Raw genomic sequence first — 57671 nt, 5'->3', positions numbered from 1 at the left:
TCCGGAAAACCTTTACGTATATTCCGTTCTGCTAAGATTTTGTTTGGATACAAAAAACCGTCCGTCGTTACAAGCTCTACCTTGGGTTTGGAGGGGAGCATAGAAAGCACTTTCTGTAATACACGTGCAGTTGTACTTTTCCCGGCGGCGACGGACCCCGCTATTCCCACGATAAAAGGAAGAGTATCAGCGCCTCTGTTCAGAAAATTATTAACGGCAGCATGCTGATCTTTTGTGCGTTTAATCAAAATACCCAACAAATGGGCTAACGGAAAATATATTTCTTCAATTTCTGTAACAGTGAGCGGCTCATTTAACGCGCGTAAATTTTCTATGTCATCCGATGTAAGATGATGGGAAAAATGACCGTTTAGACTTCTCCATTCTGCTCTGTCGAATAGCTGAAATGGCGTATCAACCTCGCTGTAGTTAGTTGAAGACATGTATTTTTAATTTTTGAATGTCGGCAAATATACTATGTTCAACTAAAAAAAAGCAGATTAATTTATATTAGTTGCTTTCTATGACAATAAGATTGCTTAATCTTTTATGAAAATAACCCCTCGATAATTAAACTTCCGGTTGCGGGATTCGTAGCTAACGGTACGTTATATAAATCGGATATCCGCATCAGCATCTGGATGTCGGGCTCGTGTACATGTTTGCCTAGCGGATCACGGAAAAATATGATACCATCCACTTTACCCTCGGCGGTTAGCGCGGCTATCTGAGCGTCACCTCCTTTCGGCCCGCTTAGTTTGAGTTCTACCTCCAAACCGGTTTGTGCGATATACGATCCGGTCGTGCCGGTAGCAATGATATGTGCATTCCTTAAAAACTCAATATGATCTTTTACGAACCCTACCATATCTGCTTTTTTTCCGTCATGTGCAATTAATGCAATTGTTTTCATTTATGTATTTTTTAATATAGTTTATCCTTTTATCCAAAGAAAATATAAGCCACTATGATAGCAGCAATAATACCAACAAGTTCCGCTATAAGTGCACAAGGTAGTGCATGTCGCGTTTTTTTGATTGCTACCGAACCGAAGTAAACAGCCAGTACATAGAAAGTAGTCTCGGTAGAGCCTTGTATTACACAGGCTACACGCGCTGCAAAATCGTCAGCACCTTTCGTTGCCATCAGCTCTACCATCAGTCCCCGTGCACCCGAACCACTCAGAGGCTTCATAAATGCGACCGGCAATGCTTCGACAAACGACGTATCTATTCCGGCAAATGCGATGAGAGCGGAGATACCGTCTACCAAATAATCCATCGTTCCGGAAGCCCGAAACACCGCTATGCCGACTAAAATGGCTACTAGATACGGGATGATTTTTACGGCCACTTCAAATCCCTCTTTTGCCCCCTCGATAAAGGCATCATACACATTGATACGTTTAAATACGGCGAGCGCGATAAAGGAAACGAAGATGCTAAATAGAACCAGGTTACCAAACACGCGGGATATAACATCAATTTCCTCCGGTGCTAATGTGCTGAAATAATATAACGCGCCGCCTACCAAAACGAGCAACCCACCCAAATAAACAACAATCGTTTTATTAAAAAGATTAATCTTTTGGTAAATAGCAACCATAATAAGTGCCGCTAAGGTAGAAAAGAATGTCGCAATGAGGATGGGCAAAAAGATATCGGAGGGCTGTGCTGCACCTGCTTCTTGTCTGTATGCCATAATAGAAATAGGTAGCAACGTTAGACTGGATGCATTTAGCACAATAAACATAATCTGTGCGTTGCTGGCTGTATCTTTATGGGGGTTAAGTTCTTGGAGTTCCTTCATGGCTTTTAAACCTAAAGGAGTAGCGGCGTTGTCCAGACCTAATGCATTTGCCGAAAAATTCATCAGTACGGAACCCAATGCCGGATGGTTTTTAGGGATCTCGGGAAAAAGCCGATTAAAAAAAGGCCCTACTGCTTTAGCAAAGATATTAATCATACCTCCTTTTTCTCCTATTTTCATAATTCCCAGTGCAAACGTCATCATACCAATCAAACCGAGGGATATCGTGGCTCCATTAGCTGCGCTTTCAAAAAGGGAATTAACAATATTTTGGAATACTTCCGTATCGCCGCCAATAAGTTTAATAATAGCGACTAGAAATGTTATCAAGAAAAAAGAGACCCAAATGTAATTTAGTGCCATACTTGTTTTTTTGCAGTGTAAACCTAAATAAAATGCTTCGCATTCACGAATTCCTTAAAATAAAAATTATTTCGCTCTCCTCTGCCATCAGAGACTATTTTATAGAGGAAATATAAGGGTTAATTTTTTAAAAAATTCCATACTGATCGATCTGAATTATTTTTTTTGTCCTGTATGATCTCCGCAACAATTTGATTCATCAGCTCTTCATGTTCACTGATTAATTTATCTCCTAAGGAGATAAGTTTTTGAATATTAGACGGTGAAGCGGAATCCATTGATGGGTTGATAGAGGAGAGGTTGCTAGGTTCGATACGGATGTAATTGCCCGATTTGTTAACTGACCGAAATAATTGTTTTAGGTAATAGTCTGTACTTTCTGCGGAACTGCTGCTCATAATATCGACTAACGCTGGCCCGATAGAGATAGCCCATTTCTTCTTGAAATCTTCGTAATTATACGAGATTTTTGATAACCCGGTTCCTAAAGAGAGAATCCAAATATCATTTATCTTATAGGTGTTATAGCTTTTGATCACTTCTAGAAGAGCGGATAGAGATGGGTTGTGCGCAAAGACGCCTCCATCAACTAGGGGGTAGCGTGTTTTAGCGAGAGAAAATATTTCCGCCACTGAGAAATACGTGGGTGCGGCGGATGTGGCGCGACATACATCCCGTATATAAAAATCGCGTGAGTCACCATGCGATATTGCTTTCTGTTGCCGGAAAAGGTGATTTTTTCGCAATTCAATATTGTATGCCGTAATAATGCAGGGTTTAAGAAGCTGGCTGAGTTTTTTATTTCCGAAATAACTCTTCAATACATTTTCCAATATTGTCTCATCGTATAGCTCGCTTAATAAACCGAATTTGCTTAGAAAACGACGCCAGTTTGAAGCAGAAAATATTTCTGTCCCATGGTCTAAATAGATGTCAAGTGCATCTTTGGCGGTATATTTTTGCTTTTTCGGATCGTTATCATCGGGACAAAGCAAAATCGATAAAAGGATTCCTCCTGTACTTGTGCCTGCAAAAAAATCAAAATAGTCGGTTAAATGAGCTTGGGGATTATTAGTTGCCTGTTGTATCTTTTCTTCCAGTGCCACCAAAAACATCCCCGGAATGATACCTCGGATACCGCCACCGTCTATTGAAAGTATTCTCTTCATACGTCCGTTCGGTTTGTCGTCTAAATCTAGACAAAAAAGGTCAAAACAGCGAATTTTTTATATATTGGTCAATAAATATAAGCAAAGAAATATTAAAGGAAAACAATTCAAAAATGAATGCTGAGCAAAATTATTTGGAAATAAACCGACAATCTTGGAACAACAGAATCGAAACCCATTTACAATCTGAATTTTATGACCTTGATAGTTTTTTAGGAGGAAAAACTTCGCTAAATGATGTTGAGCTAAAACTGTTGGGAGACATCAACGGGAAACATATTTTGCATTTACAATGTCATTTCGGACAAGACACAATTTCTTTGACCCGACTCGGTGCTGAAGTTACAGGAGTAGATTTAGCGGATAAAGCAATTCAAAGCGCAAAGAAAATTGAAAAGGATACCAATTCAAATGCAGATTTCATCTGTTGTGACATTTATGATTTACCCAATCATCTAGATAAACAATTTGATATTGTATTTACCAGTTATGGTGTTATTGGTTGGTTACCGGATTTAGACAAATGGGCAAAAATTATTTCCAAATTTTTACGACCTGGTGGAAAGTTTGTCTTTGTTGAGTTTCATCCAATAGTATGGATGTTCGACGAGAATTTTGAAAAAATTGCATACAACTATAGTAATTCAGGAGCGATTATTGAATCTGAAAATGGAACATACGCAAATAAAACAGCTTCGATCAGTCAGGAAAATGTGACGTGGAATCATAGTTTGAGTGAAGTGATCAACAGTTTAATTAAAAATGAAGTGGAAATAAATTCATTTGATGAATATGATTTTTCGCCTTACAACTGTTTTAACAAAACGATTGAATTTGCTCCAAATAAATACCGAATTTCGCATCTAGATAATAAAATTCCGATGCTGTACTCGATTACTGCAACTAAAAAATAGTAAATGACGACAAAAATTCGTTTGGAAAAGCTTACAGCTGCAGACTTTCCGGTATATTTTAATTTGGTCGGTGATGAAGACGTGATGGCAATGATTACAGAGCGAGTTATTCCGCTAGAAGAAGCGAAATCGGATTACGAGAAGCGGATGTTGGAAAATCAGTTTCATAGTGATTTCGGACATTTTAAAATCATGGAAGAAAAATCCGATAATTTTATAGGGGTTGGAAAATTGGAAATAGAAGCACCCGATAGCGATAGGGCCGAGTTGGGCTATATGCTTCTGCCTAAATATTGGGGAAAAGGGATTGCGGGTGAAGTGGCCCGCCAGCTGATCGAAGTGGCGAGAAAACACGGTTTCATTACAAAACTGTTTGCTATTATAGATCCGAAAAACATTCCGTCTCGGAAAATCCTAATTAATAACGGTTTTGTTTCCAAAGAATTTGCGGATTTTGATGGTTTACCGGGAGAGGTACTGGAGTTGGTTATTCGAAACTAATCGGGTTTAGATTTTTTTATTCCAATAATAGCTGTCGGGGTAAATTCTCCTTAAAGTAACTTGCTGTTGAATACCTTTGAGCAATTGGAAATGTATATTTACCTGTATCAATGCTTCTATAATTTTGTTTTCAAATTGTAACCGTTGATGCAATTTCTCCGCTAGATCTAAACGATCGAGCGATTGGATACAGGAAACAGCAACCCCTTCTGGTTTCCATGACTCGGGTAGCGCTAGCAAAAAACTTTAGAAATAAAAAAGCTCCAATCTTTTGATTGAAGCTCGCGGAGAGAGCGGGATTCGAACCCGCGGTACCGTTTCCAGTACGACAGTTTAGCAAACTGTTCCTTTCGGCCACTCAGGCACCTCTCCTTTATTTAAGTAGTGCAAACATAAAGCAAATATTCCAATCCGCAAAGCTTTAAAACCGTTTTTTTGTCAAAAAAGAATAAACATCTGACACTCAATTTAATTTTTTATTCCACTGGTTGCTGCGGCGGTTTTTTTATTAACATCATAGTCAATTCGGACGTGATAAATGCTTTTCAGCATAGATTTAAAAATATCAGACACCTCTGTGATATCACGCATGGTAATATTCGAATTGATAAATTGACGCTGGGTGATCTTATACTCCACTATCTTGTCTACCAAGTTGTTGATAGATTCTTCTGTGGGTTCTTTTAATGCTCTGGAAGCCGCTTCTACCGAATCGGCAATCATCAGCACAGCAGTTTCCTTCGAGAAAGGCACCGGACCTGGGTACTTGAAGATGCTTTCGTCTACGAGCTTATCTGGATTGTTCTTGATAGCTAAGTTATAGAAATAATCAACCCGCGTCGTACCGTGATGTGTACGTATAAAATCAATAATAACTTCAGGAAGTTGGTTTTTCTTCGCCATCTCAATGCCTTTATGCACGTGTGATATAATGATTTGTGCAGACTGCTCGGGAGTAAGCTCTGCATGGGGATTGGTGTCTGTTTTTTGATTTTCGATAAAAAATAGAGGGTTCGACATTTTGCCAATATCATGATATAGAGCGCCCGCGCGTATTAGCAATGGATTTCCTCCGATCTTGTAGATAGCGGCTTCCGCCAGATTGGCTACCTGTAGTGAGTGCTGAAAGGTTCCGGGGGCTTTTAGCGAAAGTTCCCTCAGCAAACGGGAATTGCTATTCGTCAATTCCATTAAAGTAAGATCGGAAACGATACCAAATAAGCGTTCGAATGCATATATTAAGGGGTAAGCTAGTAGTGTTAAACCGACGCTGACGACAAACGGTATAATATCTGTCCAATAAATGGAACTTATCGACCCATTACGCGTCAATACTAAACCTACATAGGCTATGATATAAGTGCCTAAGATAATAAGGGACGAAACTAAAAATTGCTCTCGCTTGACTAATGTTCTGATGCTATAAATAGCAACCATACCTGTCACGAATTGTAAAAAGACAAATTCAAAACTATTTGGCACAAACAATGCAGCCAATAAGACCATTAATAGATGTATGTTTAAGGCCACTCGGGTATCAAACAATACCCTAAAGATAATAGGAACACTACAGTAAGGTATATAATAGAGGTTCGGAATTTTCATGCTAATGGCCCAAGATAGCACACCAAGCATACATACAATGACAATTAGAATAATAAATAATAATCTATTGCTCTCAAAGATAGTCGATCGAAAAAAATACAGGAACACCATCAGAAGGGATACACACATCGAAATGACCACAAATTGGCCAAGCACAACATATCCTTGGTTACCACTAATCCGAGCTTCATCTTCAAAAACCTTGCGTAAAGAAGCTAATTTCTGGTAAGTTTCATTACTGATAATTTTATCTTTTTCTGCAATAAGCTCTCCCTTTTGCACCATTCCCCGAGTAGTGGAGATATTAGCAAACGCATTTTGTTCCGCCTTGTTCGTTAGGTTTTCGTTGAAAATATAGTTAATGGTTACGTAGTTCTTTAACGTTTCCACCAACCATGTTTTTTGTTCTATTTTGTTATTTCTGGAAATGTTGTTTTCTATATACTGATTGGCGGATTCAATTGTAAAAATATCAGCCGTATTTTTCTGTTGAGCAACATTATCTTGAATCAGCGTGAAATTATACTGACTCTGTGCTTTGTCCACCTGTTCAGCATCCATTCCCTTGTTTTGGTAACGGTTGTTCAACGAGATAATCCCTCGATTGTAAATGTAGTTAAGAAGCGCATTCCCTACGGATTTGTATGTTTCCATATCCTCACTAGATACAGAATCCATATTTGCTATTTGCCATTTCTCCGCAATATCGGTATTGAACTGGTCGATTTGTTCTTTGCTTGCACTCGCGTTTAAATTATAGATGGGTTGAACCGTCTTAAGTATCTGTTCTCTATCTTTGTTAAGCTCTTCCTGTGTTTTTAAAATGGCAAAATTGTAGGGAGATACCAAATTTTCATGATTCCATATTTTACCTTTTTCAAATTCGTACTGAAAGCGTGGTTGTTTGGGTAGAAAAATACAAATCAATACAATCGCCAAAATGATCATAGCCGATTTGACTATAAGAGAATTGTTTTGATTCTTGTCGCGAAGGTAATTGATCTTGAGTTTTGCCACTTGCTTATTGTTTTTTATCCTGTCAATATAATTTTATAACAAATGTACTATTTATTGAGGAATCGTGTAGAGGATCAAAATACGAATTTCCTCACATAATAGCTTCAAACTTCCGTATCTTTGCAAAAAACATATAAAGAACATGCGTACAACAAAACATCTGATAGCCCCGTCTGTTCTGGCTGCTGATTTTGCGAACCTTTACGATGATATCCAGATCGTAAACAAGAGTGAAGCCGACTGGTTTCACATTGATATTATGGACGGTGTATTTGTTCCGAATATCTCTTTTGGTTTTCCAGTTATGCATGCTATCGCTAAACATGCTACCAAACCACTAGATGTGCACTTGATGATTGTAGATCCAGATCGTTATTTAAAAATGTGCAAAGACTCGGGAGCAACTATTATTACAGTACATTATGAGGCGTGTACGCATCTTCATCGTACGTTGGCTGCTATTAAAGAACTTGGGTGCAAGGCAGGCGTGGCATTGAATCCACATACACCAGTGAGTTTGCTGAAAGATGTTGTCAGAGATATTGATTTGGTATGCATCATGTCGGTTAATCCGGGTTTTGGAGGTCAAAAATTTATTGAGCAAACTTATGCAAAGATAAAAGAGCTCAGAGATTTATCTGAAGGAGTAAACGACTCTCTATTAATAGAAATTGATGGGGGAGTAGGTACAAATAATGCCGCAAAGCTATTGGAAGCAGGGGCTGATGTGTTGGTTGCAGGAAGCAGCGTTTTTGGCGCTGAAGACCCCACAGAAGCCGTTCGCCAGTTAAAAAACGTCTTGCCAATAACAACGAAGATTTAAGTTGTTTGGATTTATTCCAAATTAGGGTTTGAATTGGTTTAAAGGTGTTTAAAACCTATTCTTTTTGTATTTTTGCCCTAAATCAAAAAATTGGGCAACCGATTTAGTTTTAAACAAGTACATCAAATAATTATTAAATAAATGGCTTTTGATATAGAAATGATTAAAAAGGTTTATAGCCAATATGACGAACGCATTGCTGCTGCGCGTCAAGTGGTTAATAAACCTTTAACTCTTGCTGAGAAAATTTTGTACGCTCACCTATGGGCAGGAAATGCAACCGAAGCTTATGAGCGGGGAGCTTCTTATGTAGACTTTGCTCCGGATCGTGTCGCCATGCAAGATGCTACGGCACAAATGGCTTTATTGCAGTTTATGCAAGCTGGACGCCCTAAAGTGGCTGTGCCTTCAACTGTTCACTGTGACCACTTGATTCAAGCAAGGGACGGAGCAGAACAGGATTTGACGCGTGCGAAAAACGAAAGTTCAGAAGTATTTAATTTCTTATCTTCTGTATCAAATAAATATGGTATAGGTTTTTGGAAGCCGGGAGCAGGTATTATTCACCAAGTGGTGTTAGAAAATTATGCTTTTCCTGGTGGAATGATGATTGGTACTGACTCCCATACCGTGAATGCTGGTGGTTTAGGTATGGTAGCTATCGGTGTTGGTGGAGCTGATGCATGTGATGTCATGGCAGGTTTGCCGTGGGAGCTTAAATTTCCCAAACTAATAGGTGTTAAATTAACCGGTAAGTTATCTGGATGGGTTGCACCAAAAGATGTTATTCTAAAAGTAGCCGGTATTTTGACGGTAAAGGGTGGTACAGGAGCTATTGTGGAATATTTTGGCGAAGGGGCAGAATCGCTATCATGTACAGGTAAAGGTACTATCTGTAACATGGGAGCGGAAATTGGAGCAACAACTTCAACTTTCGGTTATGACGCTTCTATGGAGCGTTATCTAAGATCTACTGGAAGGGCAGACGTAGCAGATGCGGCAAATGCCATTAAACAGCATCTAACAGCAGACCCTGAAGTTTACGCTAATCCAGAGCAATATTTCGATCAATTGATTGAAATTAATTTGTCAGAATTGGAACCGTCCTTGAACGGTCCATTCACCCCGGATTTATATACACCGGTTTCGCGCATGCGCGAAGAAGCAGAAAAGAACGGTTGGCCATTAAAAGTAGAGTGGGGACTAATTGGTTCTTGTACAAACTCTTCTTATGAGGATTTATCACGCGCCGCTTCGATTGCCAAGCAGGCTATTGATAAAGGCTTGGTTACCAAGGCGGAATTTGGTATTAATCCAGGTTCTGAACAGGTACGTTACACGGCAGATCGTGATGGTTTGCTAAAAACGTTCGAAGATCTGAACGCTACGATCTTCACGAACGCTTGTGGTCCTTGTATCGGTATGTGGGATCGTGCAGGAGCAGATAAGCAAGAGAAGAATACCATTGTCCATTCGTTTAATAGAAACTTTGCAAAACGTGCTGATGGTAACCCTAACACATATGCTTTTGTAACTTCTCCAGAGATGGTGGCAGCTATTGCCATTTCTGGGAATCTAGGGTTTAATCCGGTTACAGATACGTTGATTAATAAAGACGGTGAGCAGGTGAAATTGGATCCACCAACGGGTGATGAATTACCATCAAAAGGTTTTGATGTTGAAGATCCAGGTTATCAAGCACCAGCAGTAGATGGATCTTCTGTAACGGTAGATGTATCTCCTACATCTGATCGTCTTCAATTATTGGAACCGTTCAGTGCGTGGGAAGGTACTGACCTTATTGGGTTGAAGCTGTTAATAAAAGCTAAAGGTAAATGTACTACTGACCATATTTCGATGGCAGGCCCTTGGTTGAAGTATCGTGGCCATTTGGATAATATTTCTAATAATATGCTTATCGGTGCAGTCAATTTCTTCAATGATAAAACAGATTTTGTTAAGAATCAACTGACTGGTGAATATGCAGCTGTACCGGCTACACAGCGTGCCTATAAAGCTGCTGGGATCGGTTCGATCGTAGTTGGCGATGAAAACTACGGAGAAGGGTCTTCTCGTGAGCATGCTGCGATGGAGCCTCGTCATCTAGGTGTACGCGCCGTCTTGGTTAAATCTTTTGCTCGTATTCACGAAACAAACTTGAAAAAACAAGGTATGTTGGGATTAACGTTCGATAATAAGGATGACTACGATAAAATTCAAGAAGATGATACTATTGATATCGTTGGTTTAACAGAATTTGCACCTGGAAGACCATTAACACTTGTTCTGCACCACGCAGATGGCTCGCAAGATAGTATCTTGGTTAACCATACGTACAATGCACAACAGATTGAATGGTTTAAAGCTGGTGGGGCACTGAATATCATACGTGCGAATCAAGCGAAATAAAATTTATTAAGTAAGTAAACAAGTGCGAAAGCCGCAGTTCTTTAAATAGACTGCGGCTTTTCTATGTACTATTTACTAATTTCAACTAAATTATTTATATGCTACTCACCAGTTAGACCGGGTAATCAGGTAGACCGCCTCATCTCCTATTCCTAAAAAAGAAGAAGCCTGCTAATCAAATGATTGCAGGCACTTAAAGTACGCCAATCAGGATTCGAACCTGAGACCGACGGTTTAGAAAACCGTTGCTCTATCCAGCTGAGCTATTGGCGCCTCCTTTCGGTGCAACAAAAGTAGGCAATTAGGCTTATTTTGCAAAATAAAATGATTATTTTTTATCAAGTTGAGACTAACTTATTGCACACCAAAGATATATTTTGTTTTAGATAAAATTTTTGTTTGTATTTAATATTAAAAAGGTGATTTAAGCAAATGGAATCGACCATATAGCTTGTCGGTATTGTGCTATTGCGATAGAAGAGGTTATACTATTAAAAAGCACTATTTAGCTGCCTATTGGAAATTTGAAATAAAATTTTGCATGAAAGATAAAATTTGTACTTTTGTCGCGGAGAGTTGGCAGAGTGGTCGAATGCGGCGGTCTTGAAAACCGTTAACTGTCACAGGTTCGGGGGTTCGAATCCCTCACTCTCCGCAGAGCTTCAATCAAAAGATTGGAGCTTTTTTATTTAGAAAGTATCTCTATTAATGTAACCCGAGGGATGATAACCAAAAGAGATTGGTAGGGATTCGATTCTGGAAGCTTCCTTCATCCTTTGGGAAAAATAGTACATCTATTTTAGATATATTATTTTTTTAGCTATATTCACTCCAAAATAACCTAACTATGATGTACCGATTTCTTACTCTTGTCTGGATTTTTCAAGTGTTTTTCTTTCATGCACATGCCCAAACGAATGAGTTACCGACGATCTCTTTTCGCGATTTTGAAATACCTAATTCTCCTATAGTGGATTCGACTTCACATGCTGTAGTTATATTGGAAAAGGGACGTTCTGACATCCAAGTGGATGAGAGTGAAAGAGAACTGCGGGTTATACACCGTTATGGCGTACGGATTAAAATCTTAGATAAAGAAGGATTTGATCAAGCTAACTATATTATTCCTCTCTATAAAATTGGAAATAAATTCGAGACGGTGAGCCAAGTTAAAGGGTATACACATTATATTGATGGGAAAATACATACCGTCGAGATGGATAAGGGAGCTGTCTTTCACGAAAAAGTGAATGAATTTGTAAACCTGAGTAAATTCACTTTGCCAAACATTGCGGAAAATTGCATTATTGATATCGAATATGAAATAAGATCACCCGATATATTTAATTATAGAACTTGGAAATATCAGGATGACATACCGAAGCTATACAGTGAATATACAGCGATAATTCCTGCTGTCTACAACTATAATGTAACATTGAATGGTTTTTATAAGTTAACAGATGAGAGATCTAAACTGTTGAAAGATCATTTTTTACTAAATGGACGTCGGTTTGATTGTTCACAATTAACTTATATTATGGAGGATATACCCGCCTTCCATGAAGAAAGTCACATGTTGGCTCCGAAAAATTATAAATCTGCAATCAATTTTGAGCTTATGCAATATTATTCGACGAACGGAGCACGCCAGAATCTTACAAAGGAATGGAAAGATGTAGATAGGGAGCTGTTAAACGACCGTTCGTTTGGAGGTCAAATTAATCGTGAGAATAATTTCAAACATATTTTGCCCGAAATACTTGCAGACGGTGATTCCGAAGAAGACAAAGCTCGTAAAATATACAGCTATATTAAAAAGCAGATTAAATGGAATAAAATATACGGAAAATACAGTCAATTTGGTGTAAAAGAAGCATTAGAGAAAAGAAACGGAAATATAGGAGATATCAATCTTGCGCTTATTTCTGCCTGTAACGCTGCCGGAATTGAAACATATCCAGTTTTGGTGTCCACACGTGAAAATGGTCTTCCTAAAACAATACATCCGGTGATTTCTGATTTCAACTATCTTGTGGCACAAGTTCGGATGAATGGCAAGAGCTATTTTTTGGACGCATCGGAAGAAAATCTTCCGTTCGGTCTTCTACCGCTTCGGTGTATTAACGGGAACGGCCGTATTATCTACTCCAAAAAGTCTTCCGAATGGATTAAACTAGAGAATCAGGTTGATGCTTCTACTCATTTTGATGTTTTTGGGAAGATAGATGATACTGGTCAGTTCAAAGGGAAGATACGTATATTTTATGAGGGGTTGGACGCGTTAAGCCGAAGAAACTATATCAAGAAATTCTCATCATTGGATGCTTATATCGAAGAACGTATGAATAACTCCGCAAGTATGCGAATTGAGGATGGAAAGGTTTATCAATTGGATAGTCTGGATAATACACTTATGGAGAGTTATGACATCAACATAGATTTTTCTGATAATCTAAGAGAAGAGAGCTTCGTTTTTAACCCTATACTTATTAATAGGATGACAAAAAATCCCTTTAATTTAGAGGAACGGAACTATCCAGTAGATCTTGGTTCTAAACAGAGAGAGCTATATAGCATTTCTGTTCGATTGCCAAATGGCTTTAATATAGAACGCCAACCGAAGAATACAGCATTGGCTCTTCCTGAGTCAGCCGCGAGATACACCTACCAATCGCAGTACGAAGAGGGAAGTTTAATACTTAAACAAGAGTTGAGTTTGAACAAGGCGATTTATGAGGTAGACGAATATTTTCATCTCAAGGAATTTTATTCAAGAATAATACAACACCATAAAGTAGATTTTGCATTTACTAAACAATAGGCTATGGTAAGAAAAATATGGTTAATCTTGACGTTGTTCAGTGTGATCCCTGTATACCTAAAAGGGCAAAATATATATGCGGTAGACAATATTAATGAAAGCTTAAAAGAGCGGGCAGACGCGACGGTTAGGGACGAACGCTTGGAAATCGATATGAAAAGCATTAATGACGTGACTGTGCGGATTACACGTGCTGTGACCGTCCATAATAAGAACGGGGAGGAGCATGGGGATATTGAATTATATTATAACAAGTCGAGAAAAATAAGAAGTGTAAAGGGGGAAATCTTCAATGAATTTGGTATTTCAATCGGGAAATTTTCATTAAAAGACTTTCGGGATAGGAGCGCTTCTGGTCAAAGTAATCTATATGATGATACCCGGATGAAAAACTATAGTCCGGCTGTGTATAGCTATCCTTATACTATTGCTTATAGCGTAGAAATTAAAGAGAACCAAAACCTTGTAATCCCATCATGGTCGCCAGACTATGCTTACGATGTTGCTATTGAACAGAGTAGTTATGTTTTTACTTGTCGTCCAACAGATAAAATTCGTATACATCAAAATAACTATGTAGCAGAAGTTGCAGTGGTGGAGGATGCAAAGACTAAAATTTATACTTGGGAACTGAAGGATATTCCCGCACGTCGGTCCGAACCATACAGTCCGCCGCGCAATCTTCAAGCTGCGCGCGTTAGGATTGTTCCAGAAGCCTTTCAGTACTTTAAGAAAACAGGCTATTTTAAAGACTGGCAGGAATTTGGAAAATGGAATTATGATTATCTGCTGTCAGACAAACGTACGCTACCCGAAACAACGGTTCAACATGTTCGGACATTGACAAAAGATATAGGTTCACCTAAAGAGAAGGCGAAAGCGCTATATAAATATATGCAAGATAAAACCCGGTACATCAGTATTCAAGTGGGTATAGGAGGGATAGAACCTTTTCCCGCAGAAACAGTGGATCGGTTAGGTTATGGCGATTGTAAAGCGTTGGTCAATTACATGCAGAGCTTATTAGATATCGTCGACATTCCTTCTTACTACTGTATTGTGGAAGCAGGGTCGTATAAAAGAGACATTACTGTTGATTTCGCAAATGTTTCTGATGGAAACCATATTATCCTGTGTATACCTTTTGAAAATGATACAACGTGGTTGGAATGTACCAATCAGAAAATTCCCTTTGGATTCCTAAGTGATTTTACGGATGATCGACTTGTTATTGCCTGTTCGGAAGAAGGTGGGAAGATCTTGCGTACACCCAAATTTAATAACACCGAAAGTTTACAATATCGGGAAGGTCATTTTAAGATATTAGCAGATGGCTCGCTCGAAGGGAGCTTAACAACTACATTTAAAGGAGGACAATTTGATAATCATTATTATAATATGTTTTTGAATCAACAGGATCAAGCACGCAACGTGAAAAACTGGTATGATATCGATAATATCAGTTTCCAAACGATTAATTACGAGATGATTTCGGAAGATAAAGATTCAATTGCTTTCTGTGAAACACTAGAATTGATGATAAAAAACTACGTGGTAAGATCGGGTAAACATGCTATTTTACTTCCAAATATATTCAATCAAGCAAAACCGATTTCTGCGACGCGAAACCGTACTAATGATTTGTATATCAATCGTGGTTATACGGATGTTGACGTTTTACATTATATATTGCCGGACGACGTTGATACGTCGACCATGCCGGTTAATAAACGGTTGGAAACAGAGATGGGAATATACGAGCTTCGTATTTCGATATCAAATGGTATATTGACCTGCTACCGCATGATTCAATTAAGGGAAGGGACGTACCCTAAAGAAAAATATGCAGAGTTTTATCAATTTATGACAGAGGTTTATAGTTCTGATAGAGGAAAATATAATTTATCGATTGGGAAAAAAGAAACGATATCGGGGTAGACTAAAATACCTATAAAAAAGCCCATTACCGATATAAAAAAAGGAAACAACGCGTCTGCATTGTTTCCTAAGTACCTAGGGCGGGAATCGAACCCGCACTCCCTTAACGGGAACAGGATTTTAAGTCCTGCGTGTCTACCAGTTCCACCACCTAGGCAACTGAGCGAAAGACGAGATTCGAACTCGCGACCCCAACCTTGGCAAGGTTGTGCTCTACCAACTGAGCTACTTTCGCTTGCGACGATGCAAATATAGAGAGAAAATCTTATTCCAAAAATTATTTTTACGCTTTTTAATGCGACTGGTGCTAACCGTCTAAAAATGTGCGTAATATTTTTCTTACCAAAGCTTTTAAAACAAGGGATAATAATTAAATGGTGCAATATTTGCTTATTTTTGTCGAAGATCAATATTTGTTATGAAGCAATTCTATTTGTTTGTTCTTGTATTAGCTGGTATTATCGGCATATTGGAAAAAGGATACGCCGATACCTATCCCGAAGTTGTCTTCGACAACAGTTTGGTAAAAGGTGTTTACGCCAAAAGTAAGGTGAGTTATGAAGGACGCTCCTGGGTTGAGAACTTGAACCACCACTTATTGGTGTCTGATACATTGTTCTTCACGCCCGGTAATGCACTTTCTTTACAATATAAGTCCGCTGCGGATGGCGATTGGCAGGTCGATCTGCAGTACAGTCGCCAAAAACTCAATTATCAGGTTGAGCATTCTGATCAGCTCGTGCTTAAATTATTTATCAAGTCCGCAAGCACAAAAGCGAACAATCTACCTAAAATAAGCATTCGGCAAAAACAGTCAGAAACAAATCAACTGGAATTGGCATCTTATATAAAAAATCTTGACCATAACAAGTGGATCGATGTACGGATTCCGATAGCTGATTTTAAAAACTTACATACCAAAGAATCTATTACCACATTGCGCTTTGCTCAAAATGGGGTAGATGGCGAAATGCATTATCTGTTTATTGATCAGGTGGAGTTTCTTTCCAAAGGTGCTTCGCAGGTAAAACTCTCTTCTCCCGCCATACTATCATCTGCCGTGGCTTATGATAAGCAAGTCCATTTACAGTGGCAGCTACCGCTGACACCCTCTATCCGTTATATCAAAATATATCGATCAGAAGACAACAAAGATTTTCAAGCAGTTGGTATCCGTCCAATCTCGATGCAAGGTTGTTTGGATTATGTGGCTGATATTAATAAAACTTATTATTATAAAATCGCATGGGTAGATTATAATTATGAAGAATCACCGTTTTCTGAAGTCAAGGAAGTAAAAACAAAAAAGCTGAACGAAACCGAATTATTAGATCTCGTGCAAGGGGCACATGTCAATTATTTTGCAGAAAACTACGATATCAATAGCGGTATGTATTTACCATTCCGCATGAAAGAGCGTGCCGTCGTATCAGTTAAGGAAAGTGGGAATGCCATATTAAGCTTAATTGTGGGCGTAGAAAAGGAGCGGATTAATAGATCGTTAGCTGTAGGGCGTATCTCCCGTATTGTTTATTTTCTCGCGAAAGCACAGAACCACCTAGGCATCTTTCCAGCCTATTTTGACGGACGTACAGGTTTGCCCGAACATCGTAATAATGAAGCAACTTATGATGTGTTGGCGACATCTTCTATAATAGAAGCATTACTCGTGGCGCGTCAATATTTTTCCGAAGAGAACGAAACCGAAACGGATATGCGGAAACGGATAACCGCACTTTGGGAAAACATTAAATGGAATCAATTAGTAGCGGAAGGATATAGCGACGTGCTAGTCGAGAAAATATCCGTAGCAGATTCTTCGCAGCACTATCCGACCCTTGGTGGAATAAACGAATCTATCAATGCATACATATTGGCGATGAGTGCTCCGAAACATGCGATTCCACTGTCTGCCTATGAAAATGGCATTAAAAATATAGACTTAACTTACTCATCAGATTATAATAAGATGGATAGCCTTGCAAGAGATACGATTTCGGCTATTATGCGAAGCTTTCGGTTTGCCATTGGCCCCCTTCGGAACGCATCGGAAAGTATGGCCAATAGAGTCTCGGTCTTTCAAGATACTATGATGTATGGAGAACATCTTCTGTTTGGCTTCTCGGGATCAACTTTATTGGATTTGTACAAACCGTTTTTCACGATAGATCCTAAGTTATTAAGCGATGGAAATATCAATTATGAAGAAGCTATACGCAATTATATTAAAGTACGGAAACGCCGGGATAATGAAATAGGAGTAGGGTCAACCAATTCCGATATATGGGGATTCTATCAACATATGGATAGTGTAGGAAGTTATCGCATTAACCCCGCTATCGCACCATCCTCCATGTTCATGTTGAATGAAGAAGGGAAAAAAGCTGTGCTGGCGTTGTATGATAACTATGGTGAAAACTTTTTTACAGAATACGGATTCCGCGCTTGGCTAGATTTGCGAAACAACGATGTGTCGGATGAATATTTTGCTACAAATCAAGCGGCTATTACCGTTTGTATCGAAAACGCACGATCCGGGTTGATATGGAATTTGTATAAAGAAATACCAGAGGTAAAGGCTTTGTTGACAAAGCTATTTGGAGAGGATAAATAAAAAAGAAGCCTTAGGCTTGAATATTGAAAATTACTATCTTTACAGCATAACTTAAAAGCAAATTCATGAAATATCTAAGTACTGTTGCATTTTCACTTATCGTTGCTCTTGGCATAACGTCTTGCAAACAACAAGCTATTATGGTTAATCCCGGTGCCGTCGTTTCCAAGGACGGGACTGACGACGGTTTAAAAAATGTAAAAGGTGAGTTTAAAGATGCCACACGCACAGACGAGGGAATTAAATTTACGCTTTCTTCCGATCTTTTGTTTCCGACAAACTCTTCCTATCTAACGGATAAGGCAAAGGTAGAGTTGAGTAAATTATCAAAATTGCTGAACAATGATACGGCAAAGAAAGTGCGTGTCGATGGCCATACCGATGCAACGGGGACGGCCGAATACAACCAGTGGTTGTCGGAAAAAAGAGCTGCTTCGGTTAAGAAATTCTTGGAAGATGCTGGGATATCACCATCTCGTATTAGTACGAAAGGCTTAGGACAGACGAGTCCTGTAGCAGATAATAAAACACCAGAAGGTCGTCAAAAAAATCGACGTGTAGAAGTAGTTATTCTAAACTAACTATCTAATAAGAAATAAGAAAACTGTTATTTGACAGGCTTTGAAATAGTCTAAAGTAGTCAGATAGCAGTTTTTTATTTGTAGACATCCAAATTTCTATGAAGAATGCATTTTTCATTGCTATACTTGCCTTACTAACGGGTTGGAGTAATGCTCAACATCTAGAACCCGGTTTTGACAACAAAGAATTTATCGAGCTTTTACGTATCAATGGACAACTTTCCGAAACAGCAATGGCGTCTGGAGAAGTTCCGATTCCTACTTCATCCCAATTATTATATAGCAGTGAAGAAATAGGCCTAGCAAATCTATGGCATCTTTGGTTAAAAGATAGCAACACGGCTGTTGTAGCTGTTAGGGGTACGGCAAGGGATAATGTAAGTTGGTTGGCAAATTTATATGCAGCACAAGTTCCAGCAAAAGGCATGTTGCAGATAGATACCAATTTTATATTTGAATATGAACTCGCGCGACATCCCCAAGCAGCCGTACACGTGGGCTATGTATTCAGTGCTGCCTTTTTGGTTCGCGATATGTTGCCCAAAATCGACTCTTGTTACCAAGCAGGAATACGCGATGTCATTTTTACCGGACATAGTCAAGGTGGGGGATTGAGCTATATCTTAACTAGCTACTTTCTGAATTTACAGCAACAGGGAGAATTTCCCGCGGATATGCGGATTAAAACGTATACCTGCGCGAGTCCTAAACCGGGGAATCTGTATTTTGCTTACGAATACGAATATCTTACACAGAACGGTTGGTCATTTAATGTTGTGAGTACAGAAGATTGGGTACCGCAAACACCTTTTACAGTGCAAACTTTGTCTGATCTTCCGAAAGTCAGTCCGCTTGAACCACTTTTAGCATCCATAAAAAAACAATCCTTTTTCAAAAGATTAGCTTTTCGTTCAATTTATAAAAAAGCGGTAGGTCCTTCCCAGAAAGCAGTCAAACGATATCAAAAATATTTCGGTTCTTTTTCTGCAAAGAACGTGCGTAAAATATATCCCCGCTTTATAGAGCCAACCTATGCAAAAGGGAATGAATACGTGCGTGCGGGAGCGCAGATTATTCTCTATCCAGATAGCGTATATTATCAGAAATATACTGTCCCCAAGGATAACAGGAATATTATGTTTCATCATTCCGTGATGCCTTACTATTATTTGTTCGAACGTTATTCTCTAGATAAATAAATACATATTCTACCTGCCTTTATTCTTGCTCGAACATTTTCGTATTAGCGGAAATATAATAGTTTTTATATCGGATGATGTCACGGGAGTTTGTAATATATTTTACAGCGGCATTCTTAAACAAGTAAGCCGTTGCTCGCTCTTCCATCGTTCGTAGAAAAAACTCAAATTCTTTATAAAGTTCCTTTCGTACCTCACTCGTGAATTTACTGTTTTTGACAATTGCCAGGAATTGATCGTTATCAATCTTAAACGTAATGCTGTTTATACTATCTCGGTAAAAATACAATAACGGTGTGGGCAATTCATCCATAAAAATAGCAAAACCGACCTCGTCGTCCTGTATTTTGATAACAAAAGCATGGAAATGTACTGTGCCAATTTTTTGGTCGTCTACAGCGATTAGTTTCGTAAACATAAAACACGTCAATAGGTTTCGTTAAATATACAACTTTTTATCTTTAGTTTATTGTAGTTCGTAAAATTTTCTGAGGACAAATGAAGTAAAGTTTTGATCATAACCTATACTTATATTTGCTTAATAGTTTAATTTTTATTATATTTGAGTTTTCAAATGGCAAAAGAGTCTAAGCTTAATCTGCCCAATGGTAATAGCTTAACTGATTCTTTATATACGTATGCCAATCACATTTAAAATTTAAACGATAAAAAAGGAACATAATATGATGCTATTAGCAACAGATTTGGATGGAACATTTTTAGGTGGAAGCATGAAAAACAGACTGCATCTGTATCGGTTAATTAAACAATTTTCCGAAATACAGTTAGTGTTTGTTACAGGACGTGGTTTAGAATCTGTTATCCCCTTGCTCAATGATCCACTCATTCCAAGACCTAACTATATTATTGCAGATGTTGGAGCGACTGTAGTCGATGGATTAACATTAGAAACCATAGAACCGATACAAGGTGATATCGAGAGCAGATGGCCTTCTCCTTATGCAATACGTTCGCGTGTTTTGGAAAAAACAGATGTGGTCTATCAAGAAGTTCCCCAACAACGTCGCTGCTCTTTCTACTATGATACCGAGATGGATTTATCCCATGTCTATAAGATAGCGGAGAGTTTCAACTGTGATGTAATTACATCGGTTAATAAATATTTGGATATATTACCCAAAGATGTGAACAAAGGGAGCACATTGAATGCGTTGGTCGAACATCTGGATATTAATGAAGAGAATGTATTGGTAGCAGGCGATACGCTGAATGATCTCTCCCTGTATGATACGGAATATAAGGGAGTTGTTGTAGGAGAGGCGGAACCGGCGTTAGTTGAACACACGGCCAAGTATAAAAATGTTTACCACGCGATTGAGCCCGGTGCAGGTGGTATTATCGAATCGATGGCACACTTTAAGCTCTTTCGTAAATACACCGATTCGGACGATAAATATAAATCGGCACAACCCGGTAAAGGTTCTAATCAGCTTGTGGTCGTTTATCATCGATTGCCTTTTGAACAGGAGGTTGTCGATGGGAAACCGATAAGGGTCACTCCGAAAAGTCCCAATGGTATTATCCCTTCATTACTTGGACTATTTGAAAAGGAACGTTCGGGTATCTGGATCGGGGAGGAGGTTAAACAAGAGAATACTCCCGATGTACCGAATCAACTTATTGATGAAGCCAAATATCCGAACTTGGTCGCGGCTACTATAGGCCTTTCAAAAGCGGATATAGATCAGTTTTATCGTGTTTTTTCCAAGGAAGCATTTTGGCCCACGATTTTTTCGTTTGTAGACAAAGCGAAATTTAATCACGACGACTGGGAGCATTATCTAAAAATCAATAGAATCTTTGCCGAGCGCATTGCAAAGGAAGCCGATCAAGACGCATTGGTCTGGATTCACGAATATAACCTTTGGATGGTTCCTGCCTATTTGAAGCCGCTACGTCCAGACTTAAAGATTGGCTTTTTCCATCATACGTCATTTCCCGCAGCTGACATTTTCAACATCATTCCTTGGCGTAAGGAGATTATAGGAAGCTTGTTGCTATGTGATTTCATAAGTTTCCACATTCCACGTTACGTAGAGAACTTTATAGACGTATTGCGGTCGCACACACCCTTTAAGGTTGTAAAACGGATCAATACGGCAAAACAATTTCTGACCTATAGCTGCGCGTTAGGTGTAAGCCAAATGACTAAAGTGATAGAGATAGATGGACGTCAGATACGGTTGGGGGCACAACCCGTTGGAGTGAATATGGAAAAGATACGGTCTATCTTGAAACAAACGAATATTAAAAAGGAAATTTCTGCTACGCTTGAAAAGAAAACCGCCGATAACATGACCACAGTTCTTTCTGTGGAACGTCTTGACTATGTAAAAGGGCCATTGGAAAAAATTCACGCATTTGGCGAGTTCCTCGAGGAAAATCCGGAATACCGTGAAAAAGTAGAATTGGTAAATATTTGTACGCCGCCCTCACAAGGCATGAAAATATACGATGACATACGTGATGAGGTCAATCGTGCGGTAGGCGAAATCAACGGTCGTTTTGCGACAATGGATTGGACACCCATTCAATACTTTTACAGGTCACTGCCTTTTGAAGAAGTGGTGAAGCTCTACGCTGTCAGTGATATTGCCTGGATTACACCATTGAGGGATGGACTGAATCTCGTTGCAAAAGAGTACGTTGCTGTGCAAGGAGCTATCAAAGGATCGGGCGCCTTGGTATTGTCGGAGTTTGCTGGTGCATCGGTTGAATTACCCTACACGGTTCTGACAAACCCTTATGATATGAAAAGTATGAAAGAAAGCCTATTAAAAGCACTTCTTATGCCAGAGGAAGAACGGGCTTCTCGTATCAAGAGATTGTATGATCAAGTAAAGTATTACGATATCCATTATTGGGGAAAAGATTTTGTGAAAGAACTGGAGACGAGTGTGAAATAATAAATTAAAAAAACGCCCTTCCATATTTTGAAGGGCGTTTTTTTATAACTTGGACACCATGACAATTCAAAGTGACTATTTTATTTAGAATTTTTTCGTTTCTCAATCTGTCTCTCTACATCATCTAAAACAAGTCCAACAAAGTCGACGTCGTTAAGCTTAGACGCTAAATTGAGTGCACCAGGACTAAAAACATTGATTTCCATTATTTTATCGCCAACAATATCAAGTCCCACGAAATACATACCGTCTTCTTTAAGTTTCTGTGTGACTTTCGAGACCGTAGCTAGGATCGTATCGTCAATATTTGCTTGTTGGGCACTTCCGCCTTGATGAATATTGCTCCGGATATCTCCTTTTTTCTGTACACGGTTGACAGCGGCATATTTTCCATCTACTTGTACTGGGTCGCCATTTAATAGGAAAAAACGAATATCGCCATTTGCAGCATCCGGTAAGTACTCCTGTGCTAGTAAATAACCATCGCGTGTAATAACTTCAACTGTTTGCTTTAAATTATGCCGTTCATCTTCTTTAACCAAGAAAACATTTTTGCCTCCAGATCCCGTTAATGGCTTAAGGATAATCTTATTCTTTTGTTGATCTAAAAAAGAAACGACATCCTGATAGGAACGGGTAATTATGGTTTTTGGTCGAATTTCTCTTGGAAAATACTCCAAATAGAATTTGTTTGTAGCCTCTACTAATTTATCGGGGTCGTTAATAACCCATGTGCCTCTCCGTTTGATGAGCTGCGCAAATTGGAGCGCTGTCGGAGATGCCCATGGACGATTGATCATATCAACAACCGGGTCGTAACGAAGCCAAAGTACATCCATATCATGTGCATCGACGTACTCTTTCTCCCGGTCGCGGAGCATCTCAAGTAATTCCTCTGGGTCTTCTACTTCTTCCGTAGGTTTTAATACACGGCAATATGCTCCAACACTATCTTCGTTATGATAAGTGAAGTCAGCTAAGCCTATATAAAGCACGGTATGTCCGCGCTTATACGCTTTAAAAGCTAACAAAGTGGTCGTAAATATTGTTTCCTCTTTGTGGGTTTGGTTGATTACGAATGCGATGTTCATATATCCTCTTTAATATTAGTAATTAATCATTTTAAAAATACTCGCAAATTGAGTTAAATCTTTTAATTTTTCGGTATAAGGCTCGTGTAAGTAACGCGGTTTAATGCGCGGAGGCCTCAATACACCACGTTGGATCAAATCGTGCACGATCGGCAAATAGTCTTCCCGGATCTTGCCAATGGTCAATAGATTCAAGTCTTTGCCTTCCTGTATATATTGAATAAGCTCTTTAAATCCCTGCAAATAAGCGGTGTCTTTTGTGAGACCGCCTGAACGATATACACGCATGGTCATGGTAAAAGATGTGTTCGTACTAAAACCATACTCTTCGTGCAACATATCGAACGTTTCCACAAATGAATGCCCGAGTAGCATATGTTGTACGGCGATGACACGTCCAGCTAATATGCGTAACCGCTCATTAGTGAGTCCACCAACTAAATATTCGGCAAGGACGGCTAGCCCTTCTTGCAGTTGTTCATATCCGGGAACACCTAACCTAAAGAAGCTAAAAGGCTGCTCTTTTCCGTTGAAGTAGGTTATGATATGGGTGCCGACTTCATGCTGGATGAGTGCGAGTGCTCGCCGTTTACTTATTCTGTATTGCTTACTGATATTGAGTACACCGTGGTTCACCATAACACCAGCAATATCATCACGTACGCGTACGCTGGTTTTGAACGTCGGGGATTGTTGTTGAAGAAAAGATATTTCTTCTTCTGCTAACTGCGCAAATGCTTTGGCATCTAAATACTCTTCTTCTGGCTTTTGTCTATCTGTTTGCGCAATGCTATCAATGGCAGTAAGCACAGCTTTTGCCAATTCATATAGTTGTTCATCTACATTCCCAAAAACCATCAAGCTTCCATATTTGAAATCTGAAGTTCCGCGAGAAGCTAACATGGTCATCATATCGTCGAGTTCCCGCCGTTTATCTCTAAAAAGATAAGCTATCGTTGGATCATAGATATCTTCGATACGTAGGTTATACAAGTTTCGCTTTACGATATCGGGATCTATCGGAATAGGGCGATAATGAAAAATCGGTGTTTTTCGGAATTTGTCTTTCTTAAACTGTAACCATGCTTCGTGTGAATTTGTAGGCGTAATGAGCAGCAGAAAATCGAATTTTTGGCTTTCTTTCGCGAGTGCACGGTCGATTTCATATATTTCGGAATAGAGTTTTTCCTGACCCTTCATTTTAAACTCCGTGGCCTTGGCCGTTGTATAGAGTCGTACGAATTCAAAGAATAGTCTAGAAAGACCTTTTGCTAAAGATTCCCGGAATACACGAGCTAATAATGGTAAATGTACCCCGCTGGTATCCTCATAGGTTTTGCGAACCGATATACCTAGGGAGAGAACAATGTTGCTTTTTGTATCATCTGTATTTACCAAAAGTGGAAGTCGCGACGGTCGCGGTAACTTTGTTTCTTTTTTGAGTTCGACTAGGAGTTCAGGGGCTTCCGTCTCTATATTTTTCTTTAAATATTCTGCCAGCACCAATGCATTCTTTTGAGAAAGATGAATCGCAATATCCGTATCTTGATCTATTGGAGCATTCCAAACCTCAATGAGTAAGCAGGTGCCAAATTCATCTGCCAGCGCGCTTGTCAGTTTCGGAATCCACTGGATTATCTGGTCGTCACCACCATTGGGCAAAAAGATCACGCTAGCTAGCTCCGATTTTGTTAGTTCCGACAGCACGCGGTCTTTACCCGACTCAGGCACACGATAGATGAATAGATAGGGAACTATTTTGTTAAAGATAATTTTTCCCTTATTCGGGATTTGTTTATGTATGGGCGTTCTATTTTTAATTGCCCGCAATAGTTGAGGCAATATTTTGTCTTTAAACTCCATATATATCTATTTTTTGCAAATCTTTTAACGCGCGAAGCAACAACTGTTTGTATTCAAGTATAATAGGTTGATAGGGAAGTCCCGTCCATTCGTTCATAAAATCTTTTCGGAATTCAATCGACAAGACACAACCTCGGTCACCAAATTTTTGGAGAATATGCTGTGCTAGATACCCACCTTTAAATTTCACATTCTCCCGTATATCGATAGCTTCACCCAAAAGTTGCTGGCTTTGTACACTCTCTATAAATTTGTCGATTACCACCCGCCATTTTTCATCATTGTAATGTGTACCTAAGTTTATCTGTGGATTGGCTTTTTTATCTATAGACTCATCTTCACTGATTCGTTGAGCATTATACGTATGTACATCAAAAGCGACAAAAAAGCCGTGTTTATCGATGGTATGTTGTATGTAACTGTCTAGCTGTTGGTAAAAATTCTTGTGCTCTTCGTAGAGTTGCTGTAAAATGGTAGATGGTAGTGTGTCTTTCCAAACATTCAATCCCCAAGCTTGTTCTGGTCGAAGGTACACGGCGTCTTCTGCTTTACGGTTAATGTCCAATTGAAAGCGCGAAGTAGCAACAAAAAGCTGGTTTACGGGTAATTCTGCCATCGAGGCAGTATAAGGGTCTTCTTCTCTTAAACGTTGGGTTTCATCTAACAGGATAAATTGCTCGGCAGCGGGATCTACTTGATGTCCATCATGGATAGCAAAAGCCCAGAAAGGGCTGTCGGCAAGGTGTACACTGTATTGGAATAATGACGTCATATTTATTTTGTCTTTTGTTAATAATAACATGTTACTCGACAAATAGTTTTATGAATCGGGTACGCTAAAACGGACTTTTTAGAAATCAAAACTTGTGTAACTAAAGTAACCGAACAATAAAAAATAAAATAGGAACTTTGTATAAGACAATAGAATAAGTTAATATAGAACTACTTAAAAATAAAGATATGTTTTTTCAACACGTTTATGATAAAAGTTTAGCACAAGCCAGCTATGTAATAGGCTGCCAAGCTACAGGTGAGACCATTGTGATTGACGCGCAAAGAGATATTGATGTATATCTGCACATTGCGAAGGAAAATAATCTTCGTATAACGCACATCGCTGAAACACATATCCACGCCGATTTTCTTTGTGGCTCACGGGAGTTAGCGGCCGTTACCGAGGCTAAAATGTATCTTTCCGATGAAGGTGGCGAGGATTGGCAATATCAGTTTCCACATGAAGGATTGCGGGACGGCGATGTTATTAAGGTGGGTAACCTCAGTCTGGAGATCATCCACACACCAGGACACACTCCCGAAAGTATCTGCCTTTTGTTGATTGATCATCCAGCGACAGATAAGCCTGTCATGGTATTTACCGGTGATTTCGTGTTTGTGGGAGATATTGGGCGGCCGGACTTGCTGGAAAAAGCTGCCGGACTGATGGGAACAAAAGAAATTGGTGTTAAGCAGATGTTTCAATCGCTGAAAAAGTTTGTCAGAATACCGGAATATGTTCAAGTATGGCCAGCACACGGCGCAGGTTCTGCCTGTGGAAAAGCATTAGGAGCCGTACACAACTCGACGGTAGGCTATGAAAAGATCCGTAATTGGGCATTTCAATATGGGGATGATGAACAGGGGTTTGCTGTTTACTTTTTAGCAGACCAGCCCGAACCGCCAATCTATTTTGCTATGATGAAGCACCTCAACAAAGTCAACCGACCCTTATTGATAGAAGTTCCGAAACATCCGAAATTATCCAGAGAACAATTTCTTTCCGCGTACAAGAAAGGGCTCACGGTTATAGACACTCGCAAAAAAGCCGATTTTGCACGAGGTTTTATTCCAAAAAGCGTAAACATTCAGGGCAACAATTCCTTTGCTACTTGGTGCGGTTGGCTAGTGAATTACCAAGAACAATTTATATTGGTAGCTGAAGATAATCAGATGGAAGATTTGACACGTAAGCTCATGCGTATCGGCATGGATAATATATATGGTTATATTTCAGATGTCGACGACCTCGGTTTGGATTTAGAAATAGCGGAAGTGATTTCGATGGATGAGTTTAAAACGTACATCGCCAAAGAGGATGTGCAGATCGTGGATGTACGTGGAGCGACTGAATATGAAGCGGGGCATATAGAAGGAGCAGAGCATATTTTTGTGGGAACATTGGAGGATAACTTAGATAAAATAAACAAAGACAAACAAATCATTGTTCATTGTCAAGCTGGCGATCGCTCCACTATTGCTTATTCTCTTTTGAAGAGAGATGGATTTGACAAGGTCAAAAATTATGCTGGTGGGATGAAGGAATGGAGAGAGGTTTGCAATATTTAATAAAAATTAGTTTAGAAAATGTTAGAATTCTTAAAACAACCTTGGCCTTGGTATATCGCTGGGCCATTAATTGGGCTTACAGTGCCCGCCTTGCTGCTACTGGGCAATAAATCGTTTGGAATCAGTTCATCTTTACGCCATATATGTGCTTCCTGTATACCAGCAAAAATACCTTTCTTTCAGTACAACTGGAAAAAAGAAGTATGGAACTTGTTTTTTGTAGCTGGTATTCTGTTAGGAGGTATTATCGGAGCGACACTGCTCAGTAATCCAAACCCCGTGGTCGTGAATCCAGCATTGGTGGAAGAGCTGGCGGGTTATGGTATAACGAACTATAATAATTTGGTTCCTGAAGATATTATGAATTGGCATTCACTTTTCACGGTAAAAGGATTTTTTCTGATGGTAGTGGGTGGGGTTTTGGTTGGATTCGGAACGCGTTACGCCGGCGGCTGTACAAGCGGGCACGCTATTATGGGCTTGTCTAACCTTCAATGGCCGTCGCTTGTGGCCACAGTGTGTTTTATGATCGGAGGTTTTATCATGGCAAATCTGATTTTGCCCTATATATTATCCCTTTAAGAACTAAAAGATGGATTACAAAGATACAAACTTAGAAAAAAGAACACAGGACGCGATGTGCGTCAATGAAAGCCGATTGGAACATAAATGGTATCATAATATCAAATATATAATAGTAGGTACACTGTTTGGGATCATATTTGTCAAATCGGAGGTTATCAGTTGGTTTCGTATACAGGAAATGTTTCGTTTGCAATCCTTTCATATGTATGGAATAATTGGTAGTGCGGTATTGGTAGGGCTTCTATCTGTTTGGCTGATTAAAAGATTCCATATCAAGACTATTTACGGCGAACCGATCAGCATTTCTCCAAAGAAATTCAACAAAGGACAAATTTACGGAGGGTTGATTTTCGGTTTCGGTTGGGCGATTACTGGAGCGTGTCCCGGACCATTGTATGCACAGATTGGTACAGGTGCCACAGTGATTATAGTGACTTTGCTAAGCGCTATTGCAGGTACGTGGCTTTATGGGTATCTAAAGGAAAGGCTGCCGCATTAATAAAATTGGTAGCGTGATTAAAACTTTTTTTCTTCAAAATGCTTATATATTTGTGACTCCTGTTCGCAGTGTTCAAAAAAGTAAATAAGAAACAGCATGACATTTCAAGAGATAATAAATCAAGATAAGCCGGTACTAGTCGATTTCTTTGCCGAATGGTGTGGCCCTTGCAAGATGCAAGCTCCGATATTGGATGAACTAAAGGAGCGCGTAGGTGAGCGTGCTTCTATCATAAAAATAGATGTGGACAAAAATCCCCAAGTCGCATCGATGTTGGGAGTGCGCGGTGTACCTACATTGGTTCTCTTCCGCAAAGGAGAAATACGATGGAGGCAATCGGGCGTATACCCTGCAAATGAGCTAGAGCGTTTAATTAATGAAAACCTTTAGCATAGTGTTCAACAAATTTCGTGTAAGAATCCAATACCTGTCTTAAAAAATTAGCTGTGTCTTCGTTAGTTAAACGACCATTATCATCAAACAATTTTTGTACGTTCGCAAGATAAACCTCGGGTTGTTGCAACGTAGGCATATCAAGGAAAACAAGCGACTGCCGTAAATGGTGATTCGCGCCGAAACCGCTTAAATTGCTGATAGACGACGAAATGATCAATGTTGGTTTCCCTTCCCATGCATTTTGGCCATAAGGTCGGGACCCAACATCTATTGCATTTTTTAACACGCCTGGTACAGAGCGGTTATACTCCGGTGTGATGAAAATAACCCCATCTAGCGATTTGATTTTGTTGCGGAAAGGGGCGTAAGACGCAGGGCTTTCACCTTCGTCATAATCCTGATTGTATAAAGCAAGGTCACCTATTTCGATACGTTCCAGCGTATAGCCCTCTGGTGCATTTTCTATAAGAAAATTCGCAATCTTTTTACTGAAGGAACCTTTTCTTAAAGATCCTACAACTATACCAATTGTTTTTGCTGCCATGATATTTTGATTATGTGTTATACCCATAACAAATATCCAAAGCAGTTGGTTTTGAAAACTTGCCTCTACTTAACCTCTATAATGGTGCCTTCCTGCAATGGTTCTTCAGCTGGCGGTTCGTTCGGAGGAGGAATATCGTCATCTTTCCGTTTTTCCACCGTGATTTTACATTCTGTAAGAAGTGCTGCTAGAGCACCAATGGCAGCAAATATGGGGGCAAACACAACGCCTACGACACCAATAGTAACAGGGAAGCTCATGATTTCTTTTCCGGATTTATCGGAAATACTGATTTTAGTTACATTGCCTTCAGCAATAATCTCTTTGATTTTCTTTAACAGATTTTCGCCGTTTACGATAAATGTTTCTTTGAATGACATAATATACTTGTTTTTAGTTGCTTAATATAATGAATAACAATTTCTTGTATAGCTTTGTTTATGGGATTCGGAGTTTGTCTAACATCTGCACGCGGATATCGGTTTGATGACGAAGCAGCCTATCGTAGTCCGAATCACTGTCTGTTAATTTCATGACCAGTACGAACAGTTCAATGGCGAGAAAAAAGAATAAAAAAAGCAAATAAACAAATAATCCGATCGAGGAAGAAGTCACGACATCGTGCAGTAACGTCAATTCATCTAGGAAACCAGTGGAAGCATTTAGCTCCTGTTCCTTCCGTTCTTTAATGGACATGATGGACGCCGCCAATGCGAACTTTTTGTTTTGTAACGTTTCGATCTGCTTGTGCAATTGTTCCATCTCCAGTTTTTTGGGATTTTCCATGACGGACTTGTTCGTCGATTGCGTACTATTTACCTCCTTGCCCTGACTGTCCCTGGTAACACTGCGATTCGTGTAAGATGTGATAATAACCGGATTCTTTTTAAGATCTTCGCTTACCGTTTCGTATCTCGAATTGGCTGCGGCAATCATCGTATCCAAATCTTGGATTTGTTTCTGTATATCTTCTTCGGATTGTTTGACGGCAACTTTTACACGCTCATCCATTACCTGTGCTTTGCGCAATTCAATGTCGTCTTTAAAGGTAATCTGATCCATAATAAAGGCGCCCAGTATAGACATTACCAAAGCAAGTAATATCCGGAATAGGCTAGACCAAGTACTGACGCGTGTAGACAGAATAATAATACGTTCGATCTGAATAACTACGAAACTCATTAATACGCCGCCGAAAACACCGCCCCAACCGTCTAAATGCAGATAACGTGTAGCAAAGCTATAGCCGATAAAGAACCAGACCAAAACAATAAGCAACATGGCCGACGTGTATTTTTTTACATTCTTTGCCGACTGCTCGCTGGAGTTTTTGACGAGATTATAATTGAATCCTGTTAAGAAACATCCGAATTTTAACCACCAATCTTTCATCCCTCTAAAATTTCTTTGTCAAAAGATAAGCTTGCGTAATAGAAGCCATGCCTTTCATAAAACCTCTTTTGTAAGATAGAATAGCGCGTTCACATAACCCCGAACCCGTTTGTAGTGCGTTTTCAAACGCCTTCACTTTCTCTATATGATCCACTAGATCGGTTTGTTTAATTCGTAGCTCATCGACCAAATCTACCAATCCGGCGCGTTCCCGGGAATGAATGTGGAACTCAATGTCTTTCATGAGTGAATCATGATAGGTTCTGACTTGGTGGATTAAAATCTCCAGATCATATTTAATCAATTTGATATTGTCATTTCGATAGCCTTCATCGGGACTAGTAAGGGCGTCGTTATAACCGCGCGTTTCAAAATCCTGCTGTAGATAGTTATAGATGAGGAAAATACCTTGCCCATCGTGTACGGATGCCCCGTTCAGTTGACAAGTATTATCCAAAGATGGCGGTACGGTGTTAACGGACGAAGTTTCAGTGACATTCCGCGTGTCTTTATTCTTTTTAAAAATTGTAAACCATCCCATTTGTTTCGTGTTTGTAGAAACAAAATAAGCAGGAAAGAGAAAAAGATAGGAGAGGATTTAGGTTAATGGTTCATAAAAATAGGTGAAAGCCTCTTTACAGTCGGTGAAAGGAGTGGGGCATTAGCTGCCCCATTCATATTTTATACCCAAACTATACCATCTTCCAGGCATCGGAATAGCACTTGTTTCGATATAAGTGACGTCAAAGATATTTTGTGCATCGGCATATACGGAAAGAGACGGAAACCGGTATCCAAGTCGCAAATCTGTTAAAAAATAGGATTTATCAGATATACGCTGATGGAAGCGGTTAGCGATGGAAGCATTCCAAATGGCATTGTTTGCCATGAAGAGCAACTTCGCCTGATGTTTTAAATTTTCCAGATGGTATTTGGATATGAATCCGCTGGTTTGCTTTAGGGATGCGTCCAGGTAGTTGTATCCAAGATTTACCCTGTAGCGGATATCGTTTGCTTGGAAAGTATATAGAAAATTCGTGTTTATGCCATGGACTTTGTTGTTGCCCATATTAAATGGTTGGTAAGGTGTTTGAGCGTCTGGCCGTACCCAGTCGATAAACTCGTTTATTTCACGGAAAAAATAGCCGGCGTGCGCGATGAACCCACTGCTTTGAAATTTAATAGCTCCCTCGGTTTGCCATGCATTCTCCGAACGCAGGTTTGGATTGCCAATATTTTTAGACTGATTCAAGTAAAGATCGGTATAGGATGGAATACGTTGGCTAGAGCCAGTATTGAATACGATTTTCCACTGCGGGTTAATATTATACCCCAAATCGATACCCGGATAAACCTGCCAACCATACTGCGTATTGTAGTTGACGTATGCACCTACATTAACCGTCATATTTTTTAACTGCTCGGTTCTAAATTCTGCATAAGCACCGTGGTTGTTTCGGTTGTGACTACCGATATTGGAACTGCTAATACGGTCGAAACGAGATTCTAGACCTAATCCAAAGTCACCAAAGGTAGTTTGATAACGGCTGTTTAGCTCTGCTGAAAATGCATTGGTGTAGTGTTGTGAACGTCCGATAGCAAGATCCTGCCTTATAAAACGATAATCATCCTCGTTATAGCGATTGGTTATACGAGGGCTAACGTAAAATTGTTCGGAAAGCTGATGTTTCGAGCTGAGAGAGGCGAACATTGTTTCTACAATTTCTTCGGATTCTTTGTCGTCAGGAGCAGCATAGAAACCATTCGCGCCGAAACGGTTATACATATAGCTACCGAGCCATTCCAACTCATTATCATTATTTATCGCGAGATTCCCTTGATAAAATATTTTATCGTTCTGTGATGCGGTGTTATAACGTTGTCCGTTAGATTTTTCTTTGTTATAGTAAACCTGATGTTGGTGTTTGTCATTAAACCAACTTGCACCGATTTGCGTACCGGCATGATAATAAATGCCGTCTTTGGCCTCTTCGTCTCTGTTTTTAAACGAACTTCCCGTATATACGTTGGCTTGGATCGAAGTTTTGTCTACTGTCTTGGTAATGATGTTGATTGCTCCAGTTAAAGCATTGACACCATAAATGCGTGCCGCTGCACCCCGAAGCACTTCTATTCTTTCGATAGCATCTAAAGGAATAGGCAGATTCAGGCTATGATGGGCAGTTTGCGGATCAGAAACCTTTGCTCCATTGACCAATACCAATGTTTGTTCAAAACTCCCCCCATCAATACTTACATCTGCCTGTGCACCAAAAGGACCGCGTTGTCGTAGGTCAACCCCATTTAAAAGCCCAAGTACTTCATTCAAATTTTTGACTGGTAGTTGTTTGATCTGTTCTGAGCTCAAAATCTCCACATTTCTATTGTCTTTACTAAAAGGAATCTGCAATCGGTTTGCATGAACGATCACTTCTTGGATGTTTTCTTGTTTTGTTTCTTGTGCGTGTCCCCACAACGGCAAAAACGCTGCAGCTAATAATATCTGATGATTATTTATGAATTTCATGCGGCAAAAGTATTATCTTTCCGGATTGTTATATGGTTCCAATTTTAATAAGATGAGTAGTCCGGTTTTAGATTTGTTCTCTAGTTTTGTGCTTATTGACCGAACATCGGTACAACCGATATATTTACAGGTTTCCCAACAGATGATAAATGCCGTTCAGCGTGGATATCTATTAGTGGGTATGAAGCTACCGGGGACGAGAGCGCTAAGCGAAGTGTTGCAAGTGCATCGCAAAACGGTTATTGCGATATATGACGAACTCGAAGCACAGGGATGGGTTGAGGTGCGGCCGAACAAGGGTACGTTCGTCGTCAATCAATCGCATCAGGTGAAAATGGATAAACCTTATGAAAAATTGGTTTCACTAGCAAAATACCCTACCTCGACCGGATTCAAGTTTAGACAATCAACAATTCTGGATAATCCCTTTGAATTCTCAAAGAACCACTTGGTTTTTAACGATGGGCAACCAGACATACGGCTTACACAGATGCAAAACCTTTCTCGCTGGTACAGCGCTTCGATGAAACGTAAGCACAATTTGAAACGTCTTACGGGGCATAATATGGAAGGAAGTGAATATTTTAGGGAGCAATTGAGCAACTATTTGAATTTTTCAAGGGGCTTGCATATTTCTAAAAATAACTTACTCATCACGCGCAGTGTGGAAATGAGTTTATATATTATTTCGCAAATCTTGCTTTCGAAAGGGGACCAAGTTTTGGTAGGCGATCTGAGTATGTTTTCCGCCAATATGGTATTTCAAAAAATGGGCGCAAGGGTACGTACAATTCCAGTAGATGAAAGCGGTATTGATGTAGATTATATCCGCATACACTTTAAACCGGGTGAGGTGCGTATAGTACACGTTACACCCCATCATCACTACCCCACTACGGTAACACTATCCGCCCAAAAAAGAATTGCCTTGTTGCAGCTGGCGCAAGAATACGGTTTTATTATCGTAGAAGATGATTACGATTATGATTTTCAATATGAGCAGATGGCTGTTATGCCTTTAGCAAGTGGTGACATCCATGGGATGGTGGTATATGTAGGGTCATTTGGAAAATCGCTCGCTCCCGCTTTTAGGACAGGTTTTGTTGTTGCTCCGGATAACCTTGTTGCGGAAATGCGTAAATATTTGGGTATTATCGATAGGCAAGGGGATCTCATTATGGAACAGGCTTTGGGCGAAATGATAGAGGAGGGGGAGATTCATCGACATCTCAAAAAATCGATGAAGGTATATCGCGAACGTAGGGATTTATTGTGTGAAATTTTAGAAACGCGCTTTAATGAGATCGTAGAGTTCCAAAAGCCTTCAGGAGGTTTAGCACTATGGACTACTTGGGATAAACGTTTTTCTCTTTTTCAGTTAGCAAATTTGTGTAAAAAAGATGATCTATTTATTCCAAAGAATTTGTTGTACCAAAACAATACGTTGTCCGCTATGCGATTAGGTTTTGGCCACTTAAATGAAAACGAGTTGGAGCAAGCGATGGAGATATTGCGAAGAGGAATGATGAAAATAACCTAATGCCATTCTTCTCGTCCGATAATTTTTCCTTGTTGGACATCAGTTACTTCATCTTTTTGATCGGATTTCAATTTGCCTTTTAAAGAAGGCTGTCCGGCATCTACCCAAGCAGAAAACCAAAAGGAACCGGTACGCTGAATGGATTTTCGCATGCGGTCTTCCACCATACCTTGCATACGTTCATGGTAAGCACTGGCATAAGCATCTGAATAGCTGGAAATAAGTATATTGTTTCGGGTAATATAACTTCGTTGTAGATGTTTGGGGAATGTGTTGGAAAGTTCTTTTTCTAATAATAATACCGAATCAACTAAAGCATTGCTTTCCCGTACAATGACCCATGCGGAATCAAGCGGACTATCGAGGTACTCGGCTTTTCCAACGAATAGGTTATAACCGTCAGCAAACATTTCTGGCAATCTGCTCTCCCAAAACGCATGGATACCGATCTGTCCGGTTAACTGGCCGTTATAGTTACGCGTGGTGTGAAGCGGTACGTGTGCATCCGATACATAATGACCGAGATCGGCAGAGTGGCGAATGATGGCATTTGTGTTGCTTTCCCGAAATGCCTTCACCAGTTTCTGATAGGTGAAATATATCTGCCAAGGCACGATACCGCTTGCCCGCAACTTCCGTTCCTGGAATTTTTCAATGGCGCGACTCCAATGTATGGGAATAGAATCCATATTCCCGTCTTCATATTCTTCCACATCAATAAAATGTCTGGGAGATTCCAGAGAATCCACATAACATCTTTTATCTGCATCCACCGCTTTTTCTGTAATTACATCAATGTGTCTTTTGTAAAATTTAGCAAGCTCTGTGGGCAACGTAAACACCGCTGCATGATTAATTTTTTTGTGCGCATAAAATCCCCATGAACTGCATATTAGAATAAGGAGCATGCCAAGAAAGTGACAATATTTGTTGTACATAATTCATTTGTATAGATGGTCTGTTATAAAGGTAATAAATTTAAATTAAAATAGGTTACTTGTTCCCCAATTACGGGAAAATTAGTACTTTGGGCAACTGTATGAAAGCGATATATTAAAGCGGAGATGAAAATATTGTATGCAGTGCAAGGAACGGGTAATGGTCATTTATGTAGAGCTTTGGACATTATCCCGATATTGCAGACATTAGGAGAAGTAGACGTGCTGGTGAGCGGTATCCAAGCAGATATCGAGTTACCATTTCCCGTCAAATACCGTCTGCACGGTTTGAGCTTTATTTTTGGAAAATCAGGTGGTGTGGATCTATGGCGAACTTTTATGAGTTCTACTGTTCGGAGATTTATTAAAGAAATAAATAATTTGCCTGTTGAAAAATACGACCTTATCATCAATGATTTCGAACCCATTTCAGCTTGGGCTTGTCAGACCCGGGAAATTCCTTGTATCGGACTGAGTCATCAGATAGGCGCATTAGATCCCGCAAGCCCTAAACCGGAAGAGACCGACATGTTGGGTAAATTTATTATGAAGAACTATGCACCGTCAAGTGTAGCCTACGGTTTTCATTTCAAGGCCTACCATGATCATATTTATACACCGGTGATACGGGAATCTATCCGTCAGCTCGATCCTAAAGATAACGGGCATTATACCGTCTATTTACCTGCTTACGATGATGCACATTTGCTTAAAAATCTTTCTAAGTTTCCGGACGTTAGGTGGGATGTCTATTCCAAACATAATAAAAAGAAATTCACCGTTAAGAACGTGACTATTAACCCGATAAAGAGTGATACGTTTGTGAAGAGTATGGCGGATGCTTCAGGCGTATTATGTGGTGCGGGGTTTGAAACACCTGCAGAGGCACTTTTTTTGGAAAAGAAATTATTGGTGATTCCCATGAAAAACCAATATGAACAACATTTAAACGCGGCAGCGCTAGAACAGATGGGCGTCCCGGTGATTGATAGCTTGAAGAAAAAGTTTGATTATGCTATTGAGGCATGGCTAAACAGTAAGATTAAAGTGACGGTTGATTACCCCAATATGACGAGAGATATTGTGACCAATATAGTTGAAAAACATAAACAATGAATATAAACAAGATTGGATTTGCCTTGATGGCAGTTACATTTACAGGTATGTCTGCAACGCAGGCGCAGGTTTTAAAATCAAATACCGATTCCGTATCCTATGCATTGGGTAAAGATGTAGGTTCTTCACTCACGAGCAGTGGCGTCAAGATTAATTCTGACAGTTTCTTACAAGGTGTAAATGACGCTATACAGGGAAAAGAGGAATTGATTGGTGAAGAAGAAGGAATACGTATTATCAAGGAGGCTTTTGCAAAGGCGGCGGAGGAAAAAATCAATGTATTCAAGGAAGAGGAAATCACATTTTTTAATTCTGTTAAAGAAAAGCCCGGTATCCAGCATCTTCAAGACGGACTTTATTATGAAGTGATTCAAGAGGGAAACGGATTGAAGCCTACGGGCGATGATGAAGTAACCGTACATTATAAAGGCACATTGGCAGATGGGAAGGTTTTTGATAATTCATATGAACGCGGGGAACCGTTGGATATTGATCTAACCAATGTTATTAAAGGGTGGCAGTTAGGTATTCCGTTAATGGCAAGTGGGGCGAAGTACAGGTTATATATCCCCTCTAAATTAGGTTATGGCGAACGTGGCGCGGGGAGAGATATACCGCCTTATAGCCCATTGATTTTTGAAATCGAATTAATCGGGATAAAAAGTCAGGAAGCACCAGCCACATTGTAGGGACTTTACGTTAGAAATGATAGCATTAAAGAAACTAGGACATTCAGCACTACAAGTTGCGCCCATTGGTTTGGGATCGATGTCATTGAAAGGTGGCGCAACAAAACAGAACGTAGAGATTCTGCAGCAAGCTATTGAATTAGGTATTAATTATTTTGATACAGCTGATCTGTATGAGCGCGGCATGAACGAGGATATGATCGGTCAAGCACTAGCATCGATACGTGACAAAGTCATTTTGGCAACCAAAGTCGGTAATCAATGGCGTTCTGATGGTAGTACATGGGACTGGAAAGCTTCCAAACCTTACATTATCAAGGCGGTAGAGGCTTCGTTGGCGCGATTGAACACCGATTACATTGATTTATACCAATTGCACGGTGGCACAATAGAGGATCCGATAGATGAAATCATAGAAGCATTCGAGCTGTTGGTAAAAGAGGGTAAGATTCGTTATTATGGTCTCTCTTCTATACGGCCAAACGTGATTAGGGAATATACCGAAAAATCAAATATCGTAAGTGTCATGATGCAGTATAATCTATTAGATCGCAGGCCAGAAGTTGTTTTTCCTCTATTGGAGGAGAAGAATATTTCTGTTATTAGCCGTGGGGCATTGACACAGGGATTGTTAATCGATAAACCAATAAAAGATTATTTGCAATTAACTTCAGGAGAAGTGGGGCGTGCAAAGCGGAATGTAGAAAAGCTCGCCACTTCGCTGGGTATCAGTAAAACTCATCTTTTACTGGCGTATGTCCTCAGTCACTCTGTTGTGGATGTCACGGCGATAGGTGTGCGTACGTTAGCGCAATTGAATGATCTAAAAGAAGTTATAGAACGACCGATTGTGTTGTCTGAAAAAGATCGCGAAGAACTAGAGCGGGGTATCCGTAAACTGGTATATAAAGAGCATTTATAAAAAACATAGATACGCAACATGTTGCGTATCTATGTTTCTCTCTTATTTTAAGAGAGGATAAATTGTACGTCAGCATAAAATTTAATGTCCTCGCTGACCATAACCCCGCCTGTTTCTAAAGCAGCGTTCCAAGTCAATCCAAACTCTTGACGGTTAATCTTGCCATTTACCGTGTATCCGACTTTTTGGTTGCCCCAAGGGTCTTTGGCTAAACCACCAAATTCAGCAATAAAACTTGCGGGTCTGGTAACGTCTTTAATAGTTAAATCACCGGTTAATTCAAACTCGTCATCGTCTATCTTTTTGATTTCAGTTGTTGTAAAGCGAATGATAGGATAAGCGTCCGCGTTGAAGAAGTCAGCACCTCTTAAATGCTCATCCCGTGACTCACTTTTGGTATTAACAGATGCGGTTTTAATCTCCACATCGACTTGTGCCTGTGTTAGATCTTCTGCACTACCATTTACCGTAACATCAAAGTCGTGAAAATATCCTTTAACGTTTGAAATCATCATATGTTTTACTTTGAATTCGATCTCGCTATGCGCTTTGTCTAAATTCCATGCTGCCATAATTGTATTTTCCATTTTATATTTTAAATTTTAAACCTGTTGAATAGTACAAATATCAGGCAAATATCATTGCTGCGCATTGATGTATGATAATAAATGTAAACACTTTGACATATTCATGATAGAAAACCATTAGACAAATGATTCACACGTTATACATTTAAAACAATGATGTCTGTCCAGAATCGTCTAGATTGATGTCATCGGGATTCGTGATTTCAAAGCTGATATTGTCACTCGGATTGTCTTCCCCAGCAACCGTTTCTTCACTTTTCTCCACGGCATCTTTTTGATCATCAGATGCTTGTTTCAATTCTTCTGCATTTGTTTCCTTTTCCGGGTTATCCGTGTTCTCAAGGGGAACCTCATCTACTTGCTGTTCCGTTTTTTTCGTAAGGTCGACTTCTTCCGTAATTAATTTAACTTTCTTTACGGTATGGAACGAGAGCCGGTTACCTTGTGCCCGTATACCTTTGACATCGATAACTTCGTTTAGGGATTGTTCCAATGTTTCCGGTGTTTGCGTTTTTCCTTTTAGCAGATCTACCCGAACGATGGGTTCCGCACCGTTTGTCAGTATAATAAGCTTAGAACCGGAGGCTTCGTTAATAAAGGAAACACGTTTGCCGGTGGGCTGGTCGTCAAACTTAAAGCGCTTTACATAATACGTTCCCGATTTACCGTCCTGGTGAACAGCGGTATACACATGTTCCGGTATGAATTTCTCCATACGTAAGACATTGCTGTCAAAGTGGTTGCTGAGATCAAAACTAGAGAACTCATAGGAGCCGTCTTTGTATACCAATAGGATTTTGTCATCACCATCAAATTCACCGAGATAGCTACCACGTTCGTCCGCGTTAAGGCGGCGAAGTACATCGTCAAACCATATTTTGCGTCCGGCAAGTGTCGAAACACCTGCATTTTTGAAGGAGACCTTTTTAACGGGGTATTTGGAAACGATGTTACCTTGGGAAGCTCTACCTTTAATGGCGATTTCAGCAAAATCAATATCAAAGCTGAGTTTCCGTAGTTTTGAATGTGGTTTAAGCTGTATATTCACAATTTCCGCCTCACCATTTGGATTGGCAGTGAAATAAAGTATTTTGGAACCTTTCGTGCCTTTAGAAATATCATATTCCTTATCACGTGTTACCGCGGTAACCGCAAATCGTTTGACGTAACTGGTGCCCGATGTGCCATCTTTATAAATAGCATTATAAATGGTACGGTCGTCGCCTTTTTTGAAAACAGCAATATGGATAATATCTTTTCCAACGAAGACTTTATCCTGTACTTTCGTTACCGAATACTTACCATCGGCGCGGAATACAATAATATCGTCAATGTCGGAACATTCCGATACAAATTCGTCCTTCCGCATGCCTGTCCCGATAAAGCCTTCCGCGCGGTTTACATACAGCTTGGCATTGGCAAGTGCAACTTGTGAAGCCTCGACCTTATCAAAAATACGTATTTCCGTTTTGCGCTCCCGTCCTTTGCTATATTTACTGCGCAAGTGTTCATACCAATCGATGGTAAATTCCGTTAAGTTTCGAAGATTCCTTTTGACCACTTTGATATCGTCTTCCAGCGATTTCATCTGCTCGTCGGCTTTCTTCACATCGAAACGGGTGATGCTACTCATCGGCTTTTCGATAAGCCTTTTGTAATCCTCTGGTGTGATCGCGCGGTAAAACTGATCGAAGAAGGGTTCGAAAAGGCCATCTAATACTTTCACGACCGTTTCGAAATCACCCGCATTTTCATAATCCGGATGTTTATACATACCTTCTTGAATGAAAATCTTGAGCAGCGAACTGAAAAATATTTTCTCCTGCAGTTCGTGGAGCTTAATTTCAAGCTCGCGTTTCAACAGTGCCTTCGTTTGCTTTGTGTTTTCAATCAGGATGTCGTTCACACTCATAAAGTGTGGCTTGTTATCGATGATGACACACGTATTTGGCGAAATGGATGTCTCGCAGGCAGTGAAGGCATACAGTGCGTCAATAGTTACATCCGGCGAAATGCCCGCTGCCAAATGCACGATTATCTCCACATTCTCAGCCGTATTATCTTCGATTCTTTTAATCTTGATTTTACCCTTTTCATTTGCGGTAACCACGCTCTCTATTAGTCCACCTGTCGTCGTCCCATAAGGGATTTCGGTAATCGCCAACGTCTTTTTATCCCGTTCCTCGATTTTCGCGCGAACGCGGATTTTTCCACCCCGGCGTCCTTCATTATAATTGGAGACGTCAGCAAGGCCACCTGTCGGGAAGTCCGGAAATAAATTGGGACGCTCTCCTTTTAACACCTGTATAGAACCATCAATCAGTTCGATGAAATTATGAGGCATGATTTTAGTCGCCAATCCTACCGCAATACCTTCTGCACCTTGTGCCAACAGAAGAGGGAACTTTACAGGTAAGGTAACAGGCTCTTTATTCCGCCCGTCGTAGCTTAATTGCCATTCCGTCGTATCCGGATTGAAAGCCACTTCATTAGCAAATTTAGACAAACGTCCCTCGATATAACGGGGAGCAGCAGCAGAGTCGCCCGTAATCGGATCACCCCAGTTTCCTTGACAGTCGATCAGTAAATCTTTTTGTCCGAGTTGTACCATTGCATCACCAATCGAAGCATCACCATGTGGATGGTATTTCATGGTATTACCAATGACATTTGCTGCCTTATTATAGCGTCCATCGTCCATTTCCTTTAAGGAATGGAGGATGCGGCGTTGTACAGGTTTAAAACCATCATTGATATGTGGTACGGCACGATCCAGGATAACATAAGAAGCATAATCCAGAAACCAGTTTTCATATAAGCCCGATAAGGGAATAGTTGTCGAATTTAACTCGTGTTCTTGATTGTCTGTGTGCTGATCTGGATTTCCGTCTGGAAAATTTGTCTCTTCGCTCATTTAAAATAAAATGCCTTTTATTTTGATACAGTTTGTTTTACTTTGAAAGTAGGTAAAAGTACGAAAAAACGAAGAACACTAAAAGAAAATAGCTTGACTATTTGTTTCGTTCGGGATAACGACGGAAATCATTGTCGTATATTTTTGCATAGTAAGGCGAAGAAATATTTTTATATCGATACAATGCAAAATTTTCATCGTATATTTTTGGATTGTAGAGCGAGGAATTGTTTTTATATCGATACAATGCAAAATCTTCACACTATATTTTTGCAATGTAATGCAAAGAACTATTTGCCTATCGATATTATGCAAAATTATTGTGCTATATTTTTGCGTTGTAAGACGAAGATTTGTTTTTATATCGATACTATCCAAAATTGCTGTACTATATTTTCCCTTTGTTGCATTCTTTTTTTGCATTGTAACGCTCTTTTTTTGCATTGTAATGCGTTTCTTATTTTTGGGTGGTTGTTACTGTAAGGATCGAAAAACGTACTTTAAATATGTTTTAAGGCTGTTTTTTGTTGATAAAAGGTGTCGGAAACGTCCTTTTCATAGGGTAATTTTGTGCCAAAAAGATTTTTGAGGTACCCCTAATTTTGGCACAAAATTGCCCTATCAATGTCAAAAAAAATGTGTATGGGGTTTTTCAGTAATATTTACGAGGCAAAATTAACGTAGCAAAAAATCTGCTTCCTTAACATCGCTAGAATTGGTGCCGATAAATAGTTTAAAATCTCCGGGTTCGGCAACAAACTCAAGCGCATTGTTGTAGAATTTCAAATCTTCAATACCGATTTCAAAAACCACATTCCGACTTTCGCCTTTTTTAAGAAAAATCTTCTGAAATCCTTTAAGTTCCTTCACCGGACGGGTAACTGAACCGACCAGATCTCGGATATAAAGCTGTACCACTTCCTCGCCGTCATAGTTGCCACTATTCGTCACTGTAACGGTGGCGATAATTTTTTCATCGGCTTTCATGCTGTTTTTGTCCAACTGGATATCGCCGTATGTAAATGTCGTATAGCTTAAGCCGTATCCAAAAGGGTAGAGGGGTTCATTGGTTACATCGAGGTAGTTCGAACGGAATTTTTCAAACCAAGCTCCGGCTGCCAGCGGACGTCCGGTGTTTTTAGCACTGTAATATAAAGGAATTTGCCCCACATTCTGCGGAAAGGTAGCCGGAAGTTTCCCGGAAGGATTTACATCGCCAAAAAGGACATCGGCTACCGCCTTACCAGTTTCGGTACCACCAAACCAAACATTCAATATAGCAGGAACATGTCCATGCTCCCAGGTTAACGTTAATGGTCTTCCTGTAAACAAAACCAATACAACAGGTTTACCGGTTTTTAATAAGGCTTCTAATAATCGCTTTTGTGTATCTGGTATATCCAAGTCCGTGCGACTGGAACTTTCACCGCTCATTTCAGAGGACTCACCTAAAGCGGCTACGATTACATCCGCCGACTCCGCTACCGTTAACGCTTCGGCGATGATTTCCGCTTCCGGGCGTTCGTCTCTTGGTATAGTGCGACCGAACATTGTTGCGCGTTCTTGATACGCTGCATCCGACAGGAGATTGGCTCCCAAATGCTGTACCATTTTAACGTTGTCGCCTAAAGCGGCTTGCATGCCTTCTAATAGACTAGGGGTATTCTCCAGATCTGCACTTACGCTCCAGGTTCCAGGCATATTAGCACGGGTATTGGATAGGGGGCCAATAAGTGCAACTGTGCCATTTTTTTTAAGCGGCAGGATATTATTTTCATTCTTCAGCAGCACAAACGATTTACCGGCGATTTCACGTGCTTTGGCTAAGTGGGCCGGGGTGAGGATACTGTTTTTTGCACGTTCTTCATCGCAATAGCGGAACGGATCGTCAAAAAGCCCCAACTTGTATTTTGTTTCCAAGATAAGCCGGCAAGCTTCATCAATTTCCGTCTGGGTCACTTTGCCTTCATCCAACGATTTTTTTAATGTAGTAAGATAGCCTTCGCCCACCATATCCATGTGTACACCTGCTTTCAATGCCAGTGCGGATACCGTTTGCAGATCACCCAATCCATGGTCAATCAGCTCATTGATCGCCGTATAGTCGGTAACGACCATCCCCTTGAATCCCCATTGATTGCGCAGAACATCTGTCATCAGCCATTTGTTTGCTGTTGCAGGCACACCATTAATATCGTTAAAAGACGTCATGACCGTTCCCGCACCAGCGTCGATGGCGGCTTTATAAGGCGGAAAATATTCGTTGTACATACGATGCAAGCTCATATCGGTTGTATGGTAGTCCCGTCCGGCTTCGGCAGCACCGTAAAGCGCAAAGTGCTTTACACACGCCATTAAGGTGTTATGTGCTGTAAGATCATCGCCCTGATAACCTTTGACCATTTCTGTCGCTATGCGCGCACTGAGGTAGGTGTCTTCACCACTTCCTTCTGATATTCGTCCCCAACGCGGGTCTCGTGAAATATCGACCATAGGGGAGAACGTCCAGTTCAAACCATCTGCACTGGCCTCTACCGCGGCGATACGTGCTGATTCACGGATAAGCCCCATATCCCAAGTGGATGCTAAACCGAGGGGGATAGGAAACATCGTTTTATACCCATGAATAACGTCCATGCCAAAAATAATAGGGATGCCTAAGCGCGATTGTTTGACAGCTAATTCTTGTGCGGCTCTGATTTTAGCTGGGGAAGACATACTGAAGATCCCACCGATTTCGCCTGCTTTTATTTTAGCTTCTACACCGGTAGACACAACTGATCCTGTAACCGCCTCGCCTCCGGTAACAAGATTCAATTGTCCTATTTTTTCTTCTATGGTCATCTTGCCCATGAGTTCCGAAATGAATTGATTCATTTTGGTGTCCGTTTGGGCTTTCACACTAACGCTCCATGCTATAGCAACACCGAGCATCCATATTGGTAATCTTTTCATGATCGTTATCCTTATTTATGGAGTTATCTATTTTATTCTATTTTAGTAATGGTGGACAATTCGGAAACACCATTCTCATTAAACGCTTCTATCGCGAAATAATAGGTTTGATCGGTATTCAAGGACTTTAACAAGAGCTCATTGTCGCCATAAACCATCCAGGAGCTATACAACTTATCTGGAGCGATGCCCCAACGTACGTTATAACCCTGTGCGTTGCTTTGTTTTGTCCAGCGTAGCGAAATATCGCGTCTGTCCGTCTGTCTGTTGAGTTGGAAATTTTTTACAGGAGCAGGTTTTTTGCCGTTTCCTATTCCGAAGATTCGGATCTCGGACATGGCTAGGTGAGGAGTAGGTACCTCGATATTCTTATAGCGGATATAACGTGTCGATACGGCGGATTCCAACTCGATATAGTCGTTGGGTGTATCCTTAAAACTTTTGCTTTTATCGACCATTGTAAACCAGTTTTCGCCGTCATCTGAACCTTCCAATGTATAGCGATGTCTTAATCCTTCGATGCGTCCATACATGTCCGACTGATAATCGGCGTAATTGATTTGGATGGCGTATATATCCGCCTGTTTTTCCAGATCGATAACGACCCATTGACTGGCATCATTGTTTTCGGCCAGCCAAGACGTCTTAGCAATCTCATCGGTCAATGCAAATGCATCATATCCATCTTGGGCCGATGATACACGGACGGGTTTGTTATAAGAGAGTAACATCCAACCTCTAAATTGACCCCGTTTATTTGGTACAGAGGGAGCATAACGCGGATAATCTCCGAAATAGGTGTCTGTATACATGATTCCGTCCTCATCGAAAAAAGTGGGAAACATGCAAAGTCGTCTTTCCCAGGTCATGTTTACCGAATAATCCATCGTTGCAAAATGCCAATAATGACCGCCCGGACCAATAACCGTACTGCCGTGCCCCGCACCGTTCATGTACCCTCCGGGTTTATACGAAACCGGATTATGTGCTTGATAGGTATAGGGACCTAGTGGATGGTCCGCTATATATACACCGTCGCCATATACATTAAATTGAGTACCCGGTGCGGCATATTGCATGTAATATTTGTTGTTATGTTTTGTTAGCCATGGACCCTCAATATAACCACCCAGTACAGTATCAGCATGGTTTTCGCCGAAACGTTCCCAGCCGTGTTTTTCGGGCGCTAAGTTGAAAAGTTCGACGATGACCGAATCGGCAATAAATCGTTTGTTTTTATCCAATTTACGCCCCCGGATAGGGAATTTATTGGACGACCCCCAGAACATATACGCCTGGCCGTCGTCATCGATGAATAGATCCGGATCTTGGAGATTGTTGATAATGGCAGGAGTGGCTTTCCAATCTCCTTTTTTGGGATTATCGGTGTAAAGCACACTCATATGGCCAGATGGATTGCCGGTAACATACAGTACAGAATCTTTGTAATTATGTGCTGCCGGTGCATTCGATCCCTCGAAATACCATTTTTCAGGTGTTATAAAACTCCAATTTTGAAGATCGGTAGAGTGCCAGTAGCCCATAGATCGCGTAACGAACATGTAATATTCTCCGCGGAACTCTACGACTGCCGGATCGGCCCCAGAGCGATAGGATATATCACGATGAGCATTGAAGATCATGTAGGTGTAATCCAAGTTAAGGGGGTTACAATACGTGTCTGCTCGCATACCTTGGCTATATCCAGCGGTAGCAAACAGGAGGAAAAGTAAGGTGAGCCAGGTCTTATCGGTATTCATTGTCAACTTCATATTTATCTTGTAGCATCAGCAATTCTTGCTGTAGTTTTTGTGTTATTTTTGCTGTTCCTTTTTTACCGAATATATTTTCGATCTCGGAGGGATCTTTTTTGATATCATAAAGTTCCCACAGATTCTCCTTTGGAAAATGCATCAATTTGTACCGTTCCATTTTTACACCATAATGTGCACGCACACTATGAAAGCCCGGATATTCGTAGTAATGGTAGTAGAGTGATTTTCGCCAGTCTTTTGGTGTTCTACCATTTTGTAAGAGTGCTTTGAAAGATCTTCCTTGCATGTCGTCCGGGGTCGCAATCTGACATAGGTCCAATAGGGTAGGTGCGAAGTCTATATTCTGTGTTAAACCATCTATTTTGATGCCCGGTTTGATATGTTTGGGATAGGACATGAGCAGCGGCATACCAAAGGATTCTTCGTACATAAACCGTTTGTCGAACCATCCATGTTCGCCTAGGTAAAAACCTTGGTCGGAAGTGTAGATAACAATGGTGTTTTTATCCAATCCGTTGGCTTTAAGATAGTCCAGGATTTCACCGACACTTTCATCAACCGATTTTACTGTGGCGAGATAGTCCTGCATATAGCGTTGGAACTTCCAAAGCGCTTTTTCTTTTTCCGTACGCATCGTTGTATAGAAGTCGTTATTACGATCTCTGTAAGCCGCGAAGAAACGCTCCTGTTCTGCTGGCGTCATCGTCTCTAAGAAAGCATGTGGCCAAGGGTCGTACAGTAAGGTATCTGAATCGATACCGGTTACCATCTTCAGATCATGACCTTCGTACATGTCTCGATAGATATTCATCTCTTGTTGCGCAGCCGCATATCGCCCTTCGTAATCATCGAAATACGTTTCGGGTACCGGAAAGACAGTGTTTTCATAAAGCTTATAATGCCGTTCAGCAGGCACCCAGTTGCGATGTGGGGCTTTATGATGCATCATGAGGAAAAAGGGTTTGTTTTTATCTCGATTAGCTAGCCAATCTTTGGTCAGATCGGTAATCAGGTCGGTAACGTAGCCCATACGCCGAACGGTATCCCGTTCTGTAATGAAATAGGGATTGTAGTAATCCCCCTGATCATTTAAAATTTCCCAGTGATCGAAGCCTGTTGGTTTCGAAATGAGGTGCCATTTTCCAATAATAGCCGTTTCATAACCGTTTTGCTGTAGTATTTTGGGAAGTGTCTGTTGGGTGCCATCAAAACCCTTATTCCCGTTCCGCATAAATCCGTTTTTATGGCTGTGTTTACCCGTTAGTATCGCTGCCCGGCTAGGACCACAAATGGAATTGCTGCAATAATTATTTAAGAATAGTGCTCCCTCGTTGGCGATACGGTCGATATGGGGCGTCGGTGCTTTTTGGGAAATAGGGTGTCCGTATGCACTTATGGCCTGCTCTGCATGGTCGTCACTCATGATAAATATCACATTAGGGCGCTGCGCGTTAGTTTGACCGTAGGAACTTAGGGAGACTACCCACGCTATGTAGACAAGAAGTGAATGTTTTATGTTGTTTCTGAACATGTGACAGGTTTTACTGTTTTAACCTTGTGGAGCGGAAAAACCTAATTTTTTCAAACCTTCTTGTACATCCGGTGCACCCATGAAGAGATTCCAAATAAAACCATCTTTATAGTTCTGAATCATTACGACCATCGGGCCTTGATCTATGGCAAGATAACGTTGCGGATACCAATTTTCTGTTTCGCTGTAAGCGTCATAGAATCCATATTTACCCCATATCTTGTCGCCGATGCTGTCTTTTAAATAGCGCATAAAGCTGATACTTTCCTTTGGTGTATAAGGTATGGATGAAATAGCTGCAGTAGGAGAGATCACGCCAGTAGGATCGTTGTCCGGATGATGGGCATTATAGCCATTTGTGGAATAACTTGCTGTCCATCCCCAACCTTTATCAGCTCCGTATCCCTTAAATTGTTTTGGATTATCTTCTGCATAGGCAATATGAATCTTAGTGTGGTTGGTCACTACTTCTTGATAATTAGCATATTGATCAGATAGCCCATTCGGGTTTAAACCTAAAAATGAATAATGGGACCAAAATAGTGGTCCGACTTCGCCCTCTTTTGCGTTGTGCTTAACAACAGTTGGAATATCGTATTTGGTAATGGATGTCCTAATAGCGCCATCACGTGCCCAACCTTTGTGATAAGTGTCTGCCGGGATGGCATGGGAAGGAGATGAAGCCGCTAAAATGTAAGCAATCATACATTCATCAAAACCTTGTATAGCATGGTTCATTCCCCATTCGTGTTTCGGACTCCAGTGCCAATAAAGCATGTCTTTTCCGTTTCGGTAGAAGTCCCAGTTGATACCTTTCCATAGTTCATCTGCTTTGGTGGCTATTTTTTTCTCTGCTTCGTTACCGTTTTTATAATATTCGCGAATGGAGATCAGCGCCTGTGCCATAAAGGCCGTTTCCACAATGTCGCCACCATCATCATTTTTACTGAAAGCCTTTGGTTCACCGGTATCACCGTGATACCAATGTGACCACGCACCTTGAAAGCGATCTATCTTATCAAGGAAGTTCAGTGCCTTTTCTATACGTGCCAGTCCTTCTTCTTTGGTGATAAACCCGTTATGTATCCCTACCAAAACAGCCATTAAACCAAAGCCGCTGCCACCGATAGTAATGACGTTTTCATCGTTTTGAGGATATTCTCCGTCTATATGGATACGCTCTCTGGCTAATCCGGAGTTAGTTTCAGCGCCGTCCCAGAAGTACTGAAACGTCTGTTCTTGGACGAGGTTTATTAAAGAATCATCGGATAAGGTGCTATCTGATTTTTTGCTTTCCGTATCTGCGGTGTTTCCCGTTCTCGGAGAAGAGCAGTTTATAAGCGTTATAGAAAGAACGGATGCAGATATCAAATAAAAGAGTTTCATTGTTAAATATTAGGAGATGTAAAATTTAGTTTCTGTAGTGCTGATTTTATTTCAGGCGCTTGCATGAAGTGTTTCCACAATAATTTTGACCTATAGTTTTCTATACCAATAATAATTGGCCCCTGGTCTATTGCTAGATAAGATTCTGCAAACCAGGGTTCCGTAAGAGAGAACGCATCTTTAAACCCATAATCACCCCAAATTTTATCACCTAATTTGTAATAAAAAAACTCGAGGGCTTTTAACGATTCATCAGGAGTATACGGCATCGAGCTTAATGCCGCCGTAGGTGATATTACACCATTATCATTGTCAGGCGAATGTGCCATATAACCCTCAATATCATCACTGGCAGTTAATCCCCAGCAATGCTCGCTATAACCTGCAAAGCCTTTCGGATTAGCTATACAGTAAGCTCTATTGATAAGTGTATGGTTTTTTACCTGTTCTTCATAAGAAGCATATTCATCTTGTAGACCAAAAGGATTGAGCCCAAGGAAACTATATTGTGAGAGAAAAAGCGGACCTCCGTTTTCGGGTCCCAGAGGCAAAGGTATATTATAATATAATTTTCCGTTTTTTATTGCTCCGGATTTTGCCCATCCGATGTTATAATCTTCTATGTCAATGGTGTGATTTTTTGATCCAGCGGCGAGCACGTACGTAATAAGAGATTCATTCCAACCTGAAATTTTTAAATTCATTTCCCAAGTATGATTCGGACTCCAATGCCAGAAGAGTGCATTTTGATTATTACGAAAGAAATTCCACTCAATATTATTATATAAAGAAGTAATATCTGTGGATAATTGTGTATCGGCAAAATATTCTCTCGCGGTGATTAAGCCTTGAAATAATAAGGAAGTCTCAACGAGATCTGCTCCGTCATCTTTTTCACTGAACGGTTGTGTTTTTGCGGTTGAGCCATTATACCAATGAGAAAATGCACCGTGATAGGTATCCGCCTGTTTTAGAAAAGAAACGATTTGCTTTACTCTATCCAAACCTTGTTGATGCGTGACAAAACCTCTTTCTATTCCGATAAGAATGACCATAATACCGAATCCTGTACCTCCAGTTGTCACCGTTTCGCCTGATGTATTTCGTTCGCGTATCATGCCATAGGCCGGATGAGCTAAATCCCAAAAGTATTTGAACGTTTGTTGCTGGACTTTGGTCAGCAATTCTTCGGTGGATATCCTATCGAATTTATCGCTGTTATCTATAGTTGTGGTAAACAGGTAGCTGTATTCTTTGTCTAGTTTTTTATTGTCTGTAGTGGATAAAGATTTCCGAATAATAAATGTATACGTATTAAGTGGATTTAAGTGGTTGGCCGGGTGTACTGAAATCGTTTTTTTGTTTTCTGATAGTGTGATGCTAAGAGGAACTTTTGTTTTATCTTCATTTAAGATCTCAATATGGGTATCTAGGTTTTGCTCTGCAATAGCCGTTGCAAAAACAAGCTTAAAGTCGGCATCAACACTTACATTTTTTGCATTATTTAGTAGCGGAGTGTCGCCAAGAAGAACCTGGTCGGTTTTAAATGTGTCGGTACCAGGTTGATCCGAAGCGTTATCTTTACTACATGCGTAAATAAATAAAAAAATAGTTAAAATATGAAAAAATCTATGCATCATAATCGTTATACGAAGAAAGGGAGCTTTTTCATTGTGTTAAGTGGAAAAAGCCCCCAAATCATAAAATAATATTACCAACCTGGATTCTGCGTCATCTCCGGGGTTTGTACGAGTTGGGCGTCTGGAATAGGAAATAGGTTATTTCTATCCTGAAACCGTTTGCTGTTGGCTTCCATAGCAGATTTTGCCTGCCCAGTTCGGACAAGGTCAAACCACCTATCATGTTCAAAGGCGAGCTCTAATCTCCTTTCTTTCCATATTAACTGTCGAAGTTGGCTCTGATCGGTTGTTGTTACGGCTGGTAGATCGACCCGATCTCGAACAATATTTAGGTTTTCTAATGCCAGATTGGAATTTCCTGTCTCGTTAGCTGCTTCAGCAAGGATTAGATAAATCTCACCCAACCTCAGATAGCGGATGTTCTTATCGGTATCACCAGCTCCTGCATTTGCGGAAGAATAAGCTTTTTCGTTATATCTGGGATTTTCTACAGCTTGACTTATAACCCGACCGTCATAAAGCGTTTCACCACGGAAAATAATTGTCGCGTCTTTACGTATTTCGTCGCCTTCCGCATCAAAAGCATCGACTAAATTTTGAGTAGGCGTATTGAATCCCCATCCCCAACCAGATTCACCACGGGCGCCCTGTGTTTGGGAATATTGCTGGATACCATGGGCAAGCTCTGCGCCTCGGCCCTGAAACTCGAATAGCGATTCCCGCCCATTCTCAGTAGACGCACGCCAAATAGTAGCATAGTCTGGTTCTAGACTATACTCACCGGAGTTAAGGACAGCTTGTGCCATACCTACTGCTTCCTGCCACTTCTTTTGATAGAGATAAACTTTAGACAGTAAACCTTGCGCTGCACCCTTGGTGGCACGCCCCAAATCTTTTGCCGGATAAGCTGACTTAAGCGGCAAATTGTCTATAGCAAACTGCAAGTCCGCTTCAATATAAGCGTAAACTTCAGAAGTCGGTTTTCGTTCGAGTAAGTCAATTTCTTGAATAGGGACATCTCCCCAACCCCTTACCAAAAAGAAATAATTTAATGCTCTGATAAACCTAGCCTCCGCAATTAACCTCTTTTTAAGAGTTTCATCTGGCAATCCATAATTTTCAGTGTATTCGATAGATTGGGTAGCTCGTCCGATAGATTTATACCAATGTTCCCAGGTAGATTGAAATGAGGCCGTAGTGGGGGTATAGGTCAGAGCGTCTAGGATATCCTTATCAGTTCCTGGGTCAGTAGGTGCTGAACCTTTGTCGGCATTGTCAGATAAAATTTCTGTAATACCTAAATAGGCGAAGCCATAATTCCAATCGGTAAACATTCCATAAACGCCGTTGACTAATGCCTCCGGTTCGAATACTTCATTACTGTCTTCTGCTTCTATGATTTCTTGTGATGGAACATCGAGGAAATCCTCGGTGCAACTTTGTCCTAAAACCCCAGCTGCTAATAATAATGCTATATTTAGTTTTTTGATATTCATGTTGAAGCCTCCTTAATTGCTAAAATTGTAAGTTAAGTCCAAACAAAAAGTTTCTCGTTGTCGGATAAGCTGATAATTCGATGCCAGTAGTCCCTGACGGCGCGCCGTCTTGTGTGGCTATTTCAGGTGAAAATCCTGAATATTTAGTGAACATAAATGGATTTTGCGCCGAGAAATATATTCTTAGTTTAGAACTGTTCGAATATAATTTATCAAAAGTATAACCGAGCGTGATGTTATTAATCCGGAAATAATTGCCCGATTCAAGGTAATAGCTAGATGCATATGCGTCTCTTGCCGCGCCAGGATGCACGTTCGTTGACTCTTCACCTGTCCAGCGGTTATTAAACGTATCTTCGGCAATATTCTCACCACCTTCTATCCGGGTTCCTTTCAAGGCATTGTATATTTTGTTACCTGCTACACCATAACCATAAATAGAGAAATCAAAAGCTTTATAGTTAATACCAACATTGACACCATATGTAGATGTTGGTATATAAGACCCAAAGAAAATTTTATCTCGGTTGTCGATTTCTCCATCGCCGTTTTGATCTTTATAGCGTAAATGTCCAGGAAGCGGTGCTCCGGTTTTGGCATTCTCTTCTATTTCTTGTTCATTTTGCCAAACACCTTCCGTTTCCCACATCCACCAACCATAAATTGGCTGTCCCAATCTCAATTGTTTAGTAATTTGACCGTTTCCCAAACTTCCTCCGGTAGCTCTATCGTAGGCGGGAGTAACTTCAGTTACCTCATTTTTGTTGTATGCATAGTTTACACCGACGGTATAGTTAAGGTCATCATTGACCGTTTTATTCCAATTAACAATTGCTTCTATACCTTGATTCAGTACTTTTGCTCCATGTGCATAAAAGTTTTGCAAATATGGCGAATTATACGTTGGTGTAACGTCAAGTATGGTATTGGTGTTCAACTTGTGGTAATAATCGATCGATCCAGATAAATTATTGTTTAAAAAGCCAAAATCAAGACCAATGCCAGTTTCTTGTGTTTTTTCCCATGTTAACGGTATCGCTGGTGTCCCGAACGAAGCACCATATACCAATTCCTGGTTTGGACCCAACACATAGTTATTGTTATTCGTTCCTGCATTTAAATCCGTTCCGGGAGAGGTTATAATCTGTGATATGTTGATGGGGATGTCCTGGTTTCCGAGCATCCCCCAGTTACCTCTTATCTTCAACATGTTCACCCAGCTCACATTTTCCATAAAACGTTCATTGCTGATTGTCCAACCTACACCAAATGATGGAAATGTTCCCCAATACTCTCCCGATTGGCGAAACGCACTTGATCCATCCCTTCGGATGGTAGCCGTCAAATAATATCGGCTATCATAATTATATTGTGCTCTACCAAAATAAGAAGCTAATGTACGAGGTGTAAATATTCGATGATTTATTGATTTGGGATAAGAAGATGACGCCGCGCTATTGGCTAGGTTAATACTCCAGTATTGTTCTTTTTCGGGTACATCGTAACCGACACCTTCAATTCTATTTCCGACGCCAAATTTTTCTCGTGACATACCTAATGTAGCTTCTACATTGTGTTTGTCAAAGCTTTTTTGGAATGTTAAGAAATTCTCCCATACCCAACGAAATGTTTCCTCCTGTTGTATACCCAGTCGATTGTATGCATATGTTGCAGATTCGGGGTTATCTGACCTGAGTCTTTCAAATTCAGCATCAGTACGTGTAGGATCACCATTTAGCCAACCATCTTTGATATCGTTGAAATTGCGCGATCTGACATAATATTTTGTAGCGCCGACACGTGAATTTATTTTCAAATAGTCGGTAATTTTGAATTCACCCTCAAAACCCCCTTGAAGTGTAGTAGATTTTTGTATTTCATTATGGCGAAGGATTTCGTAAACGGGATTTCCAGTGGAATTTAAGACTTTGACATTTCCACCTTGATAATCTATAAGACCTGTTTCGCCATTCAATAACGGTCTTCCTGCTCTCCCGTTTTCCCACCAAACAGGCACAATGGGAGCTTGTCGATACGCGACGTTAAAACCGTTATTAGGTTTTATATTATTGTCTGTAAAAGTTAGGTTAAGAGTTTGATTAAATCTCAAACGGTTATCTAAAAACTTATATGTATTGTTGTTCCTGATCGTGTTACGTGTAAATTTACTTCCATCAATGATTCCGTTCTCCGTAAAATTGTTAAAACTCAGGAAATAGTCTATGTTTTCGGATCCGCCCGAAAGATTGACACTGTTATTGAACACAGAACCTGTTTTCAATATTTCATCATACCAATCTGTCTCGTAAGGCTGACCTGTTAAACTGATTTTATACCGATCTTCCGGTGCTGTTAAATGTTCTATAGAGGACAAATGTTGGTTAACGTATTCTGCATATTGGTTTCCATTGGCCATTTTTACTTGGTTTAGGATACTTTTCATACCAGCATAACTTTCGTAATTGATGTTGAAAAATCCAGCCTTCCCTTTTTTAGTTGTAATAATGACAACACCATTGGCGGCACGCAAACCATAAATAGAAGCAGAAGAAGCATCTTTAAGTACGTCCATTGACTCAATGTCGGCAGGGTTAATATTGTTGATGTCCGCCACAGGCATACCATCTACAATATATAGCGGATTACGACCTCCCAATGCCGTACCAAGCCCACGAATGATTACATTGGGAGCGGCTCCAGGAGCTTCTGAAGCGACAATGTTCAAACCCGCGACTTTACCTTGAACAGATTGCATAGCGGACATTGCAGGTTGTTTCGTGATTTCTTCGGCTTTCACGGAACCTATAGATCCAGTTAAGTCGGCTTTCCTCTGTGTACCGTAACCAATAACGACAACTTCTTCCAATGCTTGGTCTTCACTGATCAGAAAAATATCCAATGCTTCTTGATCACCAACGGTTACCGTTTGCGGTGTATAACCAATGAAACGAAATGTTAACGAATCTGTTGGACTGGCTTCAATAGAGAACCGCCCCGCAGCGTCTGTCTGGCTTCCCGTTCCGTCTGGTTTGGAAATGGTGACACCTGGAAGAGCAATCAAAGACTGACTGTCTTTGACAGTTCCGATGACGGTTTTAACCTGTGCATATCCGTGGGATAGGGTAGCGGCTAAAAACAATAAAAGTGCAAATAACTTCCTCATAGATGTAGCTTGTTATGTTTATAATTGTGGCACAATAACAGGTTATCGTAACACCTTTGTTTATAATATTAATATAACAAAGATGTGATGTATTGGTTTTAAGGCGAAATTATTGTGTTTCACATTACTACTTCATTTGTGAACACTTGCTATCATGGCAGGAATTACTGTTGTTATTTTATTGTCTATCAGTTTATTGTGTTCTTTTTTTGTCTGCTCGATTATTTAATGTCAATGGAAGATTCACCTGTTGTGATGTAGTAGTTTTGATGTAGTGATTACATCTTTTTTGGGTTATTTTAATGAATTTTATGACCATCTATATCTTCAAAAACGGAAAAATGATAAGTTCGACAACTAAAAAGGGAGGTTTTGATTTTCCTTTTAGTTGTCGAACAAGGAATTATTTTAGTTAGACATTAAACGTGCAGCTGTCAAATAATAGAATCCGTTACCATTACTGTTATTTTCACCTGCCGTCACAGTTACGGTTATATTTCCACTTTCGTCAGGAGATATGTTTTCAGCACAGACTATATTTGAAGTATTACTGGATGTATTGAGTCGTACAACGACTTCGTTATTACCTTTACACATATATTTTGTTTCCCGATTATCACTAACTCCGCCACGGGCACCAAAGAAACATATATTGTAGGTGATATTTTTGTCTAGACCATTGATAACAAACACGCTCTTTTCGATTATCATCCCACCAAACTCAGCTTTTGAATTTCCGAAATAAGAATACCGAGATACGGTTTCCGGCATGTCGAAAGGTGTATTCGTTTCGCGAGGGCCATCGCCATTCACTCCATTAAAACGTTCCGTTACGGTCAGCCCTAATCCTACAAATGATCCCAAGCTGTCTTTCAAATTAATTCGACCGCTAGGTAGAAACGAATTAATTTGATTCCATGATTCAGAAGCTGCGTTGTTGCCGAAATCCAACAGTACAGCACTTTCTAAAGGACCACCTCCGCCACCTTGAAAATCCGTCATTTCAGTGATTTCATTTGGTTTTTGAATTGCCATATGGGCTGCATTTTGAGCAATGCTGGTCTCAAAAACGGAGAGTCCTTCCGG

Annotated in this window: 44 protein-coding genes and 5 tRNA genes (2 of these 49 cut by a window edge); 19 read left to right on the top strand and 30 right to left on the bottom strand. The window is 40.2% G+C overall.

Annotated elements, in window-relative coordinates:
- The 4 genes from coaA to H8B21_RS07790 form a co-directional block, all read right to left on the bottom strand.
- Nucleotides 1-443, bottom strand: the start of a protein-coding gene (coaA, locus tag H8B21_RS07805; RefSeq protein ID WP_190313232.1) for a type I pantothenate kinase. Its footprint begins 499 nt before the window's first position; 443 of the gene's 942 nt are visible here — the first part of the coding sequence; its start codon is at nt 441-443; the stop codon falls past the left edge of the window.
- Nucleotides 444-547: 104 nt separating this feature from the next.
- Complete coding sequence (locus H8B21_RS07800; protein WP_190313231.1) at nt 548-913, bottom strand: methylglyoxal synthase; 366 nt, start codon at nt 911-913, stop codon at nt 548-550.
- 29 nt (nt 914-942) lie between these two features.
- Nucleotides 943-2172 (bottom strand): nucleoside recognition domain-containing protein, encoded by a 1230-nt coding sequence (locus H8B21_RS07795; RefSeq protein WP_190313230.1) that lies wholly within the window; start codon nt 2170-2172, stop codon nt 943-945.
- A gap of 119 nt (nt 2173-2291) precedes the next feature.
- A complete protein-coding gene (locus H8B21_RS07790) occupies nt 2292-3341 on the bottom strand; it encodes a patatin-like phospholipase family protein (protein ID WP_190313229.1) in 1050 nt (349 codons plus the stop codon).
- Between the two features lie 113 nt (nt 3342-3454).
- On the opposite strand from H8B21_RS07790, the gene H8B21_RS07785 reads away from it, so the two are divergent.
- Complete coding sequence (locus H8B21_RS07785; RefSeq protein ID WP_190313228.1) at nt 3455-4255, top strand: class I SAM-dependent methyltransferase; 801 nt, start codon at nt 3455-3457, stop codon at nt 4253-4255.
- A gap of 3 nt (nt 4256-4258) precedes the next feature.
- Nucleotides 4259-4756: a GNAT family N-acetyltransferase gene (locus H8B21_RS07780; RefSeq protein ID WP_190313227.1), complete on the top strand. Its 498-nt coding sequence runs from the start codon at nt 4259-4261 to the stop codon at nt 4754-4756.
- Between the two features lie 285 nt (nt 4757-5041).
- On the opposite strand, the gene H8B21_RS07775 is transcribed toward H8B21_RS07780, so the two are convergent.
- Nucleotides 5042-5128, bottom strand: a tRNA-Ser gene (locus tag H8B21_RS07775).
- A gap of 96 nt (nt 5129-5224) precedes the next feature.
- Nucleotides 5225-7378 (bottom strand): HD family phosphohydrolase, encoded by a 2154-nt coding sequence (locus H8B21_RS07770; protein ID WP_190313226.1) that lies wholly within the window; start codon nt 7376-7378, stop codon nt 5225-5227.
- Nucleotides 7379-7520: 142 nt separating this feature from the next.
- Between H8B21_RS07770 and rpe the strand changes: the two genes are divergently transcribed.
- Together rpe and H8B21_RS07760 are read left to right on the top strand one after the other, a co-directional pair.
- Nucleotides 7521-8201, top strand: a complete 681-nt coding sequence (gene rpe, locus H8B21_RS07765; protein WP_190313225.1) for a ribulose-phosphate 3-epimerase — start codon at nt 7521-7523, stop codon at nt 8199-8201.
- Nucleotides 8202-8342: 141 nt separating this feature from the next.
- Nucleotides 8343-10610, top strand: a complete 2268-nt coding sequence (locus tag H8B21_RS07760; RefSeq protein WP_190313224.1) for an aconitate hydratase — start codon at nt 8343-8345, stop codon at nt 10608-10610.
- A 199-nt stretch (nt 10611-10809) separates the two neighbouring features.
- Here H8B21_RS07760 and H8B21_RS07755 read toward each other — a convergent pair.
- Nucleotides 10810-10883 (bottom strand) — tRNA-Arg (locus H8B21_RS07755).
- Between the two features lie 297 nt (nt 10884-11180).
- On the opposite strand from H8B21_RS07755, the gene H8B21_RS07750 reads away from it, so the two are divergent.
- From H8B21_RS07750 to H8B21_RS07740, 3 genes are all read left to right on the top strand, one after another.
- Nucleotides 11181-11265, top strand: a tRNA-Ser gene (locus tag H8B21_RS07750).
- A 192-nt stretch (nt 11266-11457) separates the two neighbouring features.
- Nucleotides 11458-13434 carry a DUF3857 domain-containing protein gene (locus tag H8B21_RS07745; RefSeq protein ID WP_190313223.1) on the top strand — a complete coding sequence of 659 codons (1977 nt, stop codon included), beginning with the start codon at nt 11458-11460 and terminating at the stop codon, nt 13432-13434.
- Between the two features lie 3 nt (nt 13435-13437).
- Complete coding sequence (locus tag H8B21_RS07740; protein ID WP_190313222.1) at nt 13438-15372, top strand: DUF3857 domain-containing protein; 1935 nt, start codon at nt 13438-13440, stop codon at nt 15370-15372.
- A gap of 72 nt (nt 15373-15444) precedes the next feature.
- On the opposite strand, the gene H8B21_RS07735 is transcribed toward H8B21_RS07740, so the two are convergent.
- Nucleotides 15445-15529 (bottom strand) — tRNA-Leu (locus tag H8B21_RS07735).
- Nucleotides 15530-15534: 5 nt separating this feature from the next.
- Nucleotides 15535-15607 (bottom strand) — tRNA-Gly (locus H8B21_RS07730).
- A gap of 183 nt (nt 15608-15790) precedes the next feature.
- Here H8B21_RS07730 and H8B21_RS07725 point away from each other — a divergent pair.
- The 3 genes from H8B21_RS07725 to H8B21_RS07715 all read left to right on the top strand — a co-directional run bounded on the left by H8B21_RS07725 (nt 15791) and on the right by H8B21_RS07715 (nt 19766).
- Entirely contained in the window at nt 15791-17986 is a 2196-nt protein-coding gene (locus H8B21_RS07725) for a glucoamylase family protein (RefSeq protein ID WP_190313221.1), read from the top strand.
- Nucleotides 17987-18051: 65 nt separating this feature from the next.
- Entirely contained in the window at nt 18052-18567 is a 516-nt protein-coding gene (locus H8B21_RS07720) for an OmpA family protein (RefSeq protein ID WP_190313220.1), read from the top strand.
- A 98-nt stretch (nt 18568-18665) separates the two neighbouring features.
- Entirely contained in the window at nt 18666-19766 is a 1101-nt protein-coding gene (locus H8B21_RS07715; RefSeq protein WP_190313219.1) for a lipase family protein, read from the top strand.
- Between the two features lie 19 nt (nt 19767-19785).
- Here the strand turns inward: H8B21_RS07715 and H8B21_RS07710 are convergent, their stop codons facing one another.
- On the bottom strand, nt 19786-20184 hold the full coding sequence (locus H8B21_RS07710) for a hypothetical protein (RefSeq protein WP_190313218.1): 399 nt from the start codon (nt 20182-20184) through the stop codon (nt 19786-19788).
- Between the two features lie 265 nt (nt 20185-20449).
- Between H8B21_RS07710 and ggpS the strand changes: the two genes are divergently transcribed.
- Entirely contained in the window at nt 20450-22693 is a 2244-nt protein-coding gene (gene ggpS, locus H8B21_RS07705; RefSeq protein ID WP_223814908.1) for a glucosylglycerol-phosphate synthase, read from the top strand.
- Nucleotides 22694-22773: 80 nt separating this feature from the next.
- Here ggpS and H8B21_RS07700 read toward each other — a convergent pair whose 3' ends face one another.
- Genes H8B21_RS07700 through H8B21_RS07690 form a run of 3 tightly spaced genes read right to left on the bottom strand, consistent with a single transcriptional unit; the run spans nt 22774 to nt 26419 of the window.
- Entirely contained in the window at nt 22774-23784 is a 1011-nt protein-coding gene (locus H8B21_RS07700; RefSeq protein ID WP_190313217.1) for an ATP-grasp domain-containing protein, read from the bottom strand.
- Nucleotides 23785-23799: 15 nt separating this feature from the next.
- Nucleotides 23800-25647, bottom strand: coding sequence for a flavohemoglobin expression-modulating QEGLA motif protein (locus tag H8B21_RS07695; protein ID WP_190313216.1), 1848 nt, complete (start codon nt 25645-25647; stop codon nt 23800-23802).
- Nucleotides 25637-26419, bottom strand: coding sequence for an N-formylglutamate amidohydrolase (locus H8B21_RS07690; RefSeq protein ID WP_190313215.1), 783 nt, complete (start codon nt 26417-26419; stop codon nt 25637-25639). The genes H8B21_RS07695 and H8B21_RS07690 overlap by 11 nt, the downstream gene beginning before the upstream one ends.
- A 188-nt stretch (nt 26420-26607) precedes the next feature.
- Between H8B21_RS07690 and H8B21_RS07685 the strand changes: the two genes are divergently transcribed.
- From H8B21_RS07685 to trxA, 4 genes are all read left to right on the top strand, one after another.
- The gene (locus H8B21_RS07685; protein ID WP_190313214.1) at nt 26608-27990 is read left to right on the top strand and encodes an MBL fold metallo-hydrolase; all 1383 of its coding nucleotides are present in this window, start codon (nt 26608-26610) and stop codon (nt 27988-27990) included.
- 18 nt (nt 27991-28008) lie between these two features.
- Nucleotides 28009-28572: a YeeE/YedE family protein gene (locus tag H8B21_RS07680; RefSeq protein WP_190313213.1), complete on the top strand. Its 564-nt coding sequence runs from the start codon at nt 28009-28011 to the stop codon at nt 28570-28572.
- 10 nt (nt 28573-28582) lie between these two features.
- Nucleotides 28583-29074: a DUF6691 family protein gene (locus H8B21_RS07675; RefSeq protein ID WP_190313212.1), complete on the top strand. Its 492-nt coding sequence runs from the start codon at nt 28583-28585 to the stop codon at nt 29072-29074.
- Nucleotides 29075-29170: 96 nt separating this feature from the next.
- Complete coding sequence (trxA, locus tag H8B21_RS07670; RefSeq protein WP_190313211.1) at nt 29171-29464, top strand: thioredoxin; 294 nt, start codon at nt 29171-29173, stop codon at nt 29462-29464.
- Here the strand turns inward: trxA and H8B21_RS07665 are convergent.
- From H8B21_RS07665 to H8B21_RS07645, 5 genes are all read right to left on the bottom strand, one after another.
- Complete coding sequence (locus tag H8B21_RS07665; protein WP_190313210.1) at nt 29448-30014, bottom strand: NADPH-dependent FMN reductase; 567 nt, start codon at nt 30012-30014, stop codon at nt 29448-29450. The two genes, trxA and H8B21_RS07665, sit on opposite strands and share 17 nt — an antisense overlap.
- 65 nt (nt 30015-30079) lie before the next feature.
- Nucleotides 30080-30394, bottom strand: a complete 315-nt coding sequence (locus H8B21_RS07660) for a DUF4342 domain-containing protein (RefSeq protein ID WP_190313209.1) — start codon at nt 30392-30394, stop codon at nt 30080-30082.
- Nucleotides 30395-30452: 58 nt separating this feature from the next.
- The gene (locus tag H8B21_RS07655) at nt 30453-31406 is read right to left on the bottom strand and encodes a DUF4407 domain-containing protein (protein WP_190313208.1); all 954 of its coding nucleotides are present in this window, start codon (nt 31404-31406) and stop codon (nt 30453-30455) included.
- A 4-nt stretch (nt 31407-31410) separates the two neighbouring features.
- Nucleotides 31411-31947 (bottom strand): hypothetical protein, encoded by a 537-nt coding sequence (locus H8B21_RS07650; RefSeq protein WP_190313207.1) that lies wholly within the window; start codon nt 31945-31947, stop codon nt 31411-31413.
- Between the two features lie 120 nt (nt 31948-32067).
- Nucleotides 32068-33933, bottom strand: coding sequence for a TonB-dependent receptor plug domain-containing protein (locus tag H8B21_RS07645; protein WP_190313206.1), 1866 nt, complete (start codon nt 33931-33933; stop codon nt 32068-32070).
- A 52-nt stretch (nt 33934-33985) separates the two neighbouring features.
- Here H8B21_RS07645 and H8B21_RS07640 point away from each other — a divergent pair, with 52 nt between their 5' ends.
- Nucleotides 33986-35473, top strand: coding sequence for an aminotransferase-like domain-containing protein (locus H8B21_RS07640; RefSeq protein ID WP_190313205.1), 1488 nt, complete (start codon nt 33986-33988; stop codon nt 35471-35473).
- Here H8B21_RS07640 and H8B21_RS07635 read toward each other — a convergent pair.
- Complete coding sequence (locus H8B21_RS07635; RefSeq protein ID WP_190313204.1) at nt 35470-36411, bottom strand: zinc dependent phospholipase C family protein; 942 nt, start codon at nt 36409-36411, stop codon at nt 35470-35472. The genes H8B21_RS07640 and H8B21_RS07635 overlap by 4 nt on opposite strands.
- Before the next feature lie 126 nt (nt 36412-36537).
- Here H8B21_RS07635 and H8B21_RS07630 point away from each other — a divergent pair, with 126 nt between their 5' ends.
- Genes H8B21_RS07630 through H8B21_RS07620 form a run of 3 tightly spaced genes read left to right on the top strand, consistent with a single transcriptional unit; the run spans nt 36538 to nt 39138 of the window.
- Entirely contained in the window at nt 36538-37527 is a 990-nt protein-coding gene (locus tag H8B21_RS07630) for a glycosyltransferase family protein (RefSeq protein WP_190313203.1), read from the top strand.
- Nucleotides 37524-38216, top strand: a complete 693-nt coding sequence (locus H8B21_RS07625; protein WP_190313202.1) for an FKBP-type peptidyl-prolyl cis-trans isomerase — start codon at nt 37524-37526, stop codon at nt 38214-38216. Before H8B21_RS07630 ends, H8B21_RS07625 begins: the two co-directional genes overlap by 4 nt.
- A gap of 16 nt (nt 38217-38232) precedes the next feature.
- Nucleotides 38233-39138: an aldo/keto reductase gene (locus tag H8B21_RS07620; RefSeq protein WP_262891549.1), complete on the top strand. Its 906-nt coding sequence runs from the start codon at nt 38233-38235 to the stop codon at nt 39136-39138.
- A gap of 47 nt (nt 39139-39185) precedes the next feature.
- Here the strand turns inward: H8B21_RS07620 and H8B21_RS07615 are convergent, their stop codons facing one another.
- The 11 genes from H8B21_RS07615 to H8B21_RS07565 all read right to left on the bottom strand — a co-directional run.
- Nucleotides 39186-39710, bottom strand: coding sequence for a YceI family protein (locus tag H8B21_RS07615; protein WP_190313201.1), 525 nt, complete (start codon nt 39708-39710; stop codon nt 39186-39188).
- Between the two features lie 160 nt (nt 39711-39870).
- Complete coding sequence (locus H8B21_RS07610; protein ID WP_190313200.1) at nt 39871-42639, bottom strand: DNA gyrase/topoisomerase IV subunit A; 2769 nt, start codon at nt 42637-42639, stop codon at nt 39871-39873.
- A gap of 78 nt (nt 42640-42717) precedes the next feature.
- A complete protein-coding gene (locus tag H8B21_RS07605) occupies nt 42718-43062 on the bottom strand; it encodes a hypothetical protein (protein WP_190313199.1) in 345 nt (114 codons plus the stop codon).
- Between the two features lie 252 nt (nt 43063-43314).
- Nucleotides 43315-45594 carry a beta-glucosidase BglX gene (gene bglX, locus H8B21_RS07600; RefSeq protein WP_190313198.1) on the bottom strand — a complete coding sequence of 760 codons (2280 nt, stop codon included), beginning with the start codon at nt 45592-45594 and terminating at the stop codon, nt 43315-43317.
- A 32-nt stretch (nt 45595-45626) separates the two neighbouring features.
- A complete protein-coding gene (locus H8B21_RS07595; RefSeq protein WP_223814907.1) occupies nt 45627-47366 on the bottom strand; it encodes a family 43 glycosylhydrolase in 1740 nt (579 codons plus the stop codon).
- Nucleotides 47341-48900, bottom strand: coding sequence for a sulfatase family protein (locus H8B21_RS07590; RefSeq protein ID WP_190313197.1), 1560 nt, complete (start codon nt 48898-48900; stop codon nt 47341-47343). The genes H8B21_RS07595 and H8B21_RS07590 overlap by 26 nt, the downstream gene beginning before the upstream one ends.
- 18 nt (nt 48901-48918) lie before the next feature.
- Nucleotides 48919-50286: a glucoamylase family protein gene (locus tag H8B21_RS07585; protein WP_190313196.1), complete on the bottom strand. Its 1368-nt coding sequence runs from the start codon at nt 50284-50286 to the stop codon at nt 48919-48921.
- Between the two features lie 2 nt (nt 50287-50288).
- Nucleotides 50289-51926, bottom strand: a complete 1638-nt coding sequence (locus H8B21_RS07580) for a glucoamylase family protein (protein WP_223814906.1) — start codon at nt 51924-51926, stop codon at nt 50289-50291.
- Nucleotides 51927-51997: 71 nt separating this feature from the next.
- Nucleotides 51998-53422 carry a RagB/SusD family nutrient uptake outer membrane protein gene (locus H8B21_RS07575; protein ID WP_190313195.1) on the bottom strand — a complete coding sequence of 475 codons (1425 nt, stop codon included), beginning with the start codon at nt 53420-53422 and terminating at the stop codon, nt 51998-52000.
- A 19-nt stretch (nt 53423-53441) separates the two neighbouring features.
- On the bottom strand, nt 53442-56585 hold the full coding sequence (locus tag H8B21_RS07570) for a SusC/RagA family TonB-linked outer membrane protein (protein ID WP_190313194.1): 3144 nt from the start codon (nt 56583-56585) through the stop codon (nt 53442-53444).
- 408 nt (nt 56586-56993) lie between these two features.
- A protein-coding gene (locus H8B21_RS07565) for a DUF4886 domain-containing protein (RefSeq protein ID WP_223814905.1) crosses the window boundary here: on the bottom strand, nt 56994-57671 show its 3' portion. 834 nt of this gene lie beyond the right edge of the window; only the last 678 of its 1512 coding nucleotides appear in the window; the start codon falls outside the window, past its right edge; it ends in the stop codon at nt 56994-56996.

It is taken from the genome of Sphingobacterium chuzhouense (genome assembly GCF_014692525.1).
GTDB classification, from domain to species: domain Bacteria; phylum Bacteroidota; class Bacteroidia; order Sphingobacteriales; family Sphingobacteriaceae; genus Sphingobacterium; species Sphingobacterium chuzhouense.
Note: the sequence above shows the minus strand (reverse complement) of the source record. Positions and strands in the feature narration are given on the sequence as shown.

Bases quoted from the DNA above. Each gene is read 5' to 3' on its own strand.
- H8B21_RS07715 (WP_190313219.1), top strand. From the start codon at position 18,666: ATGAAGAATGCATTTTTCATTGCTATACTTGCCTTACTAACGGGTTGG.
- H8B21_RS07710 (WP_190313218.1), bottom strand. From the start codon at position 20,184: ATGTTTACGAAACTAATCGCTGTAGACGACCAAAAAATTGGCACAGTA.
- H8B21_RS07660 (WP_190313209.1), bottom strand. From the start codon at position 30,394: ATGTCATTCAAAGAAACATTTATCGTAAACGGCGAAAATCTGTTAAAG.
- H8B21_RS07725 (WP_190313221.1), top strand. From the start codon at position 15,791: ATGAAGCAATTCTATTTGTTTGTTCTTGTATTAGCTGGTATTATCGGC.
- H8B21_RS07700 (WP_190313217.1), bottom strand. From the start codon at position 23,784: ATGAACATCGCATTCGTAATCAACCAAACCCACAAAGAGGAAACAATA.
- H8B21_RS07625 (WP_190313202.1), top strand. From the start codon at position 37,524: ATGAATATAAACAAGATTGGATTTGCCTTGATGGCAGTTACATTTACA.
- H8B21_RS07645 (WP_190313206.1), bottom strand. From the start codon at position 33,933: ATGAAATTCATAAATAATCATCAGATATTATTAGCTGCAGCGTTTTTG.
- H8B21_RS07595 (WP_223814907.1), bottom strand. From the start codon at position 47,366: ATGAAGTTGACAATGAATACCGATAAGACCTGGCTCACCTTACTTTTC.
- H8B21_RS07580 (WP_223814906.1), bottom strand. From the start codon at position 51,926: ATGATGCATAGATTTTTTCATATTTTAACTATTTTTTTATTTATTTAC.
- H8B21_RS07680 (WP_190313213.1), top strand. From the start codon at position 28,009: ATGTTAGAATTCTTAAAACAACCTTGGCCTTGGTATATCGCTGGGCCA.
- H8B21_RS07620 (WP_262891549.1), top strand. From the start codon at position 38,233: ATGATAGCATTAAAGAAACTAGGACATTCAGCACTACAAGTTGCGCCC.
- H8B21_RS07640 (WP_190313205.1), top strand. From the start codon at position 33,986: ATGAGTAGTCCGGTTTTAGATTTGTTCTCTAGTTTTGTGCTTATTGAC.
- H8B21_RS07695 (WP_190313216.1), bottom strand. From the start codon at position 25,647: ATGGAGTTTAAAGACAAAATATTGCCTCAACTATTGCGGGCAATTAAA.
- trxA (WP_190313211.1), top strand. From the start codon at position 29,171: ATGACATTTCAAGAGATAATAAATCAAGATAAGCCGGTACTAGTCGAT.
- H8B21_RS07795 (WP_190313230.1), bottom strand. From the start codon at position 2,172: ATGGCACTAAATTACATTTGGGTCTCTTTTTTCTTGATAACATTTCTA.
- H8B21_RS07635 (WP_190313204.1), bottom strand. From the start codon at position 36,411: ATGTACAACAAATATTGTCACTTTCTTGGCATGCTCCTTATTCTAATA.
- H8B21_RS07610 (WP_190313200.1), bottom strand. From the start codon at position 42,639: ATGAGCGAAGAGACAAATTTTCCAGACGGAAATCCAGATCAGCACACA.
- H8B21_RS07690 (WP_190313215.1), bottom strand. From the start codon at position 26,419: ATGACGTCATTATTCCAATACAGTGTACACCTTGCCGACAGCCCTTTC.
- H8B21_RS07740 (WP_190313222.1), top strand. From the start codon at position 13,438: ATGGTAAGAAAAATATGGTTAATCTTGACGTTGTTCAGTGTGATCCCT.
- H8B21_RS07575 (WP_190313195.1), bottom strand. From the start codon at position 53,422: ATGAATATCAAAAAACTAAATATAGCATTATTATTAGCAGCTGGGGTT.
- H8B21_RS07675 (WP_190313212.1), top strand. From the start codon at position 28,583: ATGGATTACAAAGATACAAACTTAGAAAAAAGAACACAGGACGCGATG.
- H8B21_RS07650 (WP_190313207.1), bottom strand. From the start codon at position 31,947: ATGGGATGGTTTACAATTTTTAAAAAGAATAAAGACACGCGGAATGTC.
- ggpS (WP_223814908.1), top strand. From the start codon at position 20,450: ATGATGCTATTAGCAACAGATTTGGATGGAACATTTTTAGGTGGAAGC.
- H8B21_RS07685 (WP_190313214.1), top strand. From the start codon at position 26,608: ATGTTTTTTCAACACGTTTATGATAAAAGTTTAGCACAAGCCAGCTAT.
- H8B21_RS07780 (WP_190313227.1), top strand. From the start codon at position 4,259: ATGACGACAAAAATTCGTTTGGAAAAGCTTACAGCTGCAGACTTTCCG.
- H8B21_RS07785 (WP_190313228.1), top strand. From the start codon at position 3,455: ATGAATGCTGAGCAAAATTATTTGGAAATAAACCGACAATCTTGGAAC.
- H8B21_RS07760 (WP_190313224.1), top strand. From the start codon at position 8,343: ATGGCTTTTGATATAGAAATGATTAAAAAGGTTTATAGCCAATATGAC.
- H8B21_RS07745 (WP_190313223.1), top strand. From the start codon at position 11,458: ATGATGTACCGATTTCTTACTCTTGTCTGGATTTTTCAAGTGTTTTTC.
- H8B21_RS07655 (WP_190313208.1), bottom strand. From the start codon at position 31,406: ATGAAAGATTGGTGGTTAAAATTCGGATGTTTCTTAACAGGATTCAAT.
- H8B21_RS07605 (WP_190313199.1), bottom strand. From the start codon at position 43,062: ATGCAAAAAAAGAATGCAACAAAGGGAAAATATAGTACAGCAATTTTG.
- H8B21_RS07630 (WP_190313203.1), top strand. From the start codon at position 36,538: ATGAAAATATTGTATGCAGTGCAAGGAACGGGTAATGGTCATTTATGT.
- H8B21_RS07720 (WP_190313220.1), top strand. From the start codon at position 18,052: ATGAAATATCTAAGTACTGTTGCATTTTCACTTATCGTTGCTCTTGGC.
- bglX (WP_190313198.1), bottom strand. From the start codon at position 45,594: ATGAAAAGATTACCAATATGGATGCTCGGTGTTGCTATAGCATGGAGC.
- rpe (WP_190313225.1), top strand. From the start codon at position 7,521: ATGCGTACAACAAAACATCTGATAGCCCCGTCTGTTCTGGCTGCTGAT.
- H8B21_RS07790 (WP_190313229.1), bottom strand. From the start codon at position 3,341: ATGAAGAGAATACTTTCAATAGACGGTGGCGGTATCCGAGGTATCATT.
- H8B21_RS07570 (WP_190313194.1), bottom strand. From the start codon at position 56,585: ATGAGGAAGTTATTTGCACTTTTATTGTTTTTAGCCGCTACCCTATCC.
- H8B21_RS07590 (WP_190313197.1), bottom strand. From the start codon at position 48,900: ATGTTCAGAAACAACATAAAACATTCACTTCTTGTCTACATAGCGTGG.
- H8B21_RS07585 (WP_190313196.1), bottom strand. From the start codon at position 50,286: ATGAAACTCTTTTATTTGATATCTGCATCCGTTCTTTCTATAACGCTT.
- H8B21_RS07665 (WP_190313210.1), bottom strand. From the start codon at position 30,014: ATGGCAGCAAAAACAATTGGTATAGTTGTAGGATCTTTAAGAAAAGGT.
- H8B21_RS07800 (WP_190313231.1), bottom strand. From the start codon at position 913: ATGAAAACAATTGCATTAATTGCACATGACGGAAAAAAAGCAGATATG.
- H8B21_RS07615 (WP_190313201.1), bottom strand. From the start codon at position 39,710: ATGGCAGCATGGAATTTAGACAAAGCGCATAGCGAGATCGAATTCAAA.